The 57,671-nt window shown below is 41.7% G+C and carries 47 protein-coding genes (1 of these 47 only partly in view); 16 read left to right on the forward strand and 31 right to left on the reverse strand.

Features of this window, described 5'->3' with window-relative positions; all coding sequences use genetic code 11:
• The 3 genes from N480_RS09175 to N480_RS09185 form a co-directional block, all read right to left on the reverse strand.
• Positions 1-2,178 carry the 5' portion of a tetratricopeptide repeat protein gene (locus N480_RS09175; RefSeq protein ID WP_196761469.1) on the reverse strand. 579 nt of this gene lie to the left of the window's left edge, so only the first 2,178 of its 2,757 coding nucleotides appear in the window; its start codon is at positions 2,176-2,178; its stop codon lies beyond the left edge, outside the window.
• A 353-nt stretch (positions 2,179-2,531) separates the two neighbouring features.
• Positions 2,532-2,675: a hypothetical protein gene (locus N480_RS09180; RefSeq protein ID WP_155732805.1), complete on the reverse strand. Its 144-nt coding sequence runs from the start codon at positions 2,673-2,675 to the stop codon at positions 2,532-2,534.
• Between the two features lie 82 nt (positions 2,676-2,757).
• Positions 2,758-3,357 carry a LysE family translocator gene (locus N480_RS09185; protein WP_063372214.1) on the reverse strand — a complete coding sequence of 200 codons (600 nt, stop codon included), beginning with the start codon at positions 3,355-3,357 and terminating at the stop codon, positions 2,758-2,760.
• Between the two features lie 99 nt (positions 3,358-3,456).
• Here N480_RS09185 and N480_RS09190 point away from each other — a divergent pair, with 99 nt between their 5' ends.
• The gene (locus N480_RS09190) at positions 3,457-4,338 is read left to right on the forward strand and encodes a LysR family transcriptional regulator (protein ID WP_063372215.1); all 882 of its coding nucleotides are present in this window, start codon (positions 3,457-3,459) and stop codon (positions 4,336-4,338) included.
• Here the strand turns inward: N480_RS09190 and N480_RS09195 are convergent.
• On the reverse strand, positions 4,335-5,855 hold the full coding sequence (locus tag N480_RS09195; protein ID WP_063372216.1) for an aldehyde dehydrogenase family protein: 1,521 nt from the start codon (positions 5,853-5,855) through the stop codon (positions 4,335-4,337). The genes N480_RS09190 and N480_RS09195 overlap by 4 nt on opposite strands.
• A 153-nt stretch (positions 5,856-6,008) precedes the next feature.
• Here N480_RS09195 and N480_RS09200 point away from each other — a divergent pair, with 153 nt between their 5' ends.
• Positions 6,009-6,920 (forward strand): helix-turn-helix domain-containing protein, encoded by a 912-nt coding sequence (locus N480_RS09200; RefSeq protein ID WP_063372217.1) that lies wholly within the window; start codon positions 6,009-6,011, stop codon positions 6,918-6,920.
• Here the strand turns inward: N480_RS09200 and N480_RS09205 are convergent.
• Entirely contained in the window at positions 6,917-7,372 is a 456-nt protein-coding gene (locus N480_RS09205; protein ID WP_063372218.1) for a flavodoxin family protein, read from the reverse strand. The two genes, N480_RS09200 and N480_RS09205, sit on opposite strands and share 4 nt — an antisense overlap.
• 94 nt (positions 7,373-7,466) lie before the next feature.
• Here N480_RS09205 and soxR point away from each other — a divergent pair, with 94 nt between their 5' ends.
• From soxR to N480_RS09220, 3 genes are all read left to right on the forward strand, one after another.
• Positions 7,467-7,967 (forward strand): redox-sensitive transcriptional activator SoxR, encoded by a 501-nt coding sequence (gene soxR, locus N480_RS09210; RefSeq protein WP_063372219.1) that lies wholly within the window; start codon positions 7,467-7,469, stop codon positions 7,965-7,967.
• A 17-nt stretch (positions 7,968-7,984) separates the two neighbouring features.
• A complete protein-coding gene (locus tag N480_RS09215) occupies positions 7,985-9,769 on the forward strand; it encodes a DUF885 domain-containing protein (RefSeq protein WP_063372220.1) in 1,785 nt (594 codons plus the stop codon).
• A 241-nt stretch (positions 9,770-10,010) separates the two neighbouring features.
• Positions 10,011-11,480 carry an alpha/beta hydrolase gene (locus tag N480_RS09220; RefSeq protein ID WP_063372221.1) on the forward strand — a complete coding sequence of 490 codons (1,470 nt, stop codon included), beginning with the start codon at positions 10,011-10,013 and terminating at the stop codon, positions 11,478-11,480.
• A 137-nt stretch (positions 11,481-11,617) separates the two neighbouring features.
• Here N480_RS09220 and N480_RS09225 read toward each other — a convergent pair whose 3' ends face one another.
• Positions 11,618-12,043, reverse strand: coding sequence for an MAPEG family protein (locus tag N480_RS09225; RefSeq protein WP_063372222.1), 426 nt, complete (start codon positions 12,041-12,043; stop codon positions 11,618-11,620).
• A 94-nt stretch (positions 12,044-12,137) separates the two neighbouring features.
• Between N480_RS09225 and N480_RS09230 the strand changes: the two genes are divergently transcribed.
• Complete coding sequence (locus N480_RS09230) at positions 12,138-13,106, forward strand: GlxA family transcriptional regulator (RefSeq protein ID WP_063372223.1); 969 nt, start codon at positions 12,138-12,140, stop codon at positions 13,104-13,106.
• 103 nt (positions 13,107-13,209) lie between these two features.
• Complete coding sequence (locus N480_RS09235) at positions 13,210-14,379, forward strand: DUF1624 domain-containing protein (RefSeq protein ID WP_063372224.1); 1,170 nt, start codon at positions 13,210-13,212, stop codon at positions 14,377-14,379.
• Here the strand turns inward: N480_RS09235 and N480_RS09240 are convergent.
• The 3 genes from N480_RS09240 to N480_RS09250 all read right to left on the reverse strand — a co-directional run bounded on the left by N480_RS09240 (position 14,366) and on the right by N480_RS09250 (position 16,185).
• A complete protein-coding gene (locus N480_RS09240) occupies positions 14,366-14,833 on the reverse strand; it encodes a hypothetical protein (protein WP_063372225.1) in 468 nt (155 codons plus the stop codon). The genes N480_RS09235 and N480_RS09240 overlap by 14 nt on opposite strands.
• 24 nt (positions 14,834-14,857) lie before the next feature.
• Positions 14,858-15,655, reverse strand: a complete 798-nt coding sequence (locus tag N480_RS09245) for a PhzF family phenazine biosynthesis protein (protein ID WP_063372226.1) — start codon at positions 15,653-15,655, stop codon at positions 14,858-14,860.
• 320 nt (positions 15,656-15,975) lie between these two features.
• The gene (locus N480_RS09250) at positions 15,976-16,185 is read right to left on the reverse strand and encodes a cold-shock protein (protein WP_063372227.1); all 210 of its coding nucleotides are present in this window, start codon (positions 16,183-16,185) and stop codon (positions 15,976-15,978) included.
• A 658-nt stretch (positions 16,186-16,843) separates the two neighbouring features.
• Here N480_RS09250 and N480_RS09260 point away from each other — a divergent pair.
• Positions 16,844-17,395 (forward strand): NADAR family protein, encoded by a 552-nt coding sequence (locus tag N480_RS09260; protein WP_155732806.1) that lies wholly within the window; start codon positions 16,844-16,846, stop codon positions 17,393-17,395.
• A gap of 16 nt (positions 17,396-17,411) precedes the next feature.
• Here the strand turns inward: N480_RS09260 and N480_RS09265 are convergent, their stop codons facing one another.
• The 8 genes from N480_RS09265 to N480_RS09300 all read right to left on the reverse strand — a co-directional run bounded on the left by N480_RS09265 (position 17,412) and on the right by N480_RS09300 (position 33,458).
• Positions 17,412-17,849: an N-acetyltransferase gene (locus N480_RS09265; protein WP_063372230.1), complete on the reverse strand. Its 438-nt coding sequence runs from the start codon at positions 17,847-17,849 to the stop codon at positions 17,412-17,414.
• 61 nt (positions 17,850-17,910) lie between these two features.
• Positions 17,911-18,564 carry a C39 family peptidase gene (locus tag N480_RS09270; protein WP_063372231.1) on the reverse strand — a complete coding sequence of 218 codons (654 nt, stop codon included), beginning with the start codon at positions 18,562-18,564 and terminating at the stop codon, positions 17,911-17,913.
• Between the two features lie 294 nt (positions 18,565-18,858).
• Entirely contained in the window at positions 18,859-20,490 is a 1,632-nt protein-coding gene (locus N480_RS09275) for a methyl-accepting chemotaxis protein (RefSeq protein WP_063372232.1), read from the reverse strand.
• A gap of 533 nt (positions 20,491-21,023) precedes the next feature.
• A complete protein-coding gene (locus tag N480_RS09280; protein ID WP_063372233.1) occupies positions 21,024-21,377 on the reverse strand; it encodes a DUF5329 family protein in 354 nt (117 codons plus the stop codon).
• A 144-nt stretch (positions 21,378-21,521) separates the two neighbouring features.
• Positions 21,522-22,730 (reverse strand): DUF5074 domain-containing protein, encoded by a 1,209-nt coding sequence (locus N480_RS09285; RefSeq protein WP_063372234.1) that lies wholly within the window; start codon positions 22,728-22,730, stop codon positions 21,522-21,524.
• Between the two features lie 353 nt (positions 22,731-23,083).
• The gene (locus tag N480_RS09290; protein WP_155732807.1) at positions 23,084-29,905 is read right to left on the reverse strand and encodes a non-ribosomal peptide synthetase; all 6,822 of its coding nucleotides are present in this window, start codon (positions 29,903-29,905) and stop codon (positions 23,084-23,086) included.
• A 368-nt stretch (positions 29,906-30,273) separates the two neighbouring features.
• Complete coding sequence (locus N480_RS09295; RefSeq protein ID WP_063372236.1) at positions 30,274-32,811, reverse strand: ABC transporter permease; 2,538 nt, start codon at positions 32,809-32,811, stop codon at positions 30,274-30,276.
• Positions 32,808-33,458, reverse strand: coding sequence for an ABC transporter ATP-binding protein (locus tag N480_RS09300; protein ID WP_063372237.1), 651 nt, complete (start codon positions 33,456-33,458; stop codon positions 32,808-32,810). The genes N480_RS09295 and N480_RS09300 overlap by 4 nt, the downstream gene beginning before the upstream one ends.
• A 309-nt stretch (positions 33,459-33,767) precedes the next feature.
• On the opposite strand from N480_RS09300, the gene N480_RS09305 reads away from it, so the two are divergent.
• Together N480_RS09305 and N480_RS25300 are read left to right on the forward strand one after the other, a co-directional pair.
• Entirely contained in the window at positions 33,768-34,145 is a 378-nt protein-coding gene (locus N480_RS09305) for a VOC family protein (RefSeq protein WP_063372238.1), read from the forward strand.
• 555 nt (positions 34,146-34,700) lie between these two features.
• Entirely contained in the window at positions 34,701-34,901 is a 201-nt protein-coding gene (locus N480_RS25300) for a hypothetical protein (protein WP_155732808.1), read from the forward strand.
• Between the two features lie 317 nt (positions 34,902-35,218).
• On the opposite strand, the gene N480_RS09315 is transcribed toward N480_RS25300, so the two are convergent.
• The 4 genes from N480_RS09315 to N480_RS09330 form a co-directional block, all read right to left on the reverse strand.
• Positions 35,219-36,103 (reverse strand): helix-turn-helix domain-containing protein, encoded by an 885-nt coding sequence (locus tag N480_RS09315; protein ID WP_063372240.1) that lies wholly within the window; start codon positions 36,101-36,103, stop codon positions 35,219-35,221.
• A gap of 10 nt (positions 36,104-36,113) precedes the next feature.
• Positions 36,114-36,482, reverse strand: coding sequence for a DUF2255 family protein (locus tag N480_RS09320; protein WP_063372241.1), 369 nt, complete (start codon positions 36,480-36,482; stop codon positions 36,114-36,116).
• 76 nt (positions 36,483-36,558) lie between these two features.
• Entirely contained in the window at positions 36,559-37,485 is a 927-nt protein-coding gene (locus N480_RS09325) for an alpha/beta hydrolase (protein ID WP_063372242.1), read from the reverse strand.
• Between the two features lie 309 nt (positions 37,486-37,794).
• Positions 37,795-39,000 (reverse strand): endonuclease/exonuclease/phosphatase family protein, encoded by a 1,206-nt coding sequence (locus N480_RS09330; RefSeq protein WP_063372243.1) that lies wholly within the window; start codon positions 38,998-39,000, stop codon positions 37,795-37,797.
• A gap of 306 nt (positions 39,001-39,306) precedes the next feature.
• On the opposite strand from N480_RS09330, the gene N480_RS09335 reads away from it, so the two are divergent.
• Positions 39,307-40,032, forward strand: coding sequence for a sterol desaturase family protein (locus N480_RS09335; RefSeq protein WP_063372244.1), 726 nt, complete (start codon positions 39,307-39,309; stop codon positions 40,030-40,032).
• Positions 40,033-40,073: 41 nt separating this feature from the next.
• Here the strand turns inward: N480_RS09335 and N480_RS09340 are convergent, their stop codons facing one another.
• The 5 genes from N480_RS09340 to N480_RS09360 form a co-directional block, all read right to left on the reverse strand.
• Positions 40,074-40,433, reverse strand: a complete 360-nt coding sequence (locus tag N480_RS09340) for a hypothetical protein (RefSeq protein WP_063372245.1) — start codon at positions 40,431-40,433, stop codon at positions 40,074-40,076.
• Positions 40,434-40,560: 127 nt separating this feature from the next.
• A complete protein-coding gene (locus N480_RS09345) occupies positions 40,561-40,788 on the reverse strand; it encodes a hypothetical protein (RefSeq protein ID WP_063372246.1) in 228 nt (75 codons plus the stop codon).
• 32 nt (positions 40,789-40,820) lie between these two features.
• Positions 40,821-41,201 carry a hypothetical protein gene (locus tag N480_RS09350; RefSeq protein ID WP_063372247.1) on the reverse strand — a complete coding sequence of 127 codons (381 nt, stop codon included), beginning with the start codon at positions 41,199-41,201 and terminating at the stop codon, positions 40,821-40,823.
• 259 nt (positions 41,202-41,460) lie between these two features.
• Positions 41,461-42,300, reverse strand: a complete 840-nt coding sequence (locus N480_RS09355; RefSeq protein ID WP_063372248.1) for an SPFH domain-containing protein — start codon at positions 42,298-42,300, stop codon at positions 41,461-41,463.
• 268 nt (positions 42,301-42,568) lie between these two features.
• Positions 42,569-44,404 (reverse strand): fibrinogen-like YCDxxxxGGGW domain-containing protein, encoded by a 1,836-nt coding sequence (locus tag N480_RS09360; RefSeq protein ID WP_063372249.1) that lies wholly within the window; start codon positions 44,402-44,404, stop codon positions 42,569-42,571.
• A 1,027-nt stretch (positions 44,405-45,431) separates the two neighbouring features.
• Here N480_RS09360 and N480_RS09365 point away from each other — a divergent pair.
• The 3 genes from N480_RS09365 (at position 45,432) to dbpA (ending at position 48,212) form a co-directional block, all read left to right on the forward strand.
• Positions 45,432-45,944 carry a hypothetical protein gene (locus N480_RS09365; protein ID WP_063372250.1) on the forward strand — a complete coding sequence of 171 codons (513 nt, stop codon included), beginning with the start codon at positions 45,432-45,434 and terminating at the stop codon, positions 45,942-45,944.
• Between the two features lie 191 nt (positions 45,945-46,135).
• Positions 46,136-46,678: a DinB family protein gene (locus N480_RS09370; RefSeq protein WP_063372251.1), complete on the forward strand. Its 543-nt coding sequence runs from the start codon at positions 46,136-46,138 to the stop codon at positions 46,676-46,678.
• Between the two features lie 133 nt (positions 46,679-46,811).
• Positions 46,812-48,212, forward strand: coding sequence for an ATP-dependent RNA helicase DbpA (gene dbpA, locus N480_RS09375; RefSeq protein WP_196761470.1), 1,401 nt, complete (start codon positions 46,812-46,814; stop codon positions 48,210-48,212).
• Positions 48,213-48,351: 139 nt separating this feature from the next.
• On the opposite strand, the gene N480_RS09380 is transcribed toward dbpA, so the two are convergent.
• Positions 48,352-49,248, reverse strand: coding sequence for a response regulator (locus N480_RS09380; RefSeq protein WP_063372252.1), 897 nt, complete (start codon positions 49,246-49,248; stop codon positions 48,352-48,354).
• 79 nt (positions 49,249-49,327) lie between these two features.
• Here N480_RS09380 and N480_RS09385 point away from each other — a divergent pair, with 79 nt between their 5' ends.
• Entirely contained in the window at positions 49,328-50,149 is an 822-nt protein-coding gene (locus N480_RS09385) for a chromosome partitioning protein ParA (protein ID WP_231102245.1), read from the forward strand.
• A gap of 88 nt (positions 50,150-50,237) precedes the next feature.
• On the opposite strand, the gene N480_RS09390 is transcribed toward N480_RS09385, so the two are convergent.
• Together N480_RS09390 and N480_RS09395 are read right to left on the reverse strand one after the other, a co-directional pair.
• Positions 50,238-51,128 carry a DUF2306 domain-containing protein gene (locus tag N480_RS09390; protein WP_063372254.1) on the reverse strand — a complete coding sequence of 297 codons (891 nt, stop codon included), beginning with the start codon at positions 51,126-51,128 and terminating at the stop codon, positions 50,238-50,240.
• 432 nt (positions 51,129-51,560) lie between these two features.
• Positions 51,561-52,454, reverse strand: coding sequence for a LysR family transcriptional regulator (locus N480_RS09395; protein ID WP_063372255.1), 894 nt, complete (start codon positions 52,452-52,454; stop codon positions 51,561-51,563).
• Positions 52,455-52,566: 112 nt separating this feature from the next.
• Between N480_RS09395 and N480_RS09400 the strand changes: the two genes are divergently transcribed.
• Positions 52,567-53,205: an NAD(P)-dependent oxidoreductase gene (locus N480_RS09400; protein WP_063372256.1), complete on the forward strand. Its 639-nt coding sequence runs from the start codon at positions 52,567-52,569 to the stop codon at positions 53,203-53,205.
• A gap of 85 nt (positions 53,206-53,290) precedes the next feature.
• Here N480_RS09400 and N480_RS09405 read toward each other — a convergent pair whose 3' ends face one another.
• On the reverse strand, positions 53,291-56,413 hold the full coding sequence (locus tag N480_RS09405; RefSeq protein WP_063372257.1) for an efflux RND transporter permease subunit: 3,123 nt from the start codon (positions 56,411-56,413) through the stop codon (positions 53,291-53,293).
• Positions 56,414-56,418: 5 nt separating this feature from the next.
• Positions 56,419-57,498 (reverse strand): efflux RND transporter periplasmic adaptor subunit, encoded by a 1,080-nt coding sequence (locus N480_RS09410; RefSeq protein ID WP_063372258.1) that lies wholly within the window; start codon positions 57,496-57,498, stop codon positions 56,419-56,421.
• Positions 57,499-57,671 lie beyond the last annotated feature (173 nt).

Genomic DNA, 57,671 nt, shown 5'->3' on the forward strand with positions numbered 1-57,671 from the left:
GCTCAGAGTTAATTTGCTTGCTTCTAATTTTTCTTTAAACACAGCCAGCTCTTCTTGCAATACAGAGCTGGCCGTAACTGAGTTGCCCAAAGGGGTGTTCAGTTCATGAGATACACCAGTTACAAGACGCCCCAGCGATGCCATTTTTTGCGCTTCTAGTAACGAAGACTGGGTTGTTGTGAGCTCATCAAGCGTTGACGCAAGCTCATCCCTTGATTGTTGTAAGCTTATCGTACGCTCTTCCACCCGTTGCTCTAATGTTGCATTCAGCTCAGCAAGTGCCAATTCTGATGCTTTAATCTGAGAAATATCTTTTATGGTGCCACTCACACGTAAGGCTGCACCGTCTTCATCGCGCGCGGTAACCTTTCCGCGATCCAATACCCATAGCCAGTCCCCTGTTTGGGTCATCACACGGTAGCTCACCTCGTAAAAATCAATTTTTCCCTGCAAGTGCAAAGAAAAGCATTCTTGTAAGTGAGCAAAATCATCAGGATGAACAACCGATTTTATTTTTTCTAAATCAGTTCCTATGTATTCATTTGGCAAACGCAAGTCACGCGCTTGATTATCACGAGTAATGACACCAGATTGTAGGTCCCAATCCCATAGTTCATCCCCACTGCCCCACAATGCAAATGCCAAACGCTCTTTTGCATCGCTCACCAATTTGAGTGCAGCTTGCTTCACTTTTAATTGTTTATTTTTGCTGCGCCAAAAATACGCAAAAGACAAAATACTAAATACCAGTAATAGGCTAATAAATATGAAAAGCTGGCGGGTTGCTTGTTGTTTCAGCTCTAGATCCTTAATTTGATTTTGTTGTGTCAAATTTGCAATTTCACGTTTTTGCTCAGCCACATCAAATTCGATGGACAAGGCTCTAATTTGATATTGATTGTTAATAGTGTCCCATTTAGATTTCAGCTCATTATGCGCCTTCAAATACTCTAAGGCTTGTCCGATCTCCCCTTGCTCTTCAAATATCGAGGAAAGCTCGGCGTAATACTCTATCAGCCATGCGTCGCGCTCATGAGCTTTAGCCACGTCTATCGCTAACAGGTAAGATTGAATTGCTTGCTTGGCGTGATTTCGCTGTAGATGTAGCTTTGCAAATGCATGGTGAATTTCTGCGATTCTATCTTCCCAACGGGAGCCCTGATACAACGGAATACTCTTTAGCAAGTAATCTTCTGCCAGCGCTAACTGACCAGTTTTAATATATAACCGGCCCAAGTCGAGAAAAGTAGAGACATTCGGATCTGGCCGATCTAATGTTTTTTTAAGCGCCAATGCATTTAACAACGACTCCTCTGCCTTTCGGTAATCACCAACTAAACGGTACACACTGCCGAGTCGGTTGTAAGTATGAATGACGCCCAATTCGTAACCTAGCTTCTCCTTCAGGTGCAATGATTTATTATGCATTTCTACAGAGCGTTCGTAATCTGAGACCTCTTCCAAATAGGTACCCATATTGCTGTAATATATCGCAAGATTTCTTTCATCATTTAACGCCAAAGCATTGTCAATTGCTTGATTTTGATGAAGTAACACCTTTTCATAGAGCCCCATTTTCCTGTACAAAGAGGCCAGCCTTTGATGCAAAGATGCTACGCCTGACAACTTATTCAGTTTCTGAAATTGATCTAAACTATATAAATAATCTGCAAGTGCGGCTTGGTAGTCTTTTATTTTGGAGTTTAAATTTCCAGAAATGCGATAAGCTGTCGCTAAGTGTGATTCATGCCCAATTGACGTTGCTAAGGAAATCGCACTCTCGGTTAATAAATTGGCAGACTCCAAATTGTTCCTTCTTGATTCAATATCAGCATTTATCAAAAGGGCCAATACCTGCCCTTCTGCATTGTTACTCTGCTGGGCAATAGCAAGCGCTGTTTTGGCTAGCTCATTGGCGCGTGATAAGTCACCAAACGCAAAATAAGCTTTCGCCAAATAGCTATGTAATTTGGACGCTTGCGTTTCATTTGCAAACCTATCTAGGAGCTTCAATCCTGCTTCGCCATGTTTAATAGATGCCTCTGTATCAAAGTGATAATGCACTTTCACAAACTCAATAATTGCTGCAACTTTTGCAGCTCCTTCACTGCGCTCAATGGCGTTATGCATGGCTTCTACACTGTTTTGTGTGCTTGCAAGACAGCTTTCAACAGACAAGAAAAGACTCAATATAAGCAGGAGAGTTTTGATTATTAGATTTGAACTTAGCATTGTACGACCTGAACCACCCACCGCAAAGACTACCACTCTTTATAGTCCCTTAAATGAAAAATGCCTAGTTTTAATGCTCTAATCAAATACAAGGAAAGACTAAAAAATCAAACAAAGTCAGAAATTTATCCACGGTATTTGATTTAGAGAGAGTACTAAAGTTTAGAGTTCTAGAGGTGCCAACAGGTGACTAAAGTGCGTGCAATAATTGTATATAAAAACCATAAATGTAAAGGCTTTACAAGCAGTTTCGTAAAGCCTTTACAGTATTAGCAGCAACCTGTTTTAAAGCTTGCTGTTTAAATTAGAGGTAGTCCACCGATAAATAAATGCAGTACACCAAGCGCAATGGCTGCTAACCCGACTCGCTCCTCATAGGGCGTCAGTGCATTTTTAGCCTTTACAAACAATTCTACTTGGTTGAATTTAGGCTCGTTTTTCAAAAGTAAAACCCCGCTTCCAATAAAGAATGCAGAGTTGTGTTCACTGCACTGAACACTTATCACCCTCATCGATGCTATGTTATTACAAGGTGATATTAAGACCTATTAGTACATATCCGCATACCACTAGCAGTAACACGCCCGTTATCCGATTTAAACTGGTTATGTAACGCGAAAGAGAAAAAATATCGGACATTTTTTTACCTACGATGGCCCATAAACTTAGACTAAGAAAACAAATGATGCCGTATAAACAAACAAATACAATAAGTTGTGATAACTGGCCTTCTTCCACAAATAAGCTCGTACCGGCAATTGCTGCTAGCCAAGCTTTAGGGTTTAAAATCATCAAAGCAACTCCGGACCACACCCCAATTTGTGAATTTGATGAAGATTGTAAGTTCGAACCTGATCTAAAAAACTGTATTGCCAAGTAACAAATAAAACCACATCCTAACAACGCGACTAAGTTTGTTAGCCAAGCATATTTTTGAATAAGCAAATTGAGCCCGACTCCGGCGCAAAACAATACACTACTAAAACCAAGTGTTGCGCCTACTACAAAGGGGATGGTACGGCCCACCCCGTCTTTGACTGCACGTGAAAATATAATGACATTGACCGGACCTGGCGTAATCGACATTGAAAACGCATATAAACTCATAGCGAGTAAAGCAGACATCTTTCTCTCCTTTTTTCTTTACCAACTCAGTTTATACTTGGACCTTTTGGTTTATTAGATGATATAAATAGATTTAACTATTCTAAAAACTTACTCAATATGATTGATGATTTAAAAAGCATTGCCATTTTCTCAGCGGTTGTAGAGCATGGTTCATTTCGAGGCGCGGCAAGGGCGCTAAAGCTTTCTCCATCTGTTGTCAGTTATCATATTTCTACACTTGAAAAAAAGCTTGATGCAGCACTTTTATATCGTTCAACCCGCAAGTTATCTCTCACCCCACAAGGAGAAAAACTACACCAAGTCAGTGAAAAAATGCTTACTACAGTTGAGCATGGGCTGCTATCGATTACCGAGCAAAGTGCTGTGTTAAGAGGCAAGTTAAGCATTAGTTTACCAACAGCATTAACCCACTCAATATATGCTCATACACTGGCGGACTTTTGCAAAAACCACCCACACCTTGAAATCAACATTATTTACAGTGATGTGTTTGAAAACCTGATAGAAAAAGGTATTGATTTGGCGATACGTGCAGGCAACCTACCAGACAGTGATCTTAAGAGTAAACGACTTGGCGAAATTGAGAGAAAACTGGTCTGCACGAGTCACTTTTTAGCGCAATATGTTGCCCCATCACACCCTCGAGACCTTGCCCACATTCCATGGGTCAGACTAGCAAGTTTGCCAGCTAAGCGTCGCCTTTTTCACACAAAGTTTGGACATATGGATGTTGAGTTTCCATATCAGGTAACAGCCAATAGTGTTGAGGGCATGACGCAGCTATGTAAAGACGGCCTTGGCATTGCTACACCGCCGGCATATTTAGTGAAGGATTGTTTGCAAACCGGCGCATTAATTGAACTCTTACCGGGCTGGCGCGTATCTCCGATACCCGTGTTCGCTATCTGGCCTAATAACGCAACCAAAAAGAGCGCGACCATGCGATTAGTCGCGCATCTTGCAAAGGCTATAACTTAAAAGAACCCTAAAGGACTTTCACTATAGCTGACTAGAAGGTTTTTAGTTTGTTGGTAATGATCTAACGCTTTTTTGTGGGTCTCTCGGCCAATTCCTGAGCGCTTATAACCGCCAAATGCCGCATGGGCAGGATACATGTGATAGCAATTTGTCCACACTCTACCCGCTTCAATTTTACGACCAAATTGATATGCGCGATTCATATTCCGCGTCCAAACTCCAGCACCAAGGCCAAACTCGCTACTATTAGCCATTGCTAATGCTTCTGCCTCGTCTTTAAATGTGCACAGCGAAATCACAGGTCCAAAAATTTCCTCTTGGAAAACTCGCATATCATTGTGACCTTTAAGCAGCGTTGGTTGAATATAATAACCTTGCTCAAACTCATTATCGAGTTTTTCAACCTCTCCTCCCAAGAGTACTTTTGCCCCCTCTTGCTTACCAATATCGATGTAGCTCAATATCTTATCAAACTGCGCCTGTGAAGCTTGCGCCCCTACCATTGTTTCAGTATCTAATGGATTTCCACGCTTTATTTGCTGAGTCCGCTCGATCACTTTGGCGATGAACTCATCATAGATATCTTCTTGCACAAATAACCTAGACGGACACGTGCATACTTCGCCTTGATTAAAGTAAGCAAGTACAGCACCCTCAATACACTTACTTAAATACTCGTCATCTTTATCCATCACATCATTGAAATATATATTTGGTGATTTCCCACCCAATTCCACTGTAGACGGAATAATATTGTCTGCAGCACATTTCAAAATATGCGAACCAACTGGTGTAGAGCCAGTGAATGCAATTTTAGCGATTCGATTGCTTGTGGCGAGCGCTTCTCCTGCTTCTTTACCGAACCCATTTACTATATTAAGTACCCCACTTGGCAGTAAATCTTCAATCAATTCCACCAGCACTAAAATAGATACAGGTGTTTGTTCCGCAGGCTTTAAAACAACACAGTTACCAGCAGCCAGGGCCGGTGCAAGTTTCCATGCGGCCATAAGCAATGGAAAGTTCCAAGGGATGATCTGCCCAACGACACCCAATGGTTCATGAAAGTGATAGGCAACAGTGTGTTCGTCGATTTCTCCGATACTACCTTCTTGGGCACGGATACAGCCTGCAAAGTAACGAAAGTGGTCAGCTGCAAGTGGCACATCCGCGGCCAATGTTTCACGAATTGCTTTGCCGTTATCCCATGTCTCCGCCACAGCTAAGTACTCTAGATTCTCTTCGATACGGTCTGCAATTTTCAACAAAATGTTGCTGCGCTGAGTAACCGACGTTGTACCCCACCGCTCTTTTGCCTGATGCGCTGCGTCTAGTGCCAGTGTTATATCTTTCTCGTTTGAACGCGCAACTTGGCAAAAACATTTGCCATTCACGGGGCTGATATTTTCAAAGTATGCACCATCGACTGGTGGGGTCCATTTTCCGCCAATATAATTCTCATACTGAGATTTAAAATTCACAATGGCTTCTGGTGAATTAGGATTAGCATAAATCATAAGTGCCTCTTCAATTCGATGTTGTCATTAATTATTGGCCACATTAACGTGGTCTTTTTTTTCATTTGATTGACATTAATAAAAAGGCAGATTAAAAACTTAACAATCCGTACAAAAAGTTTGCGCACGAGTCCAAACAAGGAACATACATAGATGCTAGAACAACTGAACAAGCAAAGACAAAAAGTTTCTTCATTGGTTGAGAATCGGGTTCATTTTGCAGCCAAAGATGTTGAGCTAAGTATCTATGATACTTATGAAAATGCAGAACGCATTCGTCTGTGTTCCAGTGAGGTTTTATTTTGCGGAATGTTAGCGGGTAAAAAAGTCATGCATGTCGACAGCTGCGACTACCATAAACCATTTTTGCCAAATGAGAGTTTCGTACTTGCACCGCATCAAGCTGTTTATATCGATTTCCCAACAGCCTGTTTAGATAAACCTACCACGTGCCTTGCAATTGAAATAAGTAAAGACAAAATTACGTCTGTGGCGGATAGGCTCAACTGTGAGTACCCGACACAACAAAGCCACTTTGAATACCATAATGAGCTAGTGCACAATGAGCATAACGCACAAACTCAGCAGTTGCTAAACCGGCTGATACAGCTCTTTAGCGAAAATGACCCACAACGTGCCTTTTACATAGATTTGGCGTTAAACGAATTGGTCGCACGGTTATTGCAACAGCAAAGTCGTGACTTTTTATTTAAACAAATAAGCCACGGTCATTTCAGTACAGGCATACATGCCGCAATTGATTATTTGCAAAAAGACTTGTCGCAACATTTGAACATTGAGCAGCTTTCAAAAATTGCATGTATGAGTCGCAGCAAATTCTTTGATCAGTTTAAAGCTATGATGGGCACGACACCTCAGCAATGGTTGCATGGGCAAAGGTTAATGTCTGCTCGTGACCAACTCAAACAAGGTCAAAATGTGACAAGCGTCGCGTTTGCGCTGGGGTTTAGCCACCCCAGCCAATTGAGTCGAAGTTTTAAAAAAGCATTTAACCAAACCCCGAAACAATTCCAAACGCAGCACCTAAATAGCAATCAAGACTAAGGCTGTGCTTGAAATTGCCTATGGTGAGTACCTTTAAGTGTCATCCCTAAATACTCAAATGTTTTTTGCAGCATTTCTATAAAGGCATTGGGTGCATCTTTATGAATAGATGTAGATAATATAGAAAAATGTTTGTCACGCAGTGCTCTAAGCTCAGGCTGAAGTACATCGTCATCCATAAATTCAGTGATACGATCAATAAACGCCTTCATTCTCGGCGTGACGGCATACCAATATACAGGGGATGCAAAAACCACATGATCATACTGTAAAACCGCTCGGAATAAGCCCCTAAAATCATCATCTTTGTTGGCGTGCTCATAGCTATAGTCATGAATTATATAGTCATCTAAAAAAAGCGTCTGGGCATTGTACTCACGCGCTAGCTCCTCTACTGCGTGCGCCGTGTTACCATTTTTGCTTGCACTTGAGTACACAATTATTGTCTTCAAAGTTATTCTCCTATGGTTGATTTGCTGCTAGGCTAAAACCTCAACCTAGCTTTAGGTAAAGAATTTTTTAAGCATTTTTTCAAGGGGCTATAAAATGACTGTGGCAAGTGAAAGAGATGAACCCAGGCTCAGTGTAGGGCAAGTGGCCAAGCGTGCAGACGTCGCGGTTTCTACATTGCACTTTTATGAAACTAAGGGCCTGATCCGCAGTTGGCGCAACGCGGGAAACCAAAGGCGATACAAAAAAGACGTTTTACGGCGTATTGCAGTAATCAAAGCAGGGCAGAAAATGGGAATTTCGTTAATCGAGATAAAACAGACCCTATCCACCCTGCCCGAAAGCCGAACCCCAAATAAAGAAGACTGGGCAAGAATGTCACGCTTTTGGCAGGCACAATTAGATGAAAAAATTGCTTACATGATGCGTGTAAGAGAAATGGTCGACGGCTGCATTGGTTGTGGGTGTTTATCGATGAAATCATGCCCCATGTACAACCCTGAGGATATTGTAGCTACAGAAGCTAATGGTGCAGTCTGGCTTGACCACCCAGAGCAAGCCAAGGCGGCAAAAAATTGCTATGATAGCCAAAATTAAAAAATAGGAACAAGCGAATGAAAAAGACCGCGCTCACCCTTGCTGTCGCTGCTGCTCTCACGTTGGCAGGCTGTACTTCAACTAATTCAACGACTGAGACTCAGTCAAAGCCTATAGCACAAGTTACGCAAAACCAAACATTCAAGGTATTTTCAGAGCAATTTATTGAAGACTTATGGCGCCAATACCCCGAGTACTCTCAGTACGCAGGCTATGGAAAATATGATGATGTCATTACCATTCCAAATTCAGCAACACGCGCGAGCAACGTCAAATTCAGCAAAGAAAAACTCGCCGAGCTATACAGCTTTGATCTCAATACGCTAAGTGGCAACCAAAAAACCGATTATTACTTAATCGAAAACAGCTTGAAAAAAGCGATTTGGGACATCGAAAAGTTTAAGGGCTGGCAATGGAACCCGTCTAACTACAACGTCTCATACGGTTTTGCAAGCATCTTAAACAGTCGCTTCAAGTCAGAAGCTGAAAAGTACAAAACGGTATTAGAGCGACTAAAGTTTGTGCCTGATTATTATGCTGCGGCACAGGAAAACATTGACACACCAACACTTGAATACACTCAATTGGCCATTGCTCAGAATCAAGGTGCCTTCTCAGTGTTAAAAGATGATTTGCTTGAGCAAGTCGATGCATCTGAGGAGCTCACAGCGACAGAAAAAGCACTGTTTAAAACACGCTTTGCAGATGCTAAAACAGCAATCAATGGTTATATAGACTTTTTAACTAAGCTTGAGACTGAGCTGGCCGAAAATGGCAAAGCGCGTAGCTTTAGGATCGGTGAAGAGTTATACGAAGAGAAGTTTGCATTTGATATCCAGTCAGGTTACTCAGCAAAAAAAATGTATGAAAAAGCACTTGCAGACAAAGCCCGAGTAACCAAAGAAATGGTTAGACTCACCGACCAGCTTTGGCCTAAATACTTCGCTGATACCCAAAGACCAGCTGATGATACACAAGCGATCTCAAAGCTCATTAAACACCTGTCACAAAATCATGTTGCAAAAGAAAATTTCGTAACCGAAATAAAACGTCAGATCCCATTACTAGAAAAGTTTGTAATGGAAAAAGACTTGATCACGCTTGATCCAGAACGTCCACTTGTAGTGCGTGAGACGCCAGAATACATGCGCGGATTTGCAATGGCATCGATTTCTTCGCCAGGCCCTTACGACAGCAAAGAAAATACTTATTACAACGTCGAGCCATTGGAGTTGCGCAGCGAGGAGCAAGCAAGCTCAATATTGAGAGAGTACAACCACTGGATTTTACAGATCCTCAATATCCATGAGGCAGTCCCAGGCCACTACACCCAGCTTGTATACGCTAACAAATCTCCTTCATTGGTGAAAAGCATCTTGCGTAATGGCGCAATGATCGAAGGTTGGGCGGTGTACACTGAACGCATGATGCTAGAGGAAGGCTATGGTGATCACGAGCCTGAAATGTGGCTTATGTACTACAAGTGGAACTTGCGTGTTATCTGCAACACCATTTTAGATTATGGCATTCAAGTAAAAGGAATTAGCCGTGACGAGGGCCTTGATCTGTTAATGAATGGTGCATTTCAAGAACGTGCTGAGGCCGAAGGTAAATGGCGTCGTGCGACATTAAGCCAAGTGCAATTAACCAGTTATTACAGCGGCTATCGTGAAATCTATGATTTACGTGAAAAGCAAAAAGAGAAACTAGGTAAAGATTTTGACTTAAAAGCTTTCCATGAAGAATTCTTGAGTTATGGTAGTGCACCAGTCAAATACATCAATCAACTGATGAACGACTAAGCACACCACGCAGAGCCCCTAAATGGGGCTTTATTTCATTTAGGTCGCAGACTCCCTTTATAATCCCACCCGTTTCAAGTTGACTGAAACCACGATTACTCATCTTACTACAGGCTGTGACAGCTCTAATCGTTACGCATTTTGGAGCCCCAACAAAATTGTCATAAATAAAACTATAAATTAGCTAAATATTTGAAAAACTTCCCCGTCTTTATTCTCAGTAAGTCAACAAGGAACCATTATGAAATACGTATCACACTTACTTGGCGGGGTCGCGTTCGCGTTATCTGTTACTGCCAATGCTTCTGTTTTTCCAGATCCACAAAACCTACTTACTCATTACTTGAGCGGTCAACCTACAGACGGGGATGCTCCGTTGACGGCCAGTATGGGCTATTTTGAAGAGCACGATCAAGCTCTAAGAGAAATGCTTAGCAACAACTCTCCTGAAATTGAGCGCATCTTACGTGGGGCAAGCTACTGCTATGCTGCAGTCGCGACTAAACCAGCTGTTACTCAACTACCTAAGCTATTTAGCCAAGACGGACAATGCAAAAAAGTACAAGCACACACCGCTGCAAGAGGCTGGTATTACACTGACGCACAATGTACACGCGCAATTGAATATAAAAATGAAACAGACACAGCGTTTTGCCTCAGAGAGTTTGACTACAAAGCTGAAAAATATGGCAGTAGTGAAGATCTAAACTATGTACGCGATGCATGGATGCCAGGTTATAGCGCAACGCTTCCCGTTACAACTCGCCCACAAAACTTCTCTGAAGTGCCTTTGGTACAGCGTACGACTTATAAAACAACATACAGTGAACGAGGAGCTTGCCACCTAGAAATGCGTGTTTATAAAAACGCTAACAATCATAACGCCACACCGCTTATGATGATCCATGGTGGAGGTTGGTTAGAAAGATTGGGCACTGCGCGTACCGCTGAAGCACAAATAGCACAATTCACCGATGCCGGATTCGTGGTCTATATGCCTTATTATCGCCTAGTTGAAGATAGAGAAGCAGGACCTGCGTGTAACCAAGTTAGCATCGAAGACAGCAAGCACGATATTCGCGACGCTTACTTGTGGGCCCTGTTCAACAACTACAAATATACTCAAAGTAATAAGTCTATTCGCTTAACCGGTCAATCCGCTGGCGGTCATATGTCGGTGTGGTTGTCTCAGCAATTTCCGTTTATGGTAGAGAAAATTGCGCCAATGTTCCCAGTGCCTGACTTTGCACACCAGCTAAAGGAGGTACAAGACGGTACTTATGTGCACGGTTATATAGAGAGAATGATTGCCATCTTGTCTGGTAAGTCAGACTGGCGAGAGTTAACTGGTAATGAAGCTGTCATCGTCAACAATAGCTTGCTCGAATATATCGAAGATTACCCGTTTTTAGCACCTGATATGTTCATTAGCCATGGTATGGCCGACACCATCGTATCCCCTAGTCAATCATTGAGACTGTGTAACGCATTAGCAGGTGACATCCTAAATGGTCCAGCACAGGTCAATGAATTAGCGTTTACAAAACAATATGCGCAGATCCAATGCCGCACTGGCAGTGAGTTGCATTTACTGGAAAAAGCCAATCACCATTTTGATGGCTGCGGTTTAGGTTTATGTGATGTAGGTGGTGCGGACGGTCTAGCCTCTACACAAGCACTCATCACCAATATGATCGAATGGTTAAAGTAAATCAACCCGATTAAAAATTATGTCCTCGTTTTTTAACGAGGCATCCTCACTGGGCCACACAGTTTAAAGTGGCAAAACAATGATACCTACCAAAGCAAGGCCTTAGCCTTGCTTTTTTGTTGTAACTATCGAGCTCGTTACAGTCCACCTTTGCCTAACGACATTAAGACGAACCACACACTCCAACCTATAAACAAACTTAAGCTCGACAAGCCAAACGCGTAGGTACGGCGTCTAATATTTGTACCACGTACATGCTCATAACAATGCCAATATCTTGCTAAGACGAAGACAGCCGATAACACGAACCATCCCAACCCCGAAGCACCTTCAACATGCAGTAACAGTAATAAACAGATAAATAACACGGGCTGTTGGTACTGATTGTCATAACTGTTGCCCAGCAATCGTGTCCGAGTACTCATTTCTTCTTTTAGTACAAAATTCACTGCATTTAACGACAGCTCTTTGCGTCGAACCGCTTTGATACGCATGCAAGCAGTCGCCAACCAAAGCCAGAGAAACAGTATAATCAGAGTAAAAATTGGGTATTGAATCCACATCTGTTATTTCCTTTTGTTAAGTGTATGACTACTTTACAAGTACCTCCGCGCGCCCTAAAGTGGCACTAGCGACACATTTCGAGGTAAAAACGACATGAAAGTAGTGCTTCTATGTCAAAAAGGCGTTATGGCCAGTGCCTTAACGGGCATCGTTGATGTACTCAATGTAACCAACCGTGTGATTAAGAAGGAGTTCTATCGGTGGCAAATCGTTGCTCTGGAAGACAAAGAGATAACGAGCAGCCAAGGGCTTGTTTTTAAAGCAGACTGTCTACTGAGCGAATTAACTGATTTTGATGTTTTAGTCGTTATTGGCAGCCAGTATCAAAATGATAAACAGCTATGGCAAGAGTGCCAGTTATTTTCACAATATAAAAAGGTACTGCATGGCAAGCTGAAAAATAAATCGCACTCAACACTCGTAGCAGGGTGTTGCGGCGTTGCCTATGCCGCGGCATTAGACCTATTGAGCGACCAGAAATTTACAGCGAGCTGGTGGCTCGAAGCTTTTTTTAATCGTTATTATCCACACTTAAAACTAGACACGAAACCAATTTACCTGTGCGATCAAAACTTGTATACCGCAGGAGCTGCACATAGTTACATGTATGTTGTTCTGGCTTTGATAACTCAACAAATCGGAAGCAATGTCGCTAATAAGGTCGCAAACTGGCTTGCAATACCTGAACCCCAACTTCACCAAACTGCATTTTTGATGAGTAGTGCACTCGAGCAGCACAAAGACGCTACAGTACTTAAGGTGCAGCAACATATTAAAAATCAACTTAAAACTCAGCATTCGCTCCAGCAGTTGTCTTTATTAGCCTGTGTTTCAGAACGCACGCTCATCAGGCGTTTTAAGTCTGCTATCGGTATGACGCCATTTGAATATATCCGCTTACTTCGACTTGAAAGAGCCAAAGAAGAACTGATCTATTCTAACCAGCGAATTGGTGACATAGCGGCATCGGTTGGTTACCAAGACACTCAGGCCCTCGCAAAACAGTTTAAACGACATTTTGGGAAGTCTATTAACGAAATACGCGCTCAGCTCTCATTTTAATAGCGATACCAGCTATACATCTGCGAATATAAAACACAAAAATGTTTATATATTGTTTTTTATTTGTTAAAAATAAAAAACAATAAGCAGCGAGGCTTGAAATGTGACAACTCAACATAGACTGATCTCACTAGATGTTTTACGCGGTATTATTATAGTTTTAATGGCATTGGATCATACTCGCCACTACTGGGCTATTACCCCTTTCCTACCAACTGACTTAGACCATACTTCGCCAGCCTGGTTTTTTACCCGTTGGATAACACATTTTTGTGCCCCCTTGTTTGTATTTTTAACAGGTATCAGCGCTTATCTCTATAGAGAAAAGGTTCAGTCTAAATTATTACTGCGAAATTATTTATTGAGTCGAGGTTTATGGCTGATTTTGTTAGAAGTAACCGTGATTAACTTCAGTTGGCAATTTGCTTTTGACGTTGTGTTTTTACAGGTCATATGGGTTATCGGCTGGTCTATGATCCTACTTGCGGGACTAATTTACCTGCCTATGAAATTACTTGCAGCCGTATCATTATCTGTCATCGCATTTCATAACTTACTCAATGACAGTGAAATAACCAGTGCAATGGGGCCTCAACTTGCTTGGCTATGGCATTTATTACACATGCCAGCGGTGGTCGGTCAAGGTAATCAATTGCAAGTTTTTATTGTCTATCCACTCATACCTTGGTTTGCGGTCATGGCACTTGGTTATTGTATCGCGCCTGTATTTACAATCAGTAGCGCATCCAGATACAAAGCCCTTGCAAGCTGCGGGCTCATTTCAATTGCGCTGTTCATCATACTCAAGGTCAGTAATGCCTACGGAGACCCTAATCAATTTGAAGTGCAGGCTAGCGTAATTAGTTCACTAATGTCCTTACTGAATAATACCAAGTACCCTCCTTCACTGCTTTATTTATTAATGACGATAGGGCCAGGATTACTGTTGCTCATCGCCATAGAAAAGGTGAGCGACTTAAACCCTAAAACGTTATGGCTTAATTGGCTACGCGTATTTGGAGGCGTCCCCTTATTCTATTATTTAGTCCATATTCCAGTGATTAACCTCAGCTCGAAGTTGTTCGCATGGCTTCAATATGGACGCACAGTTAACTTCCTTGAAAACCCAGAAACATGGCCAGCCCTTTACCAACCCAACCTATGGCTCGCATATCTAATGTGGGTAATTCTTACTATAACTTTGTATTTACCGTGTAAGTATTACCTCAATACCAAACGCACGAGCCAAAACTGGCTCGTTAAGTATCTGTAGCGGTGTTTGACTGAAGTGGTGGAATAGAAGGCAACCACTTCAGTGCTAAGAAAGTGAACACGCCACAGACAAACCAGAGGACACTCGCGACTACACTAAACAAAGTGACAAGCTCCGGCACAACAAAACTCCCCCCAATACCTGCTAAACCGCGCAATGTACATAATATCGCTATAGTAATTAGCGCCAACTTCGTTAATGGTAGGCGCACAATATAGCCGGCTCCTGCTAATGCGTATGCAGCACACAGCGCAAATAACCCCGACACAAACACAGTCGCGATGGGAGCCAACAATGTTCCTTGTATTGCAGATTCAATTAAAAATTCTGGTGCTAATTGCGCGCGATAACAGGATTCACCTAAAGGAATACACGCCATATGGGCGACGACTGTAATAGCTGCCATTAGCGCCACAAATAGTAAACCTAATATTGCTATTCTTTCTTTATTCATGACTTCTCTCAAGTGACCTGTCTATTATACGAAAATACACCCTTTTAAATACAACACACCTTCACCAACTAAAGTAACTCGAGCAGAGTCAAAGTCCACATCACAAGTTAAATGCCCGCCACGGGCTGAAGCTTGGTAAGCCTTAAGTGTACGCTTATTGAGTTGCTCCGCCCAAAATGGTGCAAGGCCTGTGTGTATAGAACCTGTGACTGGATCCTCATCACCCCCGTTAGCTGGCCAAAAGTACCGTGATACAAAATCTGCATCGTCACCTTTTGCTGTCACGACCACGTCAAAAGGTGCCAGTTGCTTCAATAAATCAGACTGATATACCACCTGTTCAACTTCATGTTGCGTGTCATACACAACGAAATAAGCTTGGCGATTTTTTAGTACCTTATTGGGTGTAATTGAAAGACCAGCCAAAAGTTCCGCTGGCACATCTAATATTGGCTCAGGTTTTTGCATAGGAAAATTCATCACAATTTCCCCATTATTTTGAGAGGTAACAGTGAGGCTTCCTACTTTATTGGTTGTAAACTCAACCTTGTTATGCACATCTAGGTGATTGAATAACACAAATGCGGTAGCAAGTGTTGCATGGCCACAAAAATCGATTTCGGTCAGGGGCGAGAACCAGCGAATATGATAGCCATTGCTTGAGTTTTTAACGATAAATGCGGTTTCTGAAAGATTATTTTCCGATGCGATCTTTTGCATGAGTTCATCGCTAATCCATTGTTCTAGCGGTACGATAGCGGCGGAGTTACCTTTAAATTGTGCATCGGTAAACGCATCCACAATAAAAATATCAAGCTTCATTTTATTCTCACTGTTGGGAGCTGTTACTGAGAATGTACCGAAATAAGCTGCTGAAATATAGCTCAAAAGTAAACTTTATTTATCGTAATCTTCAAGTCGATACTTCTAACAAAGCAAGCAAAGCCATATTTTATAGGTAAAACGTATCTGTGATAGCTCGCTGCAATATTGCAATCTGTCATAACAAGCCAAAGCTACTTCTCTACAGGGAGTGAGTTTTCAAATAAAGGGTTAATAAATTAGGAGGGTGGTTTTTAAATTAAAATTTTGAGTGGGGATTCATTGGGTGTGATTTAGCAATCACACCCAAACATAACTATTTATACTACAGTTACGTTTTCAGCCTGAGGACCTTTAGCGCCCTGAGATACTGTGAAGCTAACTTTTTGACCTTCAGTCAAAGAACGGAAGCCTTCAGATTGAATTGCTCTGTAGTGAACGAATACGTCAGGTTGACCATTTTCTTGAGCGATAAAGCCAAAACCTTTTGACTCGTTAAACCATTTTACAGTGCCTGTTACTTGAGACATAATTGAACCTATTTAGTTAAAATTTAAAAAAGATGTACAGTATTGGAAGTAAAGTGAGTGACTAAAATTAGGTTTTACGAACAAAACAGAAACTAAAGCAAACAACAAATAAATCAAATATCTTCATACACGGCGTAGGATACACTGAATAAAATCGTTGTCGAGTACTTTTCACTAGTTTTTTTGCAGATTTACACGAACAAGCAGCCTGAGTCATTGATTAATAATTAAACATGCCATAAAAACACAGCTCTGACTGGGCTGATAGTCGGTTTTTCCTTTTCGTTTACGTCTTTTAGCACGAACTGGGCCATATTTATTACACGCTTGTTCGTCGTCGACATTAAAAAGTTGGCTTAATACACATAAAGCTGTGCAAACGACTCAATGCTCTCTACAAGTTTTGAAGTTACTTATAGACTGGAAAAACACATTGCCTCTGGGCAATAAGCCTTTTGCCTTAAACATCAGGCTTAAGCCCAGAGATAAAATCAGCATCCCGGTATCAGGTACGCTGGTGATATTATTTCTTTCATAAATTGACGGCGGCAACCAATTATCCACCATGTTTGTGATAAACTAGGTTCAACCCACCAGATATACCTCTCCACATAATTAGTGCATATTTTCAACTTTAGATAAGCTTAGGAGTACAAAGTTGATAGACAATAACGCAGCTTTATTTGCATATATAGAGCAAGGGAATAGCCCTAAATTCATTTATTTCTGGGGTCATCAAAAACCCAAACATGGTGTTTCTAAATCTTGCTTCAGCCAATGGTTTGATGCACCATTTACAGACGCCAACAACCGGTTTGCAACCGCGGAGCATTATATGATGTTCGCTAAAGCAACCCTTTTTAATGATCTTGATGTCGCAGCAAAGGTGCTGGCTTCTGAGAGCCCGAAAGAAGCCAAAAAGCTTGGGAGACAAGTAAAAAACTTTGACGAACAACTGTGGAATGCAGAGCGCTTCAACATTGTTGTTAAAGCTAACCAACTTAAGTTTGAGCAAAACCCAGAATTAAAAGCTTATTTACTAGACACTTCACATAGCGTGATAGTTGAAGCAAGTCCTGTCGATAAAATTTGGGGCGTTGGGCTTAGTGAAGACAACCCATTAATTTCGGACCCAAAAAATTGGCAAGGTCTTAATTTATTAGGGTATGCACTAATGGTTGTCAGAGACAAACTTGCACAAGATAATTAGCCCCTGAGCTTAAATACTAGGCATCTACCGTGTTTTGCCAGCGCATAATAAATTGCTGCTGGCCTGTTACCTGCTCTAACTCCTCACCAGCGATAACAAAACCTTGCTTTTTGTAAAATGCTACGCTGGCAACATTCCTTTTATAAACCGCCAATTGAAGGCTACTACACCTGCGCTTGGCATCCTTTATCAACTTTTTACCAATGCCCTGGCCTTGCCGCTCAGGTAACACAAAAATAGCGGCGAGTGTATTATCGACTAAAGCGTAAAAACCGACAATTTTGTGATCTTTTACGTACACATAGTTTTTTGAGCTGGGTAAGTATACATCCTTCATCGAATCTAACTGCTCACGCCAAAATGTAGCAGGCACAAAGTGGTGGGATTGCTCAGAAGCTGCTAGCCAAACAAGTAAAACTGACTCCAGATCGGCTTTAGCGCTTTCTCTTATCATGTGCATCTCCAATACCGATACTAATCGATATTTAATGAACGTTACTCTCTAGTAAAGCGCATTAAAGTTTAATGTCTATTTTTTTGCGTTCAGTATTAAACGCGACAGCATAGTACCGCAGCCTTGGATGCTCAACGTTCCACAAGTTTAAAAACTCTTCATACGTTTGCACTACTCTCTTTGCCCCTTTAGCATCATTTAAATACATTAGACGCTTGGCCTCATCAAAACCCACTACAACACGATAATGACTTTGAGAGCGAGGTAATTCCCAATACTGAAACACGATAACAGGAATACCATTGGCAATGTATGCTTTCACATGGTTAAACAACTGCGCACGTTTTTCGTCAAGCCCATTTAAATAGGGGTTGCGAGCGCTTATGCTAGCGACTTTGCCGAATCGTTCCAAAAAGCCCTCTAAATAAGTGATTTTTACACCTGGGTAACTGGTCCAGTTACGGGGGAAGTTATTTAAAATACCTGATTCAACAAAAACTGGCGCATCTTCGTACTGATGCAATATAGATTCCGCGATGTCGTATTGATTGTATTGCTTGATCCCCCAATATTTAAAGAGCATCTCGATCGTTGCGGGCCCACAAAGCTTCTCACCCTGTTCGACAAGCGGCACATTTAAGATTATTTTTTGGGTGGTTTGAGCAGTTGCAAGTAAAGGTAGTATTAATATAAAAATAGCAAAACACCTGTTCACGTTTCTTCCTTGCTAATTCAAAGGGTAAATGATTAATAAATTCGTTATTTTTGCTATAAATTAATCATAGAAACTCGATTGTACAGAATAAAGTCAACAATTGTAGCTATTAAACCCTATCCAATGATAGTCGTGCCATTGGCGAATTTAGATTTTTTCAACATGAAATCTTCAAATTAAAAATAGGCGAGCTTCAATTCAAAGCACGCCCTTATTTACATTAACAACTTGAGAAATATAGTTTCATTTTCACAACTTGCGAAATTAAGTATCAAATAATTCAAGTATGTGTATTTAAGACAATTTAAATTGCTCAACGCTGGTTTTTAGACCGTGAGCTAACTCACTAATCTCATGGCACGCCTGTGAAGTTTGATTTGCGCCTTCCGTCATTTCAACCGCTGCATAATTGATATTTTCAATATTGCGATTTAGTTCTTCTGATACAACTGACTGCTCGTTGCATGCGGCAGCAATTTGCGTACTCATGGCTGCAATGCTGTCGATCTCTTGTTCAATCTGATTAATCGTCTCACTGACTGTTTCTGTCTGATTGACGCAAACATCAATGCCTTTTTGACAAGTCCTCGTGGCTTCGCCTGTTTCTTTAGATTTTTGCTGTAAATCACTCACTATTTCAACAATCTGTGTTGTTGAATCTTGAGTACGCTGTGCCAATGAGCGAACTTCATCTGCAACGACGGCAAAACCTCGGCCTTGCGCACCGGCTCTTGCAGCTTCAATAGCGGCATTCAGTGCCAACAAGTTCGTTTGCTCAGCAATTTCACGAATGACATCAACGACGACATTTATATTTTGCGAATTCTTTTCTAAATTGGCCGCCAAATCTCCCGCATGAGATACCGTATCTGCCACGCTAGAGATTTGCGCAATATTGCTTTTTAATGCAGTGCTGCCCTCTCTCGATTTCATATTCGCTTGATTCGCAGACTCTGCGCCCATTTCTGTACTTTTCGCCACCTCTGACACCGCAGCTTGCATCTCTGTCATAGCAGATGCAACGGACTGTAATTCGTTTTGCTGATTTTGCATACCAGACGCATTTTGCGCCGAAATCATATTGACCTCTTCTACCGCTGTGGTCAGTTGGATAGCGCTGTCATTTATCTGCACAACAAGGCCGTTAAGTTGTTGGCGCATCTGCTCCAATGATGTCAGTAACGAACCTAGTTCATTTTCACCAACTTGGCGCAGATCAATACCAGTGCTCAGGTCGCCATTTGCAATACTTTTTGCCAAATGCATCGCTTTACCGAGCGGTGTTTTGATTGCACCACTTAATACAAAACATATCAGAGCAATCATAATTGCAGACACAATCGTACAAATCACGATTACCGTGATCACCGTTTGTACGGCTTTGATAGCTGACGTTTCAGCACTGCCTACATTTTCACTGTTAATTTTTACAAGTTCGGTTAGTTCATCCATTGCAGCCGAGAAATGCGGGTAACTGTCTAATACTATTTTATTTGCCTTACTCACTTCATCGTTTTGTACTAACTGATTAAAGACAGCTGTCGCAGCAGCATACTTACGCCATGCACTTTCAAATGCTTCAAATTGACGTCTCTCTTGGTTAGATACGTTAAGCGTGCTGTATAAAGAAACTTTATCGTTCACGCCAGATTTCAGTTCATCCAAGGTCACTAGCCATGAATCTAATTCTGGGTGATTGGGGTTCGTCGCCACACCAAATTCGTCTTTTCTGATGGTGGTAAGGTCAACCTGTATACCTTTAACAATTTCAACTGAAGGTATGCTTGTTTGAACGATAAACTCGAGATCGTCACTGATCCCTTTTAAGCCATGATAGGTCATCAGGCTCACACCGAAGAAAACTAAAAATACCGACGTAAAACTTATGCCGATCTGCTTAGATATAGACAAATCTTTTAATGCCATATTTATGTATAAATCCCTAAAATTACAATGACTGAATACCAATACCTCAAACGCATAACACGATAAACATGCCATTTTTAGATATTTGAAGATGGTATTTAATAAAATAAGTGAGCGACAAAATGGTAGTCTCGACCACTTGAACACATGTGATCAGCTGCTTCAGGATGAATGACAGCTTATTTTTACAAGCTATCTCAGCTAGATGAAAGGTTCATATAATAGAAAACTTGCTCGTTTTAGTGTGGCGAACAAGTGATTGTATTATATTAGAAACAAATAAAGGTTGGAATATTTTAATTATTAATTATTAGTCTTTAATGTTATTAAATTACATATTTCAAATACCTTTTTGATCACAAAAAGATCAAAACAATTAATACAAGATAAAAATATGCTTACTTTAGTATTTACCTAAAATTAAAATAAAACATATGAAACAAATATAGTTACAATTTAAAATATACGACCACGCTCTTACGTATTTAATCTTTAGCTGCACGGTATGTCGAATACTCACTCTTGTATTGGCTCTAATTGGCCACTTTCTCACGCCGTAAACGATTAAGCTCTAAGATTAACCAATCTCGACTTCGCATAGCTTCTTGCCCTGGGCAATGAATTTTGTAGTGCTTGCCTGAAAGCGCACTCTTATTTGCAGCATAACGGATAAAGTCTTCTGTCGACTCTATATCTTCTTGATAATATTTATACTTTTTCATTATGTGGGCGCGGGCATCTTTGGCCGAATGAAAGCTACCATTCCTTTCATACTGACATCCAGAGTGCTCCACATAATCAAGTAAATGTACTATTTCTGCGGAAATCTCAGCTGCCGCGGCAGACATGAACAGCGAGGTGGCAATAGCCAGTATTGAATATTTCATAGCGTTCCTTGTGCTCACTAATAAATGAAAGGGACAAATTGGGTTTTCCAATAAGACGTCTTTAATTGCGAAAAGGTTGCAATCAGAACTAAAAAAGCGACTTTTAAACACTAAAAGTCGCTATCACATTGATAAAGTCAAAGGTTATTCTACAGTCACAAGGCCTGTTTTTGAGTCGTATAATATTTTGCCAGCCTCCCCTGAGGCGTAGCCGTACTCGCAAACGCCTTTACGGGCTCTAATTACTTTATAATCACCATCTGCGGTCGAGAAATACCACTTAGTACTCCCATCGCTTTTCTTTCTCCCTTTACCATTTCTGTTTAAGGTGTATTGATGGTCTAAAAAGTTATTCCACATGCGTGCACAGCGATTGGCATTGGGGTTTTTAGTAAACTTATTGTGTTTATTCAACCTGTCTTTTGCCTCAACAGGAAAGCCCTGATCGTTGAAATTGACACTGTTGTCTTTGAACCCGTCCAAGTTCGCGACCTTTTCTGTTTGCCCATCATTGACCCAAAATTGCTTCGCTTTATCGACCTCTAGTTGTAAGGCATGTGCGATGACAGGCAGTGTATTTCCGCAGCCTTGTGAGTAGCTCAAATCAGCGATGTGCTCAGGGCCATCCATATAAAATGTAGCCTGAGCAGTCTGTGGATCTAGTGTATAAATCTTGGCGTTTTCACCACGCTCTCTTGCGGATACATAAATCACGCCTTGACTGTCAACTGCAAGACCTGAAGCCCAATGCAAGTTGTGCTCACCAACTTTGTCGAGCGTCATATCGCCATCGTTCAAAACGTACAAAGCTTTAGCATTGAGGACATAAATTAAATTACCATCAGCAGAGTACGCAATGTCGCCATGAGCAAAGTCATCATAAACAGCGTCACTGGCATTCATTTTTCCCATTACGGTCTTTTCGCCAGTTGTTAAGTCAAACTGGTACATATATGTTTGGCTAGTAGCAAGCAAATACGTCCCATCAGGAGATACTGCTGAACGCTTAATCGGATAACTTGTTGTAGCAGCGACTTCGCTTTGTTGCATTGTTGCAGTGTCGAAAACGAAAATCTTTGACGCGTTGCTTTCGGTATCGAAGCGCTTGATTGTGTAAAGCTTGTCACCGCTGCCAGCCAAGTTACTCGCGCTAATGTCAGCCCCAGGAACCTCTCTCACAACTTTGCTGCGCGTATCGATGTGGTACAGTGCGCTGCTTTGAGCGTTTGCGTATCGATCGATGGCGTATAAGCCACTGAGACACACTGACGATTGGGCTAGTGCACCAAAACTACTCAACGCCGCCGCAGCGATTATGCCTAAACCATATATTTTGTTGACCGTTTGCTTCATGGGCATACCCGTAATTATGAATGATGTAGAGTTAAAGCAAGTTACACACCAAGAATTTTAAATCCATAGCAATCATAAAGATAAAAATAAAAAAACACTAAAGTCTAGATATAAGCCAAATGAAAAGGGCCATAGTCAAAGAACCGTTGCAAAATGCAAAACATTTTTGCAAAATTTTTTGCTAGATGCCCCCGTGAACCTTAATGCGCTCTATCGTCAGGCAATATAACCGCGTCATTTTGCTTTGCAATTTGCAAATTGGTAATTTTGCAAAGTGCAAATGTCGCTCATTAATTACCCGCGTAGATAAATATATGGGCCACCTACTTAAAGGTTAGCCCTATTTGGATTTGCTAATCACATAAGTGACTTGTCGCAAAGTACTTTGCTATCGTCTGCTCCGGTAGATGAGGGGGAGACAAATTAAATTGCTCAAACCAATGCCAGGTTTTTTGGCTGCTAATCGGCGCAAACTCTGAATCAGAATTAGCGCTTACATCAGCAGCCAGTTTACGCATATCATCGATGAACAAATACTCCCCATCCACTTTGTTCCCAGATTTCTTAAACTCGACCAGAGACTCAATAAAACGCGCGTAACTCGTAAGTTTAATTGGCGTCTCGGACACCTTATTTCTCGCTCTGACCAAATCTGAAAAATACAAGTGCTGAGCATTCGCTAAATGATACACAGGGAGCACTTTAGGCTGAATTGCCAATGTGGTTAGCGCTTTAGCTACGTAGTCCACAGGTAAGATGCTCGTCTGAAAACGGTTATCCTCAAAACAAACTCCCAAGTTAGAGGTTAACTTCATGAGCATTGTTAGCCACTGCTCCTGATCACTCAACCCCGTTCTCTGACACCCTGATGTAAGGCCGAGCCTGACAACACTAATATCAAACCCACGCTGTTGCGCTTGATTGATCAGCAATTCCGAAGCCCATTTCGTTGAAACGTATCCCTGCGTATGTATATGCTTTTGAACATGCAATGCCGTGTGTTCATCGGCTAAGGCAGACTGTTTTAAAACCGCGGTTGTAGATACAAAAACCATCCGCTTTGGTACACCCTGCTGTTGTAGGTCAATTAACTCGATGGTGCTATTTACATTAGCAGCCTTCATTTGCTCAAACTGTGCCAAATGGTCCATATAGGTTGCGCAATGAATGATCAGGTTTACTTTGCAAGCGACAGTATTGTAACTATCGCAACTCAGCCCTAATCGCTTTTTCGCTAAGTCTCCCGTTACAACTTTTATCCTGCTTTCAAAATCACTGTCCCACAAACGTGCTTTTTGAAGGCTTTGCTTAATTTTATGTGCCGCATGCTGTTGATCATCAGCCCTTACTAAACAATATACCGTCAACGCTGTATCTTTAAGCAATTGTGCAAGTGTATAGCGCCCCACAAATCCTGTTGCGCCTGTTAATAATATGGCTTTGAATCCACCTGCGGACTCTGGCGCTTCACCTGTTAGATCCTCTGGGAGCATAAACTGAGCCGGATCAATTAAATCAGTCGTATTTGGTTTAAACTCCGAGAGCTGCCTCACTGTCCGGTGGCTATATAAATTGCGTAAGGTAAAACTTTGCCCCGTTAACCTCTCTATTTGGTGAGCAAGTTGCATGGCAAGCATGGAATGACCGCCTAGCTCAAAAAAGTCGTCATCTACACCCACCTTTTGTACGCCTAGCAAGCGCTCAAAAACAGCGCAAAGCTGCTTTTCGAACTTTTCATTGGGTGCCGAGTACTCGCGTTCAGACTGAAAGTTTGGTGTGGGTAATTTACCTATATCTAATTTACCGTTAAACGTCAGTGGCAAGCCCTCAACTTCGATGTAAACACTTGGATGCATAAATGAAGGTAGTCGCCGTTCAATATACGATCTAATTTCTTGCGCTTGGCCTTGCCCTAAAGTCGCCTGCACATAAGCTACTAAGTGAGTCTGTCCTTGGTGCTTAAAGTCTATCACCGCTGCGTTCTTAACATGTTTATGCGCGAGCAATACACTTTCAATCTCACCTAACTCAATTCTGAACCCGCGCACTTTGACTTGGCCGTCATTGCGCCCGCAAAACTCCAGTTCGCCATCGCTTCTCCAACGGACTAAATCGCCAGTTCTATACATCATAGCACCGCTATCATCACCGAATACATCGGGAATAAAGCGCGCTTTTGAGAGCTCGGCCCTGTTTAAATAACCCGCCGCAACTCCATCACCTGAAACATAAAGCTCTCCTTGCACGCCCTTTGGCACTAAACGCTGAGACGAGTCAAGAACATACACGCGGCGTGTGTTAACGGGTTTTCCTATGGGGACATTAGCGCCTTTAAACCCATTGCAGCGATAAGTCGTAACAATGGTACTTTCGGTAGGACCATAGCCGTTTATAAGGTGTTGAGGGCAAGCACCTGACGCCTGTAATTGTCGAACCGTTTCACTGTTTGCCGCTTCCCCTCCAAATATCAGGTATTTCAAATCAGCAAAGCAATGTGGTGCATAGCTATACAAACTGTCCAACAATGATGTCGTTAACCATAATGTGGTGATTTTTTCTTTGCTTAGCATGGATAGAATATCTGAAATACTAGGCTGCATCATGTCGGGAATAAGCAAAGTCGCACCATGACAGAGCGCACCCCAGATTTCGAAAAGTGCCATATCAAAATTAGGGTTTGCCAATTGGACAAGCCTATCGTCTGCACAAAACTCAACGTAACCATTATTTTGAATCAATGACACGACACCTCGATGCGTCGTTTGAACCCCTTTTGGTGCCCCCGTGGTACCAGATGTATAGATTAAGTACGCCAGAGAATCGATACTCCCTGCTGTATTTACGTCATCACTTGCACTGTTAACGCCAATGAGATCGCTATAGCAAATGCTCTTACAATTATGTCCAGCCAGATTTTCGATATTGATCTTATCCGAAATCACCAATAAGGGACGACTGTCCTCTAGCATGGCCTTTACACGTACAATAGGATATTCAGGAGAGATCATCACAACGACAGCACCCAATTTAAGCACTGCAAGCGCGCTCACAATCATCCCGACGCCCCGTGACTGAAATATACCAATATGCTGCTGTTGCAAACTTCCTCTATTTGAATGCTGCAATAAACCGCGCGCAAGCTGATTAGCGCGCTCGTTTAACGCTTGATAACTGATTTCTATGTCTTTATATTTGAGCGCAGTTTTTTGACCTTGCCTGCATACCTGCTCTGCAAACAGTTCGTGAATTCGCAATTGTCGCAATGGGGTGTTTTTTGATGGCTGGCTCCACTGATGTAACAACACATCTCTTTCATCAAAAGGGATCACATCTAACGTGCTTAACAATGTATGAGGCCTTTCAATTAATTGCGCCAAAGCGATTTGGTACATGTGCGCAAACCTTGATATGGTTTCACACTCGAAAAGTGCAGTCGCATAATTCCAATCAATTACAATGTTTTCGTCACTGTCATCAATAAGAATGGTCATATCATATTTAGCGGCAGTATGAAGGTGATGAGGTATTATTCTCATTCCTTGAGGAAGGTCGTCTTGCTCGGTAAATGCTTGCACACTAAACAACACTTGGAAAATAGGCGAACGTGAAGGATCAAAATCTGCATCAACCGCGTTGACAATGTCATTCAGTGGTAATGCTTGGTGCGCACGGACTTCAGCAACGCTGTTGATAGTCAATTTAAGCAATTCCAACATGGTCACGTCGCCGTTTTCGAGCTTCACACGAATTGGCAGTGAATTAACAAAAAAGCCAATTAGCGACTGCGTTTGCGTCACATATCGATTTTCAAAAGGCGTACCTATTATCAAATCATACTGCTGAGACAACTTTTGACATAGTGCAAAAAAACCACTCAGCATCACATGATACAAAGTCGTGTTCTGCATTTGAGCAAATGCCTTGAGCTTAGCTGACAACTCAGTGTCTAGGGTCACAAATTGACTTTTACCGATGTAATCAAAATTTGTGCACCTTCCTTTATCGTAGGGCAGCAGCAAGCTTTCTGCACCATCTAAGTATTCTTGCCAGAAGGTTTTGAGCGTGACATGTTCTTCACCTTTGAGTGCACTGCGCTGCCAGCTCGCATAATCACGATAAGTCACTGCGAGCGAAGGTAAAGGCCCTTTGCGTCCATAAAAGTGAGCTAACTCTCGAAATAAAATACTTAGAGACCACCCATCAACCACAATATGGTGAATATTTATCAGTAAGTACCGCTCTTGTTCAGTCGCAATCATAGTCAACTTAACCGGAAGCTCATTCGCCAGATTAAATACTTCATTGGCGTATTGAACCTGCATTTTATGAAGCGCCTCATCCGATTTGACTTTGATGCGCCGTAGCTCAAAGTTCTGCTTCGATATCCATGGCAAGGCCTGCTTATGTGTATGCCAGCGGTATTGGGTTTTCAGAATTGCATGCCTTGACGCCACTTCTTCGAGTGCTTGCACAAGAGCATTGCAATCAAAGTTTGCGCTTAGTTCAAATAAAAATGGGGTATTGTAGGCAATTTCGGCTTCTTTAATGGACTGAATAAACAGTAACCGCTGCTCTGCAAAAGAAAGCACAGGTTCATTCGATTTAGGTATTTCAATCGCCTGATTGCGGTGAACTAATTTGGATAATGCCGATACCGTGGGGTTTTCAAACAGCCCATTTAATGCAAAGTCTAACGCTAATTCTTGCTGGCAAAGTGATTGAAATTTAAGTAACTTTATGGAGTTTCCGCCGAGCTGCAAAAAATTATCTTCTATGCCCACCTGATCCACGCCAAGCACCCTTTCAACCAATGAACAAAGCGCTTCTTGTAACGGAGTACTGGGCGCCACAAATAGCTTCTGCTCACGCGTTTGATAGTTAGTAGTAAGTGACTTAACGTCTATTTTACCATTTAGCGTCAGTGGGAGCTGTGCAATGTAAACTAGGTCACTCGGTACCATATGTGCTGGTAGTCTAGCTTCTAGGGCATTTAATAAAACCGCTTTGGTGGCGGCATTTAACGCTTTAAGGTCACCTTCCAATTGCACAAAACTTACTAGTTTTTGACCCGAGTTTTGCCCGATTGCAAGAGTGTGTGCATTTTTCACATTCAACTGGCTCATTAAAGCGTGGTTTATAGCTGCAAGCTCGACGCGATAACCATTGATTTTGACCTGCCCGTCGCGCCGTCCCATAAATCGAAGTGCCCCTTGACTGTCAAAATAGCCAAGATCGCCGGTTTTATAAGCTCTTAACCGTCCTTGTTCAGTGTCAATTTCAATGAACTTACCAGCCTCTTGCTGCTTATTTAAGTAACCGACGGCGAGCCCCGAACCAACAGTAACGACTTCTCCAACACAACCTTGTGGAAGAGGTGTGCCGCTGTGTGTTGCAACGAAAACACCAGTGCCGTTGATGGCCTCTCCTATGGGTAGAGGGATGTGACTAGGCCAATCTCTGGGGATTGGAAAGCAACTAGTGAAAACCGTGTTTTCAGTGGGACCATAACCATTAATAATTTGGATTTGAGCATTGTTTTCATAGACTTGTGCAACATGAATAGGCGAAACAACATCACCACCCACGATGAGCTGTTTAAGCCCATCAAAAATAAGTGGGTCTATTTCCACTAAGGCGTGAAACAGCGCCGCCGTCAAAAACGCGGTATTTACTCGGTCACAAAAAAGTTCACGTAGATGGTCAGGTTTAAATTCAGCCTCTGCTACCAAGTGAACACAGCCACCATTGAGCAAAGCTCCCCAAAATTCAAACACAAATGCATCAAAACTCTGATTAGCAGCACAGAGCATTTCGGTGTTTCTGTTAAGAGCCACAAAATTCGGCTTTATGACTAATCGCTCCACACCACGGTGTGCACACACAATACCTTTTGGCTGCCCTGTGGATCCTGATGAAAAATTGATATAGAGAGGTGATTGAGCTGCCACATTAACACTGCGATAAGGCGCGATTGCCGTCTCTTGTAGTTGACTTAGCGTATACCTCGCCACCTCACCATTGTACTCGTAACAGTCACTAATAATCGCGCTCGCTGCACTTTGCGCTGTGATAGTCTGTACGCGGGAATTAGACTCATTTGGGGAGATTGGCACATATACACCACCAGCATATACAACTCCAAGTATTGCTTTTGCTAGCGCAATACCGCGAGGCAGTACAATGACGACTTTATTACCTTGTTCTATTCCTGCACACTGCAACGATGATGCAATACTCTTTGCCGCACTAGCTAATGCTTTATAACTCAATTGTTCACCATTGTAGCTTAGCGCTATTTTGTGAGGCTCTTGACTCGCTACATGCTCAAAAATACTTAAAACGTCTGGCTTATTTTTCAAAATATTCGGTATATTTTGAGGAACTGAGTGACAAGCTTTAGAGCGCTGAAATAAACTGGACTCAAATATATCTGCGATGGTTTTTAGCGAGTATTCACTCAGAGATTTACCAAACCAGTGCCAAGTTAAACTTAAACCGCCTTCTTTTAATTCTATAAAAATGAGTGCTTTACTCTTCGAATTTGATTTAAGCCTTTGCTTTAGTTCAGTATTGTCACTGTTTTTCAGCCATACGACTTCGATGGCCTCGAGCGGATTCTCAGCTTTATCAATGCCCAGCGATGCGCATAGCCCCTTGGCATCGACGTAACCTGTAGCTAAGTCTTGTTGCAATTGAGTAGCAAATTGAGACGCCGATACGGCTTCTCCTTGCTGACCAAACCGAATAGGACGTTTGAGTAGGTAACCTTCTTGTTCGAACGACACGTGCAATACCACATCAGATTGCCCACTGTAGGTCGAAAATGCATGACACAGGTGATAAAAAATAGCAGCCGTGTTGCCGAGCTTTGTGTTACTTAATATTGATTGCCACAACGTAAACTTAGCACCGTGAATACATTGTATAAATTGTCCACAGTCTTCATTTGGCATGCACATGTTATGTAAATGAACAGGTTCATAACCCAAAAATCGTGCTTGCCAATAAGCATTTTGTGACTTCATATAGTCAAGCAATGTCCGCTCATGACCACGCACTCGATTGATCACTTCGTCAGATACTTTAAAAGGTGATTGCAAAGTAATTTCATCATTTTTGAGAGATAGTGTGACTCCCTCAGCATATAAATTTTTTAATATATTTTTAGCGTTCATAATTAACCACTGTATTGTTTTTCCTTGTTGATTTTTATTTTCACGCACCACAATGTTGATTATTCGAAGCTCACATCAGCCTTTGAATAAAAACATTTGTGCAACAATAATGTAATTAGTTGCTTTCAGTAAAAACAAGTAAAAAAAAACAATAAAGTATTACTATTAAGAACTTATTTAAGTAATTAGTTGGTTGGTAGCAAGGGGTTGGCGTTTGGCGCGCACAAATAGATTGACTCTGTTTAAAATGTACAGCTCCCGTTCAATCTAGTACGCTTTAGACTTTTGAAAATATTCAGTATAAAGTTGGCGCAGCAATGTAGAAAACGACATTGCTGCGCCATTTGAGTACAGGTTCTAAGAGTCGGCTACCCTCTTTGTTCCAGCAAGTTTGTTACACTTTGCTTGAGCTGCTTTGAGCTTAAACACATCCCGCCAAAAGCAATAACCAGAACAATTGTGAGAGCTTCGATAAGTAACATCAGGTTATTCGGTCTATAGGTAAAGCCAAACCCTTCTTGATAAATCTGCCCAATAAACAAATAAACAGATGCAAGAGCACACAACACGGGCACAATAGTTAAAATTACCCATTCAATAATCAACATATTTCTGCCTTGTTTTTCGCTTAAACCAAAACTCATCAGTAATCCATTTTTCAGCTTGTCTCTTTGTAAATGTGTCTGGATCGACGCAACTACAAGCAAATTGCTCATCAGGCCAATAAAAAAACCATATGCCAACATCAGGTACATAAGGGTCTCGATGGTACCTCGTAAACGAGAAAGCAACTCTTCCACCCTCAACATGCGAATACTAGGATGTGCTTGCCAAATTTCGCCTAATCGCTCAAGTCCTTGCTGGGTTAAATCAACACTTCCCATATAATAGATTTGCTCACTTTCCATGGGAACTACAGCTTGGTGTACAACAAACCAAAATGTTATTGAATCCTTACCTGAACGATAGTGATGCACTGAGGCGATTTCGAATCCTTGGCTGCGACTGCCAATTTGCATTGTAATCACGTCGCCCAGTGATAGGTTGAGCTCTTCAAACACTTCTTGCTCCATAGAAATGGCCGGCATCGTTTGTTGCTGATATTGCCACCCTCCCTCTACAACCTTAATATTGTCTGGCTGGTCATAGTGCCAATGTAGATTGATATTCCGCTCCAACCGCGTCCGTGAATCACTCGGCGGCGCATCTATTTCAGTGAGTAAAACGTCATTAATGTGCGTCACGCGCGCGCTTTGAAACGCCTTAAACGTCTTTACTTCCCCACCACTTTTAACTGCGAATTCTTCAATAGCTTGCTTCTGGTTAAGATCTGCTTGAGTTACAAAGATATTCCCTTGATCTTCAAACAAAGCGCGTTCCAACGCACTATTCACATCTTGTCCAATACGTAAACACAGTAAAAGCAAAGTCGCGCTTAAGCCCAATGCTAATATTTGGACCATTTTCACGTTTAGTCTTTGCTTCATGAGCAATAAGACAAAAGCGACAGTGCCACCTTTGTTCTTAAAAAAGCGACTTGCGAGTTTTAATAGTGTCCAAGTTAGTGTCAATAGCAACACTAAACACACTCCAAGACCAGCTAAGAGCAAACCTGTGAGTACCCAATTATCCGTGTTAATGAAAACTACGACCAATAGTGAAAGCAGTGGACATAACCCGCCAACAATGAAAGTTGCAGCCCCACTCTCACGCTTTTCTAGCAAATCTCTTACCGTGCTCTTTAACAACTTCACCCAGCTTGGAGTTGTCAGTAAAGCATATAACACCACACTCATTAACAGTGCTTGACCTACTCCCGTCATGTCCCACATAAGCTCAAAGGTCTCAAACATATTTTGCTGCACGAGCTGTTCAATAATCACCGCGAGAACCAAGGCCAAGGCCAACGCTGGTAAAAAACTGATAAGCAAAATACAGGTAATGAGTGTGACCACTAAAACTGGGATTTGTTTATGTGTCACCCCATTTGCCAGCATCACAGCAAGCACGGATTGAATTGGCTCAACATGGCTTCGTTGACTTAACCACAAGCATAAACAAGTAAGCAGTACTATCACAAAGCTGATAAGGCCCATAAAATTTTGCACACGCTGCCAAGCATGTGCCATTGGGTAATTATTAAGTTGTTTACTCACCACGCGCATATCAGCACTGCTTGACTGCAGCTGCTGCAGTAAGGCTGGAGAAAATGTACTGTCATGGTTGATTAGCACTTGCCTCTCTGAAGCTTGCAAGTCTAGGTCTTGCAAGCTTTGCAAAGAAACGAGCGCTCGCCTATCGCTGCTATAACCTTGAATGATTCTATCGGGTTCGTTCAAGAGCAGTCCGCTCACCAGTAGCTGAGTAGTGCCTAACGTGACTTCATCACCAACCTCTACTTTCAAAGCCCGTGCTAAATGCGGCTCTAACCAGATTTCACCTTTTTTAGGGCCCGCCGACATTAAAGTTGGCGTCAATTGCTGATCGGTCGAGATTGTGATTTGGCCATTGAGTGGATAGGTTTGCCCTACCGCTTTTAGCTTAGTATGGCTATATGTTCCATCACCGCTCAAGGTGATGTCAAAACTCTCGATATAACTGTGCGCTGCGGAGTTAACCTCAACCCAGTCGATTTCATCATTATGCCAGTTTCGATTTATACTGAGCTGAGTATCGGCACCAAGCATAGTTTGCAGGTTATGGTTCAAATATTTGTCTACCCCTTGCCCTAGGACACTGGTCAAGCTTAGATACAAAAACAACAGTGCCAAGCTCAATAAAGGTATTAAATGCTTTCCTTTTCGAACCTGAAGAAAAAAGATTCTGGTTAGCAGCAAGCTCGCACTAAGACGACTGAATTTAGCATGTGTATTGCGCTCAACTTTTGGCATGTAATCATCAATCATAACCTGAGCTCTCCATTTTCTAAGTGATAGATTTTGTCGAGCTTTGCCGCTAAGTTTAGGTCATGTGTTACCACAACCATGGTCGTGCCAGATTCTTTCGCACCGTTTTGCATATGCTCGAAAACCTGTTCTGCTGTGGTTTGATCTAAGTTTCCAGTGGGCTCATCAGCAAAAATAATTTGAGGCTCACTGCATAGTGCTCTTGCAATAGCGACCCGCTGTTGCTCACCCCCACTTAACTTTGTCACGGGCTGCAACGCTTGGTCTTCCATGTTTACAATACGCAGTTTTTCTAGCGCTTGTTCCTCTGCACTTTTTTCACCTCTAAGTAGAAGCGGTAGCGCGACATTTTGTAGTGCATTTAACTCTGGCAATAAATGGAAGTGCTGAAATACAAACCCAGACACACTATTGATCTCTTCGAGCTGCTCATTATCATGTTGATAGCTGATCCGCCCACTTTGCTGATTTTCAAGTCCTGCCAGCAAAGACAGTAAGGTTGATTTACCAGACCCTGATGCACCAACGATAGCGATTTGCTCACCTGGCTCTACAGCCATCGAGATTGCTTTTAGCAAATGTAGCTGGTTACCGTTTACCAATTGAATCGTGTGATCAAGATGACTGACATCCAACTTAATACCCATGCTCACTCCTTAAATAACCTAATACAGATTTGATAAGTGCAGCTTGAACGCACCTGCGTGAAAAGAGTGTGAAGAGCACATTGACGCCTGAAGTGACGATGGAAATGATGTACAGAGAGGTGACGTTTTAGTAGTCTCAATAAGCTTGATTTTATATAGTTATATGGAGTACCTATAAAACAAGCACCAAGTTCGGCGCATAAGGCACAATAAGACACTAAAGCTTGTCTTACAACTCACATTGAGCCTGCTTTGTAGCTTGCTTAATTAGCCGTTATCAAACTGACACACCTAGAAGGAATAGGGTAAGTGATTTCACATCTAACACTGGGTACAAATAACCTCGAATTAGCAATTAAATACTATGACCAATTACTCAAGCTATTTGATGCTAAGCAAATCGCTAAAACCGACCAAGTTGTGTTTTACGCATTTGCAAACTCCAGTACAAAATTAGCAATTACTAAGCCGCATAACGGGGATATCGCAACATCCGGTAATGGGACGATGCTGGCACTTAAAGCACCAAATGAGCAGCTTGTGCAAGCGGTTTACACTCTTGCAATTAGCCTCGGCTCTATATGTGAAGGCCAACCAGGACCTAGAGATAATGGCGCGTACACTGCCGCTTACTTTCGCGATTTAGATGGTAACAAGCTCGCTGTGTTTTATCGCCCTAATAAATAATTGATTATGGTTGAGCACAATATTCTGGCTAAACAATCGAAATCGGCGTAACCCCTTTCGTACTAGTTGGTTTTGTTTATTTACTTCTCTATTTAATAAATGTGTCCATTCAGCAACTCAGTGATAACTCCCTGCATGAGCGAGTTAAGGTAATGGCGAGTGGCATGCCCGAAAGCACCAAGCTATTTCTCTGGAGTTGTGGCGTTAAGTGATCTGCGGCGACGATCACGCAGATTATTAAGTATCAATGCTGTTATTATTTTCGAATTCGCCTATTTACAATTTGATGACATAGCGTTGCAGTATTGCTATTATTCGCTTAATCATGGAGTAGAGAATAATAGTAGTAGCAATGCGAAACTATTTGCTTCGCAATTGTGCGACATTTGTCGTGAATAAAAAACTGAACCAATAGAGAATAAAATGAAAAAACTCCTTCTTTTTTTATGTGTCATACCAACATTAATTATACCATCTGTTTCTTACGCGGTTGGCAACCTAAGCCCAGTACATATAGAGGGGATATATATTAGGGAAAGCAGGACTGATATATATTTGAAACAGAACACTAATAACCCTGCAAAATGTGCCAACCCAAAGCGGTTGACAATTTTAAATGGTGAGACACCTAATTCAGATGCAATGCTCTCTGCTGCGCTAGCAGCTCACATGGCAGGAAGAAGAATTTCAGGCTTCGTAGGAGTCTGTCACGACGGTTTGGGTAAAGTATCGGCGATTTATATTGAGGAAAGCTAAAGGTTAAAAGCACAATAAAACTACTCTATGGAGAAGAAGGCATACGTGACAATTTACATAAAGTTATTTATAACGCGTTATGCCTCCATAGATTTAAACCTCAGTGGAATTTAAATATTGTTTTCATTTTAACTTTATGGTCTTAGTAGGTCGTACCCAAACCGCCTCTTATGGCAGAAGAACAAAGTAAGCTTGTTGAACTAGGTTGCGAACATGATATTTAACCCGAACCGATTACCATATACATAGATATCTAACTGAAAAAATAATACGATGACTAATAGTGATGAAGGAGAGCCCTCCCCCCTCAGGTAACCTTAGTGCGCTTGGTTTCGGTACTGGGTTGGTGTTTGACCCACCTTTTTTTTGAACAACCTTGCAAAGTATTGCGGATATTCAAACCCCAACGCATAGGCAATTGTAGCTACTGAATCATTAGAGCCTAATAGCATGTTTTTAGCCCGCTCAATTTGGTACATATGAATGTTTTCCAATGCCGTTTTGCCTGTTTCGACTTTTAGCCCATCACTCAGATATCGCGGCGTCACGTGTAATTTGCTCGCGACCTCTTCCACAGTTGGTATATGGTCAGATGAAAGTTCCTTTAAACAAGTTATAAAGCGCTCTTCTAACGAAGATACGGGGCTTTCCATGCGCTGCTGGAACTGCCGTTGATAAAATCGTTCGGCATACGATAACAATGTGGTTAATTGTGAAACCATAATGCCTTTGCTAAATGCATCATGATTTTGGGTATATTCCTGTTCAAGCGTGTCTAGCAAGCCTTTAATTAAGCTTTCTTCTTTGGGAGATAAATGAAGCGCTTCGTTTACTGCATAGGTGAAATAGTGGGCTGCTTCAATCGCATGCTGAATACTGGTACCGCGTAAAAAGTCTTCATGAATTAGAATCGTTTTAGCATCCGACTTTATATTCAACTTGGCGATCCGCACCGTTTGTCTCGGTGACATACATATTAAACTACCGCCTTTAAAGTCATATTGAGTTCGGCCGTAATGAATTTCTCCCTCGATAATGTGCTTCAAGCTGATGGCATAGAAATCGGTAGTCATCTCAAATTCTTCATTCACGCAGCTAGCATCAGACTCGATGCTTGAGACAGATATAAGCGGGTGCTCGGGGGCTGGCAAACCAAAAAAATCATGATATTCGCGAATAGAACTATAATGCACTTGCTTCATTTCTGAATCCTTATACCTGCGGAATTAACTCTAACGTCGAAGCTTCATGGTTTTTAGTATTGAACCCAAGCTTCATTAGTCCATAATTGAGGTGATATTTTTTCCAAAACGCCCTAGTGACCGATTTATTAATCTTGTCCAAGTCCTGAGGCTTGACGCCTTTAATTGAGATTATAGTTTCGCCGCACTTAATCTCACCATTTGGCTCTTTTAAAAAAGCACTATACCAACTATTTTTTCCGAACTTGTACAGCCTTACAAAAAAACGTCCTTGTGTCTCAACAATCGATATATCAACAAAGCGGTGTGCTTTTCCTGAACGGATTTGATGCACCCGAAGAGCACTTACTAAATTTGATATGTCCGTTACATCTTTCATCAGATACTGCCTATATTTGCAACCGTAGCAACAAATGCGTGAGCTTGCTAATTAGAAAGCTCACGACTCTACCCTGTTAGCTATTGAAAAAATCAGCTACTGCCTCAGTTGACACTTTCACAGCCTCAGGTTTGAAGTAAAAATCCACATGACTGAACTCTTCTACCGCAATAACCTTTGGGTCATTTGTTAACTTCTCTATAAATGCCGTTGAACATATTGCTGTAGGCGCATCTTTGCCGTATACGACCAGTGTTGGTTGCACAATCTTATCGGCATAATGCTCACATAAAGAAAATAGAGATTGCATAGACTGATCTCCAATATGCATATTGGTATAGTTTTCCACCGAGCTGGGGCCTCTAAACCCATCTTTACCATAGTAACTATAAGTTTCTTCAGCCATTGCGGGGAACTCTGCGGCATCGACAAACTCTTCTTTCGAATGCGTATCCGTTAAACCAAAAGGTGCGGTGTAATCTGCTTCTGCAGTCTCATATTGCTTTTGCTTGGAAGCATTAGCCGCATCAATCATTGCGTCAGTTACTTCTCGATCTGACCATTGGAAACCATCTGCCGCCATCATGCCCGAAACTGTTGCTATCTTTTTTATTCGGTGGTCCGTAACGGCTGCAGATGAAATAATTGACCCGCCTTGGCAAACACCAAGTCCGTATATTTCGTCAACAAAAGGTAAAGTACCCAAGTAAGATACTGCATCCCAAGTATTTTCAATAAGCCTGAACATATATCGAGATTGTTTGTGTTCTCCGGCTAGTGCAGGTGAATCACCCATCCCTAAGTAGTCAAATGCCAAAAAGATAAAACCTCTGTTAGCCATCTCGGTGCCATAAGTTGCGAGGACTTGCTCTTTTACTTGAGGAAAAGGGCTAGCACCAACAATCGCCTTATACTTGTTGTTTTCATCAAAGCCGTCAGGAAGGTATAAATCGCCAACTAAACTTACACCAAATGATTTGAAAGTAATTCTCTTAACACTCATTACACACCTCATATTTTCTTTAATTAGTAAGCAGCAATCTATGTGCTCGTCAGTGGTGTTAAGTATTAATTAGTAGGCCTGTAGAGTCAGTGCACAAAACTGCGTTAGTTGTATACAAATTAACGAACAGAAATTTCGCAGTCGCCGATTCAGCTTCTCACTGAGAATTGAATATCTGGTATCAAACGACTTACACCAAGTAAATCGTTTTATTGAATGGCTATAATTTTCTCGTAGGTGACTGTCAGCTCTAATAATCCCCATTATCAGAAGCAAACAGTCCGTATTAAAACTTATGCAATGCTCAAACTAGTTTGAGCATTGCATATTTGGCAGCTTAATGTCGACCCAAACTAAGCGGTGATCTGAAGACGCACCGCGGTTTACCACAAGTTCAGCGCCATCACTATCTTCTTTGGGCCAAAAAACACCGCTGTTCATCACAGTTAAATCTGCCGAAGGGAGTACGTAATCAGCTCGCATGCCCCAATGTGCGGTGTGGGTAGAGGCATGTATGTTTTCAGGCTTGTTCAGTTTACCGCCCAGTGACTCTGGTGCTGCATAGCTATTGACGCGTTTATGCTTTAATAACTGATTAATTGCATTTGGGTGTGCGTCACCATCGACAGCGCTAGCATTCAAATCGCCCAAAATAACAAATGATTGATTGCTTATTCCACCTCGCTGACCTTTATCATCGTATAGATAGCTGTTCCCTGAATCACTAATGTAGTCTTTCCATAGACGAATTTCGTCGTGGTTTCGTCTGCCATTTCTGTCTTCAGGCCCATCAAAGACCGGTGGTGTCGGATGACTGGCCAGTACATTGATTTGCTTATCACACACAGTGACGGGTATGTCCCAATGAGATTTAGACGACAACCTCATTATTGCGTGCGCTTGCTCTCCAAACCAACTACCACCTTTGTCATCGATTGGCATCAAATTGTTGGGCATATCTTTCCATAAAAAGTTTTGGAAGGTACGCACTTGATTTGTATCTATTGGGTATCTAGACAATAACACCATACCGTATTGTCCCGGATATTTACCAAAGCCAAAGTGCGTTAAGCGAGACGCTTTACCTGATAAATGGGTTTTAACACCTGTATTGACTGGCGCAAGATACACATAAGGATATTCAATAGGCGCGAACCCATTTTGAGGCACTTCAAGATAAGCCTTTTTAAATAGCTCAATCCCCTGTTTAGGGTCTGCTATGTAGTCAAACTCATTGAGCAAAATGACATCCGGACGTGTCCTTTGGATGATTTGAGCAATGTTATTGATCTGTTCAATTTTGCCACTTTTTAATGCATTGGTCAGCGCATTTCCTGAAACATCAAGGACTGCATCACGATTATAATTAGTGGCTTCCATACTGACATTAAAGGTCGCTATTCTAATTTTGTTTTCATTTTTGTTAGCGGCTTCAGGTTCGTGCGTAGAGGTTAGCTGACACCCTGCGCCTAATAGCGAGGCAGCCAAAACAACTGATAAAGAGAAAGGTTTCATAGGTAACCTAGTATAAACTTATAAGGCCCCTATTCTAGCGCCCTATATTGAAAACAGGTGTTAATAATATATTATTTCTTTGGGCAAAAGAACAACTTAAAAGTTCCTTCGCTGTTATCTCAATGGGTCTGTAAATTGCTGCCGAGTCGTTAACTGCTTTTTTAAAGTCGACTGTTGGTCATTGTCAAACTGGATTTAAAGTGTGATATGTTTGTTTATACTAACCACGCTAAGGGGCCCTATTAGCAATACTAGCGTCACCAGAGTGAATTACGTCAATCTATTGGAACACATCAGTTTAAAAATATGGAACTTCTGACTCTGACCATTGTTATTACCGCCTTTTTGTGTGTTTTTACCTTGGAGGTGGTTGCGCCTGCATCAAAAAATGCCTGCGACCGTCGCTGGATGATACTGGCATCCTGTATTAGCCTATTTCAGTCAGTCACTGCGATTGTGGTAGGGTTTGTATTTATTGATGTATTTCAGGCAACCTCTCTCTTTAATCTAAAAACAGAGCATGTGCTCATTCAGGGTGGATTGGGGTTTTTACTTACCAGCTTTATCGCTTACTGGTGGCACAGAGCCATGCATAAGTTTGATTTACTGTGGCGTATTTTTCATCAGCTCCACCACAGCCCTAGACGAATTGAAGCGCTAACTGCATTTTATTTACACCCTTTTGATGGCATAGCAGCGACATTTTTAAATGCGCTTTGTTGCTACTTGCTACTAGGTTTAGATGCCTATGGGACTGGAGTCAGTTTAATTATTGCTGCTTTGTACAACATTTACATTCATGCAGACCTAAAAACACCCTATTGGTTTGGCTATATTATACAAAGGCCTGAGATGCACAGGGTCCATCACAAACATATGCATCATGCTCAAAACTATGGCCTAGCAATTTGGGACATATTGTTTGGCACGTTTTCTAACCCTAAAACTTACGTCAAGGAAGTGGGCTTTGATCAGGCGAGAGAACGTAGGGTTTATGAAATGCTAAAAACCAAAGATGTATATAAGCAGTAGCTTAATACCTTCTCAAAGACGATTGGCAAGCTACAAACTGATTAAAGTAAGCGAAAAGCAAAGCTGAGTTCATATGCTTTGGCTTCACAGGCAATATGCCCCTTTTTATTAGATATGAGACGATATTTGGAGCCTTGGATCATATCTTTGATTGCACTTTCAGGTATTCCTTCAGGGTAAACCTCAGTTATTTTAAGGTTGCTGAGTGTGTTATGTCCAATGTCTGCAATAAAAGTGACGTAGCCTTTTCTCTCATCAAAAGAGCGCGACTTTTCAAGTACAATCGAAGCTTGCTTCAAAACGAAAACCTCCACGTCTTTTGAACAGGGCCTACAAGCTTCTGTGCTGAGACTCACAAATATCATTGTTAATAACGAAAACGTCAAAAGCCCTTGTTTCAAACTAACTCCTTTTGCAATTCTAAGCGATGATTATTTTAGTGAAATATGTGTTTTGCGGTTTAGCAGGTTTAGTCACCAGATTTATTAGAACTTAGAACACATACTATCTCAATGTGGCACTCAATAATTATAATGAGACAATCACGTCACCAGTGTTTGCTAATGCGATTATCACGACTCCAATAAGGCCAATAACCAGGCCAATTAATTTAGCTTTAATGCCCTTTAATACAGTACCGGAACTTTTGGTCCCATTACTTACTACAATTTGTAGTTTAACCTCTCCTTTTAATAGGATGTAGACTCCCAAAATAATCAATGCTAAGCCAAATAAATCATCAATTCTTATATTCATATGTATAGCCCATCAAGTTGTTTCGATAGTCGTCAAAATGTCTCTCGACGAATCAGCTCCAATTCAGTAGGTAGACTCAAGATACGCTCATGAATATCACAAAGGTCGCCTTTCCCAGTAATTTCAAGCAAGTAAGGATATTCTCGCTTTTTTTCCTCATGAAAACCTTCACCTGCGACAAAGTTCGGGAACAGTTTTATGCTCAGCTCATCGCCCCCTTGCCACAAGGCGTATTCTCCCCACCATCCACTTTGTCTATCGGAAAATTCAATAGAGAATGCATGTGCTAGCAGAGCTTTCAGCCGTTCGTAATTTGAGTCTTTCGTAACGTACAACAGCTCTTGAAATAGTGTACTAACCAACAAATTTCGCTCCCCTTTACTCACCAGAGCCCATAAATTTTCTGTTTTCACACAACTGTTTGGCGATATTCCGAACACGTTTATTAAGCCATTTTCTTGTAGCCAAATAGCGTGTTTCGGTAAAACAATTCAGTAGCCCCCATTAATCACAAAGAAAAAATAACATCTCCAGTCTTAAAAAATGCGACTATCGCTACGCCAATTACCAAACCAACCTGTCTAGCTGCTATCGTCACAAAAGAGGCTAAGGTACTGCCACCTTAACCTCTAAATAAGAGCCTCACGAAATTTTGTGATACCTGGATTGCAATTACTTTAGGCCTTTCACAAGTGGCATGCCATTAGTGCCAACAGGTATATAAACCGTTGTATGATTTGGTGATTCAGCCATTTTAAGCTGGGCATTAATGGCCTCATGCTGTAAGTAATTTTCTGTCAACGTTGAGTTGATAATCTTTTGTGCTTGGGCAATACCTTTGGCTTCTTCAATACGTATTTCTGCATCTTTTTTGGCTATTTGCTTTTGCGTTTCTTTCTCAGAGAGCAATTGCTGAGCTGCAAGCTTTTTCTCAACCGCTTTTGCAACAATATCAGGATAGTTAATGTTGCCCACGACAATATTTTTAACTTCAAAAGGGGTAGCATTTAAATAGGTTTGTAATTTTGTGGTGACTTCTTTTGCAATATCATCTCGACGAGCTTTTAACTCTCCACTGTCAAACTTTTGCACCGCATTACGTACATATGTTCTGAATGTTTCCCTAACAAAGCGCTCATACCAATGCTCTCCACCATAATTTTCTACCACCGCTTTAACTGTGCCTGACCTAATTGAAACTACGGCATGAAAATCAAAAACGATATTTAAATCATCATTGGCTAAAATTCTAAATTTTTCAGTATAAGTATTCGGACGCATATCTATATTGATTATTTCATTGCGTAATACAGACATACCATAGTTACTAGGCCCCTGAAGCGAGCCTTGATAACCGCCAGAACCGAACATTCTTGGCTTTTCATAAACGTACCCTTCATGCCCTGCAGGTGTACTTGGATTACTACAAGAGCCTAATCCAAAAAGGAGAAATAACCCAACGGCGGCAATACTAAAAATAGTTCCAATCGGAGCTGACTTCTTTGCAAACATAATAAAATTTCATTAATCTTAAAAAGTTTATTTTACGTGTTACGCAGATAAATACAATTCGACTAAACGTTCTGAGACATTTAATGAGACCGATTAAAAAAACATCGGTCATGATTAAGTCAATAACCTAGTAGTTAGTCAATATCTCATATGTAAATTGATCTATGCACGTCCTAAGCCAGCCATGTTAAGGCACTGTGCGCGCTTGCCATTAGCAACACTTTCGATGGTGAAGAGGTTTGGGTCTTCACCATCGACATGATTACAACTATCTAAACCACAACAAAGCCGAACGTGTACCGTTTGAATTTGTCCCATTACATAGACCTGAACCATTACCGCCAGCGTAATTACCTAATGCAACCCAACAAGCTGCATTGTAGATGTTTCTTTGCCAGCCCACTACTGTGGGGTTTTTATACGCGACGTTCGAAACACAAGCTGGGTAATTTGCGTTGTAGTTGGTATAAGAAATGGAGCAATTAGGTACTATGTCACCATTGTCGTATTGCGCTTGTTGTTCCGTATACGCCCACGACCGCCTGATTATTTCTAGCTCGTTTTGCGTTAAGTTCAAGCCATATACACTCTTGCAATCAGACGCTGTGCAACCAACTTGCTCTCTGACTGATGAAAATGCAGATAAAACGCCTTTATACATACCCGTAGCACTTGGGTCATGCGGCGTGATATCAGGAAGGTCGTCATACTGACTCAAATAGGCCTTTCCACCCGGAGTCGATTTGGCATATGTGCCGATTAGTGTCCACCCCCCATCATCAGTGACCATGTCACAATACGTCTGAAATGGATCGACACCATTTTTCTCACCGTCAGGATCAATGGTATAAACACCAGAAGGTGACGATGGATTATTGTCTAGTATTTCCTTACATGTAGCGCCTTGCGCACCAAATACCTTCTTATTTAAAGCGTCAATTTCTGCACGTTGCTGATTTACAAGCGCAACTAAACTGTCAATCTGAGCTTGTAGATTGCTTTGAGTGTTGGCATTTTGAGAGTCAGCGTAACCTTTGGTCACCAAGTGATTATACTGAATTGGTGGATGAGCAATGGCATTACCAATAACCTCTAATGCAGCTGCCGGAGCACTAGTACCAATCCCTACTTTAACTGTCGTTGTTACTTCACTTGCTCCATCATTCCAGTGACTCGTGCCGGCTACGCCTTGTGGGCCTTGTGGACCTTGTAAGCCTTGAATTCCTTGGGGACCACGAACTCCTTGAATACCTTGCAGACCCACTGCACCATCCAAACCTCGCTCACCCTGCGGCCCCTGAGCCCCCGCTATTCCTTGAAGTCCCTGCTCGCCCTGTAACCCTTGTAGACCTTGCTCTCCTTTAAACTCACGCCATGTTGCGCCATCACAAATTAAGATCTGATTTTGGCTTGTATCAAAGTACATAGCACCAGCATGATTAGCTACACAATTGACGGGGGCAGCTGACTTAGGTGTTAAGCGTAAAGCGCCTTGGATTTCGGTATTACCATTATTTGTATGTGGATAATCGGTCAAAATGGGGAATTGAATTAATGATACATCATCAAAAAAAACGGTACTTGTAGATGAGCTAGTATTGGTCAACTCCACATGAACATTACTGCCAGAGTCAATTAAAGCTTGATGGCTTGCATTGATTGAAATCGCCCCCATCACTGAGGTGAAACTTCCTTGGCTCGGCGTACCTGAGATTGCAATTGGTAAATAGCGGCCATTAACGCGCAACCCCGCGGCATAGCTACCTAAAGGTGATAAATGGCTTTCCCCCACTGCAAAGTTAATGACGTACTGAGTATTTGCTTGAAGCGAAACGCCCAAATCTTGAGACAGTGTCTCTCCTTGTTCAGCAAACCCAACATTGCCAATCAGCGCCTCGTTTGTAAAATCGCCAATTGAAGGGTTGTAAATACCTGCCGCATTCGCCGCCACCCAATCATTTACACTGCTCGATTTTTGGCTTTCATTTAAAATGTTATGTTCGAAATTTCCATTATTGATGAGTTCTTTTGCACTTACATGAGTTGAAAATAATGCAGTAGAGATAAGCGAAAGAGCCCAACAGGGCTTTGCAATTGAATTCATAACTTAATTTTCCTTTGAGGCAGTTACAGGGGCTTAAATGCACTTGTATAAGTCGCAACATTTTAACTCCTTATTTAAAAAACACCATTAACCATTATGAGAAAATAGGATAATATTAAATAAATAATAACATCCCCCTTTTAATAACATTTATCTACAACCACACCAACAACAAAGACAAAGGTTTAAAATCAAATTAACTAAAACCTTAAAGGTGTCGCACAGCTCACATGCAGCCAAACTAGTCGCTTGCCGGCTTCATAAAGCGCGATTCAGCATGCATTGTTCCAATTAGAACACTACTAATAAAAATCTCGAAAATTAAAAACAACAAAACGTTTATTATAAAATTAATATCATCGAAATTTTATTTAACACCACAAACATCCTAAAAAAGAGTACCCCCCTCCACAAACTCTTTTAATTATAGCAACAACCTCATCGAAAACTGAGTAAAAATTCTATTCCCCCCTATCATTTCGGGGAGGAAACGCTCTAATAAAAATATCACCCCATCTATATATTCATTCTAAAAAAATACACAGCGCCCTTCTCAAGTTCTGACTTGAGCAATCGAATTAAGAGGCCTAAAAACAATGAGTTTTTGGGCGTCGCTCTACCTAACATGCGCTTAAAGAAAGATTAAATTAACATTTGTTAATTTCACACATACTAAAGAGCTAAAGTAAAAATGATTTCAAGACCAATAAAAATGCCTTAAAAATTGATAACAACAGGCTTTACTGATAACTTACCCCTCAAAAGCAAAGTGGGTTAGAACTCCAAAGATGTTAACGCGGAAAAACAATTTACTATAGCGCAACAAAATTAATGCACACCAAGCTCAGAACGATGCTTGGAACAACATTTATTTCATTTAATAAATATGACTATGCTGAATACAAGGCTGTATTCCCTTTTTTACTCCAATATAGAAAGATTAAAACTAGCTTCTCTATTGGAAACGAAAAAATTTAATTTTTTATACTAAAGTGCGTGTTTAATTTAATTAATAAGGAGAAATTTAATGAAAAAGTTAATCGCCCTATCAATAGTTGCGGCTTGTCTTAGCACCTTTGCTGCCAATGCGGATTCTATTTCTACTGTTGAAGTAGAAGCAGCTCAAAAAGGCTGGGGAGAAGGCATTGTAAAAATAGGAAAAGCAAAAGACCCACGCGCAGCAGCAGTAAAACACTTAGAAGAGTTTTATGCCTTTGGCCAAGGTCAAGTTCTGTTCAAGCCAACTTTAGCGTCGGTTGACCAGTTTCGTGGTACTAAAAAGGAAGCATTATCTTATTTTGTAGGTCAAGATCTCGCTGAAGACAAAGGGTTTGCATTGGCACCATACACAAAAGTACGCTGGGAAAACGAAGGGATCATTACCGACGGTAATTCTGCGATGTCGATGGGTAATTACTACTTCACTAAAACGAATGGTGAAGAGATAAAAGTAGAGTATTCATTCGGATATATTAAAGGGAAAGATGGTAAGCTAAAAATCAACTTACACCATTCCTCATTACCATTTAACCTTCAATAAGGTTAATAATATAGCGTAGCTAGGCTGCGCTATAAAAAATACAAAAAAATTAAATATAAATATCGCCCGAATCATATCAACTTTGCCACATACCAGTTTTTAACCAAATAGTGTTACTAAAACTTAGAAAATATATTGCTAGACTATATACTGTAATTCTCTGCAGGCTTAGAGATAAAGAAGAGCAAGTTATGTCGCAATTATCACACTTTGAACTTTTGGCGAAATATAATTTATGGATGAATAAAAAGATCTACGAAGCTGCTGCCACACTACCAGAATCGGCGCTATCGATGGATCGTGGTGCATTCTTTGGCTCAATTATATCTACCCTAAATCATATCCTTGTTGGCGATACCATTTGGCTTAAACGATTTGCAAAACACCCTACTCCATTGGCTTCTCTCAACTATATGAAGTGTATTGAGTACCCAAAAGCGCTTGATCAAGTAATATATTCTCACTTTGACGATTTAGTACAAGCTCGCAACAAAATGGACAGTCTCATTGAAGAATTTGCTTCAGAGCTTACGCATGAAATGCTCAACGCGACTTTAGCTTATCAAAACACAACGGGAGCGCACTTTAACAAAAATTTTGGATACTTAGTTCAGCACTTTTTCAATCATCAAACACACCATCGGGGTCAGGTGTCTGCGCTACTCCATCAAGCGGGTGTAAACATTGGTGACACTGATTTATTGCTTTTGATCCCTGAACAATCGCCAACATAAACCGTTTTGAATTTTACTTTCCCTCAAGTAAAAAACGACAACTGAAGATTGTAAGGGCTCGCTTTAATTTAACTGGCGCAAAGATACTCAGTCTCCAGCGCGCATGTTATAATCCGCTTTTATTTCACAAAAGATGATATTTGTTTTGTCACAGCCGCTATTTTCAACTTTACCACTTTCGAACGCCCTATTGGACAACCTTGATTCTCTTGGCTATACCGCCATGACTGAAATCCAAGCTCAGACACTGCCCAAAATTTTGACCGGCGTTGACCTTATCGGACAAGGAAAAACAGGCTCAGGAAAGACCGCTGCATTTTCTCTAGGCTTGTTGCATAACCTCAATGTTAAGCGCTTTCGTGTGCAAGCTTTGGTTGTTTGCCCCACTCGTGAGCTTGCAGATCAAGTTGCGGTAGAAATACGAAAACTTGCGCGTGCAATTCATAATATCAAAGTGTTAGCGCTATGTGGTGGCGCACCAATGGGGCCTCAAATTGGTTCATTGGAGCACGGTGCTCATATCATCGTCGGAACGCCTGGACGAATCGAAGAGCACTTACGAAAAGGTCGACTGTGTCTTGATGAAGTAAATACATTTGTCCTTGATGAAGCTGACAGGATGCTCGAAATGGGCTTCGAGGACTCAATACAATGTATCTTAGAGCACTGTCCCCGCAACCGCCAAAACTTACTTTTTAGCGCGACATACCCGCCAAAAATTGAACAACTGGCAAAGCACATTATGGACAATGCTGAAAAAGTTACGGTGACTGCCACACACGATCATGCTTCCATTGAGCAATACTTTTATGAAGTAGAGAGTAATGATGTACGCTTGGATGCCGCACAAAAGCTTCTATTACAGTTCCAGCCTAGCTCTGCCGTTGTATTTTGTAATACCAAAGCAGAATGTCAAACAGTATGCGATAGCCTCAAACAACTTGGTTTCGACAGTGCCGCATTGCATGGTGACTTGGAACAAAAAGACAGAGACCGCACCCTAGTGCGTTTTGCCAACAAAAGTTTAACCATTTTAGTTGCGACCGATGTTGCAGCAAGGGGTATCGATGTCGACCATGTCGATATGGTGCTTAACTATCATATTGCTCATGACCCAGAAGTACATGTTCACCGTGTCGGTCGAACTGGCCGTGCTGGTAATAAAGGCGTCGCGTGTTCACTGATGAGCTATAAAGAGTCTCACAAGGTTAATGCATTAGAGGACTATTTAGATAAGCGCATTGAGCCAAATAATTTACCCGCTGACGATGTCCTTAACAATCAAATTACGCGCGCTCCGATGGTAACCTTACAAATTGATGGCGGGAAGAAAGCAAAGCTTAGACCTGGTGATATATTAGGCGCACTCACAGCGGACAAAACTATCTCAGGTACTCAGATCGGTAAGATCAAAGTAACGGCAATGACTTCATATGTTGCAGTAGAGAGAAAGATAGCAAACGAAGCGCTAAAAATGATAACTGAAGGCAAAATGAAGGGCCGTAATTTTAGAGCGAGAAAAGCCACGCAATAATGGAATAAACATCACCGCATAGTGATCAGCTTCAGATCACTATGCTTTTGCGGTTCATACTTTTCCTTTTATGACCACTTTAAACTTCAGGCCAGAAATAGTCTGAGTTGTATGATATACAGTAGCCCCATTTTAGGTATCAAACACCCACGATAAGCATTTTACCTTGTGCCATTCCCTCTCTCTCACAACTTAAATCCATACGGCTGTCCAATGGATATTTGTATAAAAGATCAAGTTTTGGGTGAATGCTATAAACACATTTGCAGCTTCTGACGTACAAACTCATCTTACTTTGATTGTCTAAAAACGCATACGCAGTTTTACTCAAGGCCTCTTCACATGCAGACATAATTTCTTCATTGATTTGATTCATGTGAATTGCTTGTAGTGCTTCTTCATTCGGTATTATTTTTACACTGCTTGCTAGCACACATGCCGCATACACGTCCAATACCCCGATAACGCGCACTTTTTGGCTACCTCTTTCTGCGTAAACCACCATAACACAAGGCAATTTGCTTTCATCTAGCACCTGAGAACGTATAGGCTTTAATGTTAAGCTATCGCTGATGTTCTTTTGCATTAATCGTTCGAGTGCATCGGTTTTTGGTAGAGCTAAGCCATCTTTTAGTGGCACTTCTTGTTCGGTAATAAACTCTTGAGCTTCCAATTCCAAAACCAATGGTTTAATAGCATCCAATAACTCATCATCTGTAAATGGCTTCGACAAGAAAAACGCGCAGCCAAACGACTTTGCATACGCAATTTGCTCATCATCATCGATGGTCGAGATCATACCCACGGGGATTTCTGGATGCTCATCAACCACAGCTTGCACAAGATCAATACCTGTTTTCTCGGGCATTTGCCAATCTGTCAGCACAATATTTGGCTGCCACTCTTTCACCAAGGCCAGTGCATCATCAACACAGCTTGCACATGACACGAATAATTTTCTATATTCAAACTGTTGAAGTGCACGCCGGATGATTTCGCAGGTCGCATGGCTGTCGTCAACTATCAGAACCTTCACATACACCTCGAAATTAAATTTTCATATTCAGTATAGGCAGATTTTTGTACTAAAACTAAACTTATCTTATTGATAATAAATGAAGCGAAGAAAATCAAACATGCTTCCAATTGAAGTTTACCAATATATTGCCCTAAATTTCGGCCTGCTCATTCTCGCAGCTTGGTTTTATATCTTATTATTGATTTTGCGGGAGTTTCGTAAATTCGCCGGTATATTCATGGCCGGACAAAGCACAAACACCAATTCAGAAGAGGTGATGGCACTGTGTAAAGACTCCGTTGATAGAGCGACACAATTTAATATTCAACATGAGCAAACTATCTCAGAGCTATTGCATGTTCAGGCCAACTTGGAGAGTCAACTTGCCCAAATTCGGGCTTCAACCGCAGATCACATCACTAAAGAGGAGCAGTCCTCAATCAACGAGCTGAACAAAAAATTATCGCGCTCCCACAAGTTAATCAAACGCTTGAAAGGTGATTTAAACATCAGCGGCAAAAAACTAAAATACGCGAAATCAAAGCTCGAAGACCAATTCCAATCGGTTGGAAACTTACAAGAACAAAATACCAGTCTCCAAAAAGAGATCGAGCAGCTAAAAGTCGAAATTCAAACCGTACATCAAGCCTCAGGCCCTTCAAATGAGCAAGAAATTCAAGCCATTGTGCAACAATACGAACGACAAATAGAAGAGCAAAACCAGCTTATAGATCAGCTCTCTGTGGACCTCCCGCAGCAAGAAGGCGGCAATACTGAAGCGCTTAAAGAAGAGCTGCACAATGCTAAGCAAAAAATAAAACACCTTGCTAAAGAAAACAAATTTATAGAAAGCCGTTACTTAGAGGCTGTAAAACAGGCAGATGCAGATAAACAAAGAACGAAAAGCAGTGATGCTTAACTCACTGCTTACTGTTACTGTAAATTAAAGCAGCTTTTCCTAGGCCTAACACCGCCATTGACGACCTTAGGCCCACCTAATGTAAGCATCAGATAGAAATCTCACCACCTGACATTACCATGATTAAAAACGGCGTAAACCCAAGCATGCCAACCAACATAAGTACCGTCAAGATAGACAAACTACTCGCCGCAATCCACTTAATTATTGAGCGATGCGTATCGCCAGCAAGAAAATAAAGTTCAGCCATCACGAGTGGAATAACGAAACAACCAAAGGTCCACATAGGAAAGAACGGGTCGCCAAACTTGGGGTCAAAGCCGAGTGATGTACCTGTTACTAAATAACTAAATACACCTAACCTCAAAAACCACTGCGCATTTGAGACAAGAAATAAACGGACAGCCCACTTTCTATGATTCCGTATGTCTTTTTTAATGGCCGTACGGGCACAAAAGAAAGTGAACGCAAGAATCAAAATACCATTAATGCTGGTTCCAATACCGTCTAGCGTAATTGGGTGTTGGTCTCGCACCCAAACCAAATAAAAGCCAGATACAGAGAGTGCAAACACAGTTAAAAGATAGAGGTAACCATTAGCTTTATGAAACTTTGGAAAATAACGGCGCATTTGCGGCAATAACTGTAAAGCCCCACCAAATGCAACGAAACCAGCGCCTATCGCGTGCGCAGCAAAGGCCAAATTACCAGCGAAGTCCCCAACTTGATAGGGCGTTTTGCCGAACACTTCCCAGCGATTCCAAATCTCCATATTGTCATTGATGACCGAAAATCCATAAAATGAAATTATGTAGTAAAAGAAAAACCACTGACCTGCTAATACTGCTACAAACCAAAACGCAGTAGAATACTTTAAACCTTGATTTGCTGCTTTTGATGACGTTCTCGTGTTTGAGTCTGTTTGTTTTTTATCTTTAGTTGTCGAGGCTTCATACATGCCTAATGCTGTTCTTTCCATTGTGCCCGCCTTATTAAATGAAGAAACTGGCAGCAATTTTGCCACGCCCAAAAAGTGAGGTCGTTCCGCTGGGCCTATTCATACCTTTTTATAAAGAGAATCTAAAAATAAAAAATAATAAGTAACAAAATCAATCAATTAAAGATTGTGCTTTTTTTTGATTTTTCAATAATCTGGACCATTCAAACGTTTTTAATTGCGTATGTTTAAACTCAAAAAGTGGCTTTATTTTGATAACAATTCCTTCAGGGTAAGAAAAGTGGCAGTCGCTAGCTTCTAGAGCACGACAGTGCTAGATTGCAAAGAAGTCCCTGTTACCTCACTTAATACTTTAACGCAATATGGGCGAGTTATCTGGCGAGTGCAAACAAAGCTAAGTGCCGTTAAACATAACAAAACGATACGGAATTAAAGCTATTGAGTTTGGGCACATTAAGCTTTTGGCTCAATATCGTCTTGCCACGCGTTTGCTAAAAAGTCTATAAATGCTCTCACTACAGGTAACTGATAACTGCGAGACAAATATACTGCCCATAATTGACTGCTATTGACGTGGTAATCGTCAAGTACTGGCACAAGTGAGTTTTCGTTGATGTATTTACGCGCGATATCAAAAGGGAGTAAAGAAATACCGCTTCCTTTGATTGTTGCAGCAACAATTGTCGTGACGTCGTTACAAACCAATGACCCTGACACTTTAACATCGTGCACTTGGTCTCCTTTAATTAATTGCCACGTATCATTGGTCAGATGCACCAGGCAATTATGCTCGCGCAAATCTAATGGTGTCACAGGCTGAGAATGCGTGGCCAAATATTGAGGAGAAGCGCACAAACACGCGCCTATTTTCATCAGCGGTCGGGCTATTAAGCTTTCATCAGGGGTGTTTGTATAACGCAACGCAATATCGATTCGCTCTTCGACTAAATTAGAAAAACTATCACTGGCATGAATATCAATCGTTACACCTTTGTGTTGCGCGAGAAATTTACTTACCGCCTCAATCAACATAGTTTGCGAAAACCCTATCGGACTGGTGATCCTGATGGTGCCACTTAGCTCAATTTTATCCTGATGACTCTGAGCGATTAATGCACTGACCTCATCTAATATTTTTTCAAACCGAATCAAGGCTTTTTCACCTTGCTGCGTCAAGCTTACTTTTCGTGTTGTACGGTGTAACAACCGCTGCTGTAACCATTGCTCCAATTCTTGAACATGCCGCGACACCTGCAGGCGACTCAAGCCAAGTTTATCTGCAGCTTTAGTAAAGCTACACAGATGCGCTACTTCAATAAAACTCTTAATTGCGGTGAGACGATCCATATAATTAGTTCATATTAAGATGCAATTTGCATCAATTATTTGTGATTATTTCATATTAGTTTTCTTTTAATCTGAGCACAACTCAACGTAAACCAATAAAAGAGGAAAAATTATGAAAATAGTTGTGTTAGGTGCATCAGGTTGGATAGGCAGTCATATTGTTGCTCAGGCTAAGCACAGAGGCCATGAAATAACAGCTTTGGTTCGGGATGCGGATAAGTATGATGTCACTGATATAACAGTAAAAAGTTTTGATCTTAATGATAAAAGCCAAGATCTCGCTTCCATTATTTCTGATGAAACAATCTTTGTTGCTTCAATTGGTGGCCGTGCGCTTGGTAATCACCAAATCGTAGCGAAAACTGCTTCAGTACTGTTGGCGCAACTACCAAAAACCAACATTGAGCGCTTAGTTTGGGTAGGTGGCGCTGGCTCTTTAGAGGTCACTCCTAATTTAAAGCTGATAGACACACCTGAGTTTCCTGATGAATATAAAGATGAGGCGCTTGCACAAGGCCAAGCACTCGATGTCTTTAAGTCAACACAAAGCCCATTAAATTGGACTTTCATCAGTCCAGCGGCTGAAATTTTTCCGGGCGATAATATGCAAGCTTACCGTATTGGCTTTGATCAGTTACTGCTGGATGATGAAGGTAATAGCCGTATTTCAGTTTCCGACTATGCCACCGCCTTTGTAGATGAGATTGAAAAAGGCGAGCATATCAATAAGCGTATTGGGGTTGCTTACTAAATATAGCACTGACAAATTATGGGGCAGATTCTCACTGCCCCATAAAAACTCATTTATGCATAGGAGCGATGGCTCCTATATAACGTTAGTGCGCTCGCTTATTGCCAAGCACACTAACTAATAATGCAGGTAAAAAGGTTAAGCTCAAGAGCATTGAAAACACAATGCCACACAATACTATGATGCCAACCCCTCGATACAATTCAGTTCCGTCTCCCGGTATAAGTACCAACGGAGCCAATCCAAATAATGTAGTTGCCGTGGACATCAGTATCGGCTTGAGTCGTGTGGCAACCGCTTGCTTCACCGCAGCGACTACCTCCATACCTTGATCGACTATCAACTTGCGAGTTTGGTCCACGATTAAAATTGGGTTGTTTACCACTGTTCCCAACAAAATAAGGAAACCTAACATCGTGATCATGTCGAAAGGTTGATGGAACGGCGTCATACCGAAGTTTGCCAATAGAACGTTTACGCCATTTACCGAGATTAAACCTAACAACCCACCAGCCATACCCAGAGGAACTGTTGCTAAGATAAATAATGGGTAGCGCCAGTGAGTAAAAATTGCGACGAGCAATAAATAACTCAATACTAATGCCACAACAAAGTTACTCGAGAGCGAAGCTTGAGTCGCTTCTAATTGGTCCGCAGCGCCACTAATAGATAACTTAGTGCCCTGCGCAATTTTGCCCTGTTGCCATAGTGTCGGTAATAACTCTGTTCTGACAATTTCTTCTGCGGTTTCAAGTGCCACATCCCTTGGCGGGATAATGTAAACAGTTACTGTTCTCTTGCCATCTACGCGACGCAGACTATCACTGTTTTTGCTTTCAACCAGATCAGCTAATGCACTCAGGGGTAATACATCTCCTGAAGGCGTCACAATTGGAGAGGTCGCAAGTTGTTCGATAGTTTGCTGCTGTTTTTGATGGCTAAATATGAACATATCAATCTTGTCATCATTAAGAATAAACTCATCAACATATGCGCCATCACTTAACGAAGAAATCGTATAACCAAAGTCATTAGGACTGATACCCAACTCAGCTAATCGCTGCCACTTAGGTTTTATTTCTATCAGTGGCTGATCTAGGCTCAATGCGCGAGGATCTGAATTGATTTGAGGGTTTTCAAAAGTAACCTGTGCTTGCTGATACACCGCCTCAGCAGCGCGGTATAAATCGGTTAAATTAGTACCTGCGATATCCACTGCAACTGCACGTGTGCCGCCATCATTACTAGAAATAATCGAGCCTCGAGCCGAAAATGCTCGCATTTTTTCGTAGCTTCTAAATTTAGCGGTAATCGCGTCCATCATTGCTTGAATATTATCTGGATCAGTTGGCGCACTTAAAAACCAAATGCGTCCAATAGACACCGACATTGAGTAATACGCAAGCGGTGGCATATCCGTTTCACCCTTGTCAAACGCGTCGCTGGAAGCATTAACATGGCCATTAAAGTAAACTCGCAACTCATCGCCAATTTCTTTCATTTCGGACAAGTTATAACTCGGTGGTGCGATCATCATCGAGAATGCCTTTGGCTCCTCGCCTTCAGGCAAGTATTCTGCTGCGGGCATCAACGCATAAGCTGCGCCCAAAGTCACGAAGACAAACCCTGCGGTGATAGCTGTCGCTCTCGCTCTAGTCGCAACACAAAATGAAACTAGCCCAAGCCAGCGTTTAGAAAGAGATACCGTTTTTATATCTTCTTTGCGATTAGGCAAATTAGCCAAAGTCGTCGGCACGATAAAGATAGCGACAAGCATAGAGGCAATAATCGCTGACGAAACAGCAATAGCAATATCTGAGTACAACTGCCCAGCTTCCTGCTCAACAAATAAAATAGGTGCAAACACCAGTACCGTCGTCGCAGTCGACGCCAATACCGCAGGCCAAACCTCCTTCACCCCTTTTATCGCAGCATGTAGCTTACTTGTGCCACGCCTGTTTGCTTGCACAATCGCTTCAAGAACGACAATGGTGTTGTCCACTGTCATACCAATTGCGAAGGCAACTCCAGCCAATGAGATAACATTAATTGTTCTGTCGAATAGCATTAAACCCAAAAATGCCGCAACGGTACAGATTGGAATACCGATCACACCAACAAGTGTGGCGCGACCCGAGCGTAAAAACCAAAACATCACCAGTGTAGCCAACACGGCACCTAGCGCTAAGTTAGTCCACACATTCTTCAGCGAGCTTTCAACATACTGAACATCATCACTCATCAGTAACAGCTCTAGGCCATTTTGTGCGAGTAGCTCTTGGTTTATTTGCTCAATAACAGGAAGTAATTGCTGCTTAATATCGATAACGTTTGAGCCACTTTCGCGTCGTACCGATAGCCTCAAAGTACGTTCACCATCAGAATAGGAAATGCCTCTTAATTCAAAGTGATCCAAAGATACAACTGCGACGTCTTTAAGTTTGGTTGTTACGCCATCTTGCTCAGCAATGATTAGGTTTTCAAGCTCATTCAATTGTTCAAAGCGACCCACCATGCGCAGTAAAAAACGGCTAGAACCACTTTCGATGTCGCCTGCCGACGCGTCACGATTGCGTGCTCTAATTGCGCTTCTTAAGTCTGTTACACTTAAGCCTCGCTGTGCTAAGCGACTAGGATCAACATTAATTTGAACCTGTCTTGCAGCCCCACCACCAACACGTACCTCAGATACCCCAGTGACACTTTCCATGCGCGGTCGCACGAAATCTTCAGCAAAGTCTCTAAGCATATCAACATCAAGGTCCAAAGGGTTACCCTGTTGCGGCTTTAAAACAAAATGCATAAATGCATTCGAAGAAAATGAGCTAGAGTAGAGCCTTGGTTGGTCAACGTTTTCAGGGTAGCTTGGCACTTGGCTCAACGCATTGTTCACGCGGATCAGGGCATCATTCACGTCCACCCCAAATGGGAATTCAAGCTCAATTCTCGCAGAGCCCATTTGAGAATAAGACACCATGCGCTTTAAGTTTGGCAAGCTTCGTAAATAACGCTCTTGCTCAACTAAGATTTCTTTTTCTACATCTTGTGGTGTTGCTCCCGGCCACCCAGTTTGCACTGTGATGGTTCTAACTTCGAGGTCTGGTATCATCTGAACAGGGATTTTTAATGCAGTTACCAACCCCAAAATGCAGATAATTAAAGATATTACGGCAACCAGAGTACCGCGTTTAACGGCGCTTTCTATCATCTGCTTTAGCCCTTATTAACCGTAATGTCACTGCCATTTTTAAGCAGTTGTACCCCAGTCATTATGATGGGTGTCGTCAGGACCTCATTATTGCCAGATACTGTTGCAATCATGACCTGTTCACCACGCTGCTCCAATATTCTCACTGTGTGCCTTTGCGCCTTATTATTGTCCGCCACAAAAACACTCAAAGCGCCATCCGGGTGGTATTTAAGCGCCGATTTTGGTACCCATACCGCTTGCATGCCCGTGTTTGGCAACTCAAACCCAACTTGAGCAGACATACCGGCCACAAAGCCACCCTGATTAGGCACCTCAACGTGCACGGTAAAACTGCGCGTCGACGCATTGATCACTGGAACCACAGCTTGAATTTGCCCTTTGAGCAACTTACTCTGATCGTTGTCTGGTTTGATCTCAATGTCTGTGAACTTGTTATGAGAAAAAGCGCTGATGTACTCCTGTGGTACAGCTACACTGAGCCGCAACTCATCGGCAGACACTAGTGTTAAAGTATGCGTTTGCGTTGTAACCCACTCACCTAAGTCCACATCCCGCTTCATCACAATGCCTGAAAAAGGCGCGAATAGTGTTTGCCTTCTTAATGTTTCTTTATTCACTGCGAATGTCGCGTTTGCTTTAGCTAGTTCAGCTTTGGCTGCGGCGACACCTGCTCGGCGCTCAGCTAGCAGCGTCGGGGCAACAAATTGCTTTTTGGATAAAGACTCAACTTCTTCTAATTGGCGTTTCGCTTCTTGCAGCGCAACCTTAGCTGCTTCAACAGATGCCTGGCTTTGTTCTAATTCTAATTGAGCCAATGTCGGGTCAAGCTTTAATAGGGCTTGGCCCTTTGTTACGGCATCACCCACTTCAACCAAAAGTGCATTCACAACACCAGCTTCTAAACTTGCCAGTGTCGCATTCTGTTTCGCTTCTACTGTGCCACTGAGGACTAGTTTATTTTTATATTGAAGGTCCTTGGCTTCAAAAACCGCAACCTCTACTGGCGCACTCCAAGAAGCTGTTGACCAACTTAGTAATAAGAAAGTGGCCAGTGCTGATACCAACGCAGACATACAGCGCATTTTTACACCTCAAATGATAATTGTTTTTAGTAAGATACTATGAATGAAACTGCCGAATGCAAAAATTGCGACAAATTCACTAATCTAGAAGTTAACGGTCAAAAAGTATATGTGGATCCATTTCTAAACTCACCCCCAATCACCATTTGACCGATTACAAAGACGCAGCAATT

This window comes from Pseudoalteromonas luteoviolacea S2607 (assembly GCF_001625575.1).
Taxonomy (GTDB): Bacteria; Pseudomonadota; Gammaproteobacteria; order Enterobacterales; family Alteromonadaceae; genus Pseudoalteromonas; species Pseudoalteromonas luteoviolacea_E.

What these genes read in the sequence shown, in the direction of transcription:
- N480_RS09185 (WP_063372214.1), bottom strand. Translation starts at nt 3,357, where the DNA reads ATGTCTGCTTTACTCGCTATGAGTTTATATGCGTTTTCAATGTCGATT.
- N480_RS09190 (WP_063372215.1), top strand. Translation starts at nt 3,457, where the DNA reads ATGATTGATGATTTAAAAAGCATTGCCATTTTCTCAGCGGTTGTAGAG.
- N480_RS09195 (WP_063372216.1), bottom strand. Translation starts at nt 5,855, where the DNA reads ATGATTTATGCTAATCCTAATTCACCAGAAGCCATTGTGAATTTTAAA.
- N480_RS09200 (WP_063372217.1), top strand. Translation starts at nt 6,009, where the DNA reads ATGCTAGAACAACTGAACAAGCAAAGACAAAAAGTTTCTTCATTGGTT.
- soxR (WP_063372219.1), top strand. Translation starts at nt 7,467, where the DNA reads ATGACTGTGGCAAGTGAAAGAGATGAACCCAGGCTCAGTGTAGGGCAA.
- N480_RS09215 (WP_063372220.1), top strand. Translation starts at nt 7,985, where the DNA reads ATGAAAAAGACCGCGCTCACCCTTGCTGTCGCTGCTGCTCTCACGTTG.
- N480_RS09220 (WP_063372221.1), top strand. Translation starts at nt 10,011, where the DNA reads ATGAAATACGTATCACACTTACTTGGCGGGGTCGCGTTCGCGTTATCT.
- N480_RS09225 (WP_063372222.1), bottom strand. Translation starts at nt 12,043, where the DNA reads ATGTGGATTCAATACCCAATTTTTACTCTGATTATACTGTTTCTCTGG.
- N480_RS09230 (WP_063372223.1), top strand. Translation starts at nt 12,138, where the DNA reads ATGAAAGTAGTGCTTCTATGTCAAAAAGGCGTTATGGCCAGTGCCTTA.
- N480_RS09240 (WP_063372225.1), bottom strand. Translation starts at nt 14,833, where the DNA reads ATGAATAAAGAAAGAATAGCAATATTAGGTTTACTATTTGTGGCGCTA.
- N480_RS09245 (WP_063372226.1), bottom strand. Translation starts at nt 15,655, where the DNA reads ATGAAGCTTGATATTTTTATTGTGGATGCGTTTACCGATGCACAATTT.
- N480_RS09250 (WP_063372227.1), bottom strand. Translation starts at nt 16,185, where the DNA reads ATGTCTCAAGTAACAGGCACTGTAAAATGGTTTAACGAGTCAAAAGGT.
- N480_RS09265 (WP_063372230.1), bottom strand. Translation starts at nt 17,849, where the DNA reads ATGATAAGAGAAAGCGCTAAAGCCGATCTGGAGTCAGTTTTACTTGTT.
- N480_RS09275 (WP_063372232.1), bottom strand. Translation starts at nt 20,490, where the DNA reads ATGGCATTAAAAGATTTGTCTATATCTAAGCAGATCGGCATAAGTTTT.
- N480_RS09280 (WP_063372233.1), bottom strand. Translation starts at nt 21,377, where the DNA reads ATGAAATATTCAATACTGGCTATTGCCACCTCGCTGTTCATGTCTGCC.
- N480_RS09285 (WP_063372234.1), bottom strand. Translation starts at nt 22,730, where the DNA reads ATGAAGCAAACGGTCAACAAAATATATGGTTTAGGCATAATCGCTGCG.
- N480_RS09290 (WP_155732807.1), bottom strand. Translation starts at nt 29,905, where the DNA reads ATGAACGCTAAAAATATATTAAAAAATTTATATGCTGAGGGAGTCACA.
- N480_RS09295 (WP_063372236.1), bottom strand. Translation starts at nt 32,811, where the DNA reads ATGATTGATGATTACATGCCAAAAGTTGAGCGCAATACACATGCTAAA.
- N480_RS09300 (WP_063372237.1), bottom strand. Translation starts at nt 33,458, where the DNA reads ATGGGTATTAAGTTGGATGTCAGTCATCTTGATCACACGATTCAATTG.
- N480_RS09315 (WP_063372240.1), bottom strand. Translation starts at nt 36,103, where the DNA reads ATGAAGCAAGTGCATTATAGTTCTATTCGCGAATATCATGATTTTTTT.
- N480_RS09320 (WP_063372241.1), bottom strand. Translation starts at nt 36,482, where the DNA reads ATGAAAGATGTAACGGACATATCAAATTTAGTAAGTGCTCTTCGGGTG.
- N480_RS09325 (WP_063372242.1), bottom strand. Translation starts at nt 37,485, where the DNA reads ATGAGTGTTAAGAGAATTACTTTCAAATCATTTGGTGTAAGTTTAGTT.
- N480_RS09330 (WP_063372243.1), bottom strand. Translation starts at nt 39,000, where the DNA reads ATGAAACCTTTCTCTTTATCAGTTGTTTTGGCTGCCTCGCTATTAGGC.
- N480_RS09335 (WP_063372244.1), top strand. Translation starts at nt 39,307, where the DNA reads ATGGAACTTCTGACTCTGACCATTGTTATTACCGCCTTTTTGTGTGTT.
- N480_RS09345 (WP_063372246.1), bottom strand. Translation starts at nt 40,788, where the DNA reads ATGAATATAAGAATTGATGATTTATTTGGCTTAGCATTGATTATTTTG.
- N480_RS09355 (WP_063372248.1), bottom strand. Translation starts at nt 42,300, where the DNA reads ATGTTTGCAAAGAAGTCAGCTCCGATTGGAACTATTTTTAGTATTGCC.
- N480_RS09360 (WP_063372249.1), bottom strand. Translation starts at nt 44,404, where the DNA reads ATGAATTCAATTGCAAAGCCCTGTTGGGCTCTTTCGCTTATCTCTACT.
- N480_RS09365 (WP_063372250.1), top strand. Translation starts at nt 45,432, where the DNA reads ATGAAAAAGTTAATCGCCCTATCAATAGTTGCGGCTTGTCTTAGCACC.
- N480_RS09370 (WP_063372251.1), top strand. Translation starts at nt 46,136, where the DNA reads ATGTCGCAATTATCACACTTTGAACTTTTGGCGAAATATAATTTATGG.
- dbpA (WP_196761470.1), top strand. Translation starts at nt 46,812, where the DNA reads ATGATATTTGTTTTGTCACAGCCGCTATTTTCAACTTTACCACTTTCG.
- N480_RS09385 (WP_231102245.1), top strand. Translation starts at nt 49,328, where the DNA reads ATGAAGCGAAGAAAATCAAACATGCTTCCAATTGAAGTTTACCAATAT.
- N480_RS09390 (WP_063372254.1), bottom strand. Translation starts at nt 51,128, where the DNA reads ATGGAAAGAACAGCATTAGGCATGTATGAAGCCTCGACAACTAAAGAT.
- N480_RS09395 (WP_063372255.1), bottom strand. Translation starts at nt 52,454, where the DNA reads ATGGATCGTCTCACCGCAATTAAGAGTTTTATTGAAGTAGCGCATCTG.
- N480_RS09400 (WP_063372256.1), top strand. Translation starts at nt 52,567, where the DNA reads ATGAAAATAGTTGTGTTAGGTGCATCAGGTTGGATAGGCAGTCATATT.
- N480_RS09405 (WP_063372257.1), bottom strand. Translation starts at nt 56,413, where the DNA reads ATGATAGAAAGCGCCGTTAAACGCGGTACTCTGGTTGCCGTAATATCT.
- N480_RS09410 (WP_063372258.1), bottom strand. Translation starts at nt 57,498, where the DNA reads ATGCGCTGTATGTCTGCGTTGGTATCAGCACTGGCCACTTTCTTATTA.